55 protein-coding genes, 1 tRNA gene and 1 riboswitch (1 of these 57 cut by a window edge) are annotated in these 54781 nt (G+C 72.7%); of the genes, 25 read left to right on the top strand and 31 right to left on the bottom strand.

Going from position 1 to position 54781, the window contains the following annotated elements:
* Positions 1–413, bottom strand: the 5' portion of a protein-coding gene (locus tag ABZ898_RS18890; RefSeq protein ID WP_361659714.1) for a serine hydrolase domain-containing protein. It extends 409 nt beyond the left edge of the window; only the first 413 of its 822 coding nucleotides appear in the window; the start codon lies at positions 411–413; the stop codon falls past the left edge of the window.
* 19 nt (positions 414–432) lie between these two features.
* On the bottom strand, positions 433–900 hold the full coding sequence (locus tag ABZ898_RS18885) for a GNAT family N-acetyltransferase (RefSeq protein WP_361659711.1): 468 nt from the start codon (positions 898–900) through the stop codon (positions 433–435).
* A 105-nt stretch (positions 901–1005) separates the two neighbouring features.
* On the opposite strand from ABZ898_RS18885, the gene ABZ898_RS18880 reads away from it, so the two are divergent.
* Both ABZ898_RS18880 and ABZ898_RS18875 read left to right on the top strand, forming a co-directional pair.
* A complete protein-coding gene (locus tag ABZ898_RS18880; protein WP_361659708.1) occupies positions 1006–1461 on the top strand; it encodes a MerR family transcriptional regulator in 456 nt (151 codons plus the stop codon).
* The gene (locus tag ABZ898_RS18875; protein ID WP_361659705.1) at positions 1458–2477 is read left to right on the top strand and encodes an aldo/keto reductase; all 1020 of its coding nucleotides are present in this window, start codon (positions 1458–1460) and stop codon (positions 2475–2477) included. The genes ABZ898_RS18880 and ABZ898_RS18875 overlap by 4 nt, the downstream gene beginning before the upstream one ends.
* A 12-nt stretch (positions 2478–2489) precedes the next feature.
* Here ABZ898_RS18875 and ABZ898_RS18870 read toward each other — a convergent pair whose 3' ends face one another.
* The 3 genes from ABZ898_RS18870 to ABZ898_RS18860 all read right to left on the bottom strand — a co-directional run bounded on the left by ABZ898_RS18870 (position 2490) and on the right by ABZ898_RS18860 (position 5390).
* Positions 2490–3350: a DUF4429 domain-containing protein gene (locus ABZ898_RS18870; protein WP_361659702.1), complete on the bottom strand. Its 861-nt coding sequence runs from the start codon at positions 3348–3350 to the stop codon at positions 2490–2492.
* A 66-nt stretch (positions 3351–3416) separates the two neighbouring features.
* Positions 3417–4637: an alpha/beta hydrolase gene (locus ABZ898_RS18865; protein WP_361659699.1), complete on the bottom strand. Its 1221-nt coding sequence runs from the start codon at positions 4635–4637 to the stop codon at positions 3417–3419.
* Positions 4638–4763: 126 nt separating this feature from the next.
* Positions 4764–5390 (bottom strand): TetR family transcriptional regulator, encoded by a 627-nt coding sequence (locus ABZ898_RS18860; RefSeq protein ID WP_361659696.1) that lies wholly within the window; start codon positions 5388–5390, stop codon positions 4764–4766.
* 120 nt (positions 5391–5510) lie between these two features.
* On the opposite strand from ABZ898_RS18860, the gene ABZ898_RS18855 reads away from it, so the two are divergent.
* On the top strand, positions 5511–7127 hold the full coding sequence (locus tag ABZ898_RS18855; RefSeq protein ID WP_361659693.1) for an MFS transporter: 1617 nt from the start codon (positions 5511–5513) through the stop codon (positions 7125–7127).
* A 118-nt stretch (positions 7128–7245) separates the two neighbouring features.
* Here ABZ898_RS18855 and aceE read toward each other — a convergent pair whose 3' ends face one another.
* A complete protein-coding gene (aceE, locus tag ABZ898_RS18850; protein ID WP_361659690.1) occupies positions 7246–9993 on the bottom strand; it encodes a pyruvate dehydrogenase (acetyl-transferring), homodimeric type in 2748 nt (915 codons plus the stop codon).
* 415 nt (positions 9994–10408) lie between these two features.
* Here aceE and ABZ898_RS18845 point away from each other — a divergent pair, with 415 nt between their 5' ends.
* From ABZ898_RS18845 to ABZ898_RS18820, 6 genes are all read left to right on the top strand, one after another.
* Positions 10409–10849 carry a DUF3052 domain-containing protein gene (locus ABZ898_RS18845; protein ID WP_361659687.1) on the top strand — a complete coding sequence of 147 codons (441 nt, stop codon included), beginning with the start codon at positions 10409–10411 and terminating at the stop codon, positions 10847–10849.
* Between the two features lie 147 nt (positions 10850–10996).
* A complete protein-coding gene (locus ABZ898_RS18840; RefSeq protein ID WP_361659685.1) occupies positions 10997–11455 on the top strand; it encodes a peroxiredoxin in 459 nt (152 codons plus the stop codon).
* A gap of 103 nt (positions 11456–11558) precedes the next feature.
* Positions 11559–12134 carry a TerD family protein gene (locus ABZ898_RS18835; protein ID WP_361659682.1) on the top strand — a complete coding sequence of 192 codons (576 nt, stop codon included), beginning with the start codon at positions 11559–11561 and terminating at the stop codon, positions 12132–12134.
* A 117-nt stretch (positions 12135–12251) separates the two neighbouring features.
* On the top strand, positions 12252–12830 hold the full coding sequence (locus ABZ898_RS18830) for a TerD family protein (RefSeq protein WP_361659679.1): 579 nt from the start codon (positions 12252–12254) through the stop codon (positions 12828–12830).
* A 75-nt stretch (positions 12831–12905) separates the two neighbouring features.
* Positions 12906–14051, top strand: coding sequence for a DUF475 domain-containing protein (locus ABZ898_RS18825; protein ID WP_361659676.1), 1146 nt, complete (start codon positions 12906–12908; stop codon positions 14049–14051).
* Positions 14052–14224: 173 nt separating this feature from the next.
* A complete protein-coding gene (locus ABZ898_RS18820; protein ID WP_361659672.1) occupies positions 14225–14962 on the top strand; it encodes a Tellurium resistance in 738 nt (245 codons plus the stop codon).
* A gap of 16 nt (positions 14963–14978) precedes the next feature.
* On the opposite strand, the gene ABZ898_RS18815 is transcribed toward ABZ898_RS18820, so the two are convergent.
* On the bottom strand, positions 14979–15839 hold the full coding sequence (locus ABZ898_RS18815) for a TerD family protein (RefSeq protein ID WP_361659669.1): 861 nt from the start codon (positions 15837–15839) through the stop codon (positions 14979–14981).
* A gap of 174 nt (positions 15840–16013) precedes the next feature.
* On the opposite strand from ABZ898_RS18815, the gene ABZ898_RS18810 reads away from it, so the two are divergent.
* From ABZ898_RS18810 to ABZ898_RS18800, 3 genes are read left to right on the top strand one after another with little or no spacing between them, the layout of a single operon-like run.
* Entirely contained in the window at positions 16014–17189 is a 1176-nt protein-coding gene (locus ABZ898_RS18810; RefSeq protein WP_361659667.1) for an HpcH/HpaI aldolase/citrate lyase family protein, read from the top strand.
* Positions 17190–17225: 36 nt separating this feature from the next.
* The gene (locus ABZ898_RS18805; protein ID WP_361659664.1) at positions 17226–19673 is read left to right on the top strand and encodes a phosphoribosyltransferase; all 2448 of its coding nucleotides are present in this window, start codon (positions 17226–17228) and stop codon (positions 19671–19673) included.
* Complete coding sequence (locus ABZ898_RS18800) at positions 19673–20506, top strand: HAD family hydrolase (RefSeq protein WP_361659661.1); 834 nt, start codon at positions 19673–19675, stop codon at positions 20504–20506. Before ABZ898_RS18805 ends, ABZ898_RS18800 begins: the two co-directional genes overlap by 1 nt.
* A 92-nt stretch (positions 20507–20598) precedes the next feature.
* Here ABZ898_RS18800 and ABZ898_RS18795 read toward each other — a convergent pair whose 3' ends face one another.
* The 3 genes from ABZ898_RS18795 to ABZ898_RS18785 all read right to left on the bottom strand — a co-directional run bounded on the left by ABZ898_RS18795 (position 20599) and on the right by ABZ898_RS18785 (position 22841).
* Positions 20599–20808, bottom strand: a complete 210-nt coding sequence (locus ABZ898_RS18795; protein ID WP_361659659.1) for a zinc ribbon domain-containing protein — start codon at positions 20806–20808, stop codon at positions 20599–20601.
* A gap of 41 nt (positions 20809–20849) precedes the next feature.
* A complete protein-coding gene (locus ABZ898_RS18790) occupies positions 20850–21434 on the bottom strand; it encodes a DUF4383 domain-containing protein (RefSeq protein WP_361659656.1) in 585 nt (194 codons plus the stop codon).
* A gap of 108 nt (positions 21435–21542) precedes the next feature.
* Positions 21543–22841 carry a hypothetical protein gene (locus tag ABZ898_RS18785; protein WP_361659654.1) on the bottom strand — a complete coding sequence of 433 codons (1299 nt, stop codon included), beginning with the start codon at positions 22839–22841 and terminating at the stop codon, positions 21543–21545.
* Positions 22842–23089: 248 nt separating this feature from the next.
* Between ABZ898_RS18785 and ABZ898_RS18780 the strand changes: the two genes are divergently transcribed.
* Positions 23090–23161 (top strand) — tRNA-Val (locus ABZ898_RS18780).
* 197 nt (positions 23162–23358) lie between these two features.
* Positions 23359–24027, top strand: a complete 669-nt coding sequence (locus tag ABZ898_RS18775) for a hypothetical protein (RefSeq protein ID WP_361659651.1) — start codon at positions 23359–23361, stop codon at positions 24025–24027.
* A gap of 52 nt (positions 24028–24079) precedes the next feature.
* On the opposite strand, the gene ABZ898_RS18770 is transcribed toward ABZ898_RS18775, so the two are convergent.
* Positions 24080–24418, bottom strand: a complete 339-nt coding sequence (locus ABZ898_RS18770) for a hypothetical protein (protein WP_361659648.1) — start codon at positions 24416–24418, stop codon at positions 24080–24082.
* A 166-nt stretch (positions 24419–24584) separates the two neighbouring features.
* Here ABZ898_RS18770 and ABZ898_RS18765 point away from each other — a divergent pair, with 166 nt between their 5' ends.
* Entirely contained in the window at positions 24585–24815 is a 231-nt protein-coding gene (locus tag ABZ898_RS18765) for a DUF2277 domain-containing protein (RefSeq protein WP_361659644.1), read from the top strand.
* 9 nt (positions 24816–24824) lie between these two features.
* On the opposite strand, the gene ABZ898_RS18760 is transcribed toward ABZ898_RS18765, so the two are convergent.
* A complete protein-coding gene (locus tag ABZ898_RS18760) occupies positions 24825–25442 on the bottom strand; it encodes a VTT domain-containing protein (protein WP_361659641.1) in 618 nt (205 codons plus the stop codon).
* Positions 25443–25671: 229 nt separating this feature from the next.
* Between ABZ898_RS18760 and ABZ898_RS18755 the strand changes: the two genes are divergently transcribed.
* On the top strand, positions 25672–26172 hold the full coding sequence (locus ABZ898_RS18755; RefSeq protein ID WP_361659638.1) for a superoxide dismutase family protein: 501 nt from the start codon (positions 25672–25674) through the stop codon (positions 26170–26172).
* A gap of 96 nt (positions 26173–26268) precedes the next feature.
* On the opposite strand, the gene ABZ898_RS18750 is transcribed toward ABZ898_RS18755, so the two are convergent.
* Both ABZ898_RS18750 and ABZ898_RS18745 read right to left on the bottom strand, forming a co-directional pair.
* Positions 26269–26721, bottom strand: a complete 453-nt coding sequence (locus ABZ898_RS18750) for a DoxX family protein (RefSeq protein WP_361659635.1) — start codon at positions 26719–26721, stop codon at positions 26269–26271.
* A 173-nt stretch (positions 26722–26894) separates the two neighbouring features.
* Complete coding sequence (locus ABZ898_RS18745) at positions 26895–27539, bottom strand: HNH endonuclease family protein (protein ID WP_361660103.1); 645 nt, start codon at positions 27537–27539, stop codon at positions 26895–26897.
* 395 nt (positions 27540–27934) lie between these two features.
* Here ABZ898_RS18745 and ABZ898_RS18740 point away from each other — a divergent pair, with 395 nt between their 5' ends.
* The 3 genes from ABZ898_RS18740 to ABZ898_RS18730 all read left to right on the top strand — a co-directional run bounded on the left by ABZ898_RS18740 (position 27935) and on the right by ABZ898_RS18730 (position 31556).
* Positions 27935–28516 (top strand): TMEM165/GDT1 family protein, encoded by a 582-nt coding sequence (locus ABZ898_RS18740; protein WP_361659632.1) that lies wholly within the window; start codon positions 27935–27937, stop codon positions 28514–28516.
* A gap of 247 nt (positions 28517–28763) precedes the next feature.
* The gene (locus ABZ898_RS18735; RefSeq protein ID WP_361659630.1) at positions 28764–29426 is read left to right on the top strand and encodes an HAD-IA family hydrolase; all 663 of its coding nucleotides are present in this window, start codon (positions 28764–28766) and stop codon (positions 29424–29426) included.
* Positions 29427–29525: 99 nt separating this feature from the next.
* Positions 29526–31556, top strand: a complete 2031-nt coding sequence (locus ABZ898_RS18730) for an MDR family MFS transporter (protein ID WP_361659627.1) — start codon at positions 29526–29528, stop codon at positions 31554–31556.
* Here ABZ898_RS18730 and ABZ898_RS18725 read toward each other — a convergent pair.
* Complete coding sequence (locus tag ABZ898_RS18725; protein WP_361659624.1) at positions 31498–32049, bottom strand: GNAT family N-acetyltransferase; 552 nt, start codon at positions 32047–32049, stop codon at positions 31498–31500. The two genes, ABZ898_RS18730 and ABZ898_RS18725, sit on opposite strands and share 59 nt — an antisense overlap.
* Before the next feature lie 52 nt (positions 32050–32101).
* A complete protein-coding gene (locus ABZ898_RS18720) occupies positions 32102–32509 on the bottom strand; it encodes a DUF1992 domain-containing protein (protein ID WP_361659621.1) in 408 nt (135 codons plus the stop codon).
* A gap of 100 nt (positions 32510–32609) precedes the next feature.
* Here ABZ898_RS18720 and ABZ898_RS18715 point away from each other — a divergent pair, with 100 nt between their 5' ends.
* Positions 32610–33008, top strand: coding sequence for a hypothetical protein (locus ABZ898_RS18715; protein ID WP_361659618.1), 399 nt, complete (start codon positions 32610–32612; stop codon positions 33006–33008).
* Positions 33009–33011: 3 nt separating this feature from the next.
* On the opposite strand, the gene ABZ898_RS18710 is transcribed toward ABZ898_RS18715, so the two are convergent.
* Together ABZ898_RS18710 and proP are read right to left on the bottom strand one after the other, a co-directional pair.
* Positions 33012–33683 carry an O-methyltransferase gene (locus ABZ898_RS18710; RefSeq protein WP_361659615.1) on the bottom strand — a complete coding sequence of 224 codons (672 nt, stop codon included), beginning with the start codon at positions 33681–33683 and terminating at the stop codon, positions 33012–33014.
* Between the two features lie 159 nt (positions 33684–33842).
* Positions 33843–35222 (bottom strand): glycine betaine/L-proline transporter ProP, encoded by a 1380-nt coding sequence (gene proP, locus ABZ898_RS18705; protein ID WP_361659612.1) that lies wholly within the window; start codon positions 35220–35222, stop codon positions 33843–33845.
* A gap of 392 nt (positions 35223–35614) precedes the next feature.
* Between proP and ABZ898_RS18700 the strand changes: the two genes are divergently transcribed.
* Positions 35615–37666 (top strand): bifunctional glycosyltransferase 87/phosphatase PAP2 family protein, encoded by a 2052-nt coding sequence (locus tag ABZ898_RS18700; protein ID WP_361659609.1) that lies wholly within the window; start codon positions 35615–35617, stop codon positions 37664–37666.
* An 85-nt stretch (positions 37667–37751) separates the two neighbouring features.
* Here the strand turns inward: ABZ898_RS18700 and ABZ898_RS18695 are convergent, their stop codons facing one another.
* The 7 genes from ABZ898_RS18695 to ABZ898_RS18665 form a co-directional block, all read right to left on the bottom strand.
* Positions 37752–38447, bottom strand: a complete 696-nt coding sequence (locus tag ABZ898_RS18695) for a YoaK family protein (protein ID WP_361659606.1) — start codon at positions 38445–38447, stop codon at positions 37752–37754.
* A gap of 193 nt (positions 38448–38640) precedes the next feature.
* Positions 38641–39057, bottom strand: coding sequence for a transglycosylase SLT domain-containing protein (locus ABZ898_RS18690; RefSeq protein WP_361659603.1), 417 nt, complete (start codon positions 39055–39057; stop codon positions 38641–38643).
* Positions 39058–39359: 302 nt separating this feature from the next.
* On the bottom strand, positions 39360–40181 hold the full coding sequence (locus ABZ898_RS18685) for an ECF transporter S component (RefSeq protein WP_361659600.1): 822 nt from the start codon (positions 40179–40181) through the stop codon (positions 39360–39362).
* Positions 40178–41845: an ATP-binding cassette domain-containing protein gene (locus ABZ898_RS18680; protein WP_361659597.1), complete on the bottom strand. Its 1668-nt coding sequence runs from the start codon at positions 41843–41845 to the stop codon at positions 40178–40180. Before ABZ898_RS18680 ends, ABZ898_RS18685 begins: the two co-directional genes overlap by 4 nt.
* Entirely contained in the window at positions 41842–42966 is a 1125-nt protein-coding gene (locus ABZ898_RS18675; protein WP_361659595.1) for an energy-coupling factor transporter transmembrane component T, read from the bottom strand. Before ABZ898_RS18675 ends, ABZ898_RS18680 begins: the two co-directional genes overlap by 4 nt.
* Positions 42959–43627, bottom strand: coding sequence for an SCO2322 family protein (locus ABZ898_RS18670; protein ID WP_361659592.1), 669 nt, complete (start codon positions 43625–43627; stop codon positions 42959–42961). Before ABZ898_RS18670 ends, ABZ898_RS18675 begins: the two co-directional genes overlap by 8 nt.
* Positions 43624–44850, bottom strand: a complete 1227-nt coding sequence (locus ABZ898_RS18665; RefSeq protein ID WP_361660100.1) for a prenyltransferase/squalene oxidase repeat-containing protein — start codon at positions 44848–44850, stop codon at positions 43624–43626. Before ABZ898_RS18665 ends, ABZ898_RS18670 begins: the two co-directional genes overlap by 4 nt.
* Positions 44851–44980: 130 nt before the next feature.
* A riboswitch (cobalamin riboswitch) is annotated at positions 44981–45056 on the bottom strand.
* A gap of 203 nt (positions 45057–45259) precedes the next feature.
* Here ABZ898_RS18665 and ABZ898_RS18660 point away from each other — a divergent pair.
* The 3 genes from ABZ898_RS18660 to ABZ898_RS18650 are packed head-to-tail and all read left to right on the top strand — an operon-like array spanning position 45260 to position 48491.
* Positions 45260–46681 carry a glycosyltransferase family 4 protein gene (locus ABZ898_RS18660; protein ID WP_361659590.1) on the top strand — a complete coding sequence of 474 codons (1422 nt, stop codon included), beginning with the start codon at positions 45260–45262 and terminating at the stop codon, positions 46679–46681.
* The gene (locus tag ABZ898_RS18655; RefSeq protein ID WP_361659587.1) at positions 46675–47424 is read left to right on the top strand and encodes a class I SAM-dependent methyltransferase; all 750 of its coding nucleotides are present in this window, start codon (positions 46675–46677) and stop codon (positions 47422–47424) included. Before ABZ898_RS18660 ends, ABZ898_RS18655 begins: the two co-directional genes overlap by 7 nt.
* Positions 47421–48491: a prenyltransferase gene (locus tag ABZ898_RS18650; protein ID WP_361659584.1), complete on the top strand. Its 1071-nt coding sequence runs from the start codon at positions 47421–47423 to the stop codon at positions 48489–48491. The genes ABZ898_RS18655 and ABZ898_RS18650 overlap by 4 nt, the downstream gene beginning before the upstream one ends.
* A gap of 22 nt (positions 48492–48513) precedes the next feature.
* Here ABZ898_RS18650 and ABZ898_RS18645 read toward each other — a convergent pair whose 3' ends face one another.
* Complete coding sequence (locus ABZ898_RS18645; RefSeq protein ID WP_361659582.1) at positions 48514–48801, bottom strand: hypothetical protein; 288 nt, start codon at positions 48799–48801, stop codon at positions 48514–48516.
* Positions 48802–48959: 158 nt separating this feature from the next.
* On the opposite strand from ABZ898_RS18645, the gene ABZ898_RS18640 reads away from it, so the two are divergent.
* Positions 48960–49508: a hypothetical protein gene (locus tag ABZ898_RS18640; protein WP_361659579.1), complete on the top strand. Its 549-nt coding sequence runs from the start codon at positions 48960–48962 to the stop codon at positions 49506–49508.
* 59 nt (positions 49509–49567) lie between these two features.
* Here ABZ898_RS18640 and ABZ898_RS18635 read toward each other — a convergent pair whose 3' ends face one another.
* The 5 genes from ABZ898_RS18635 to ABZ898_RS18615 all read right to left on the bottom strand — a co-directional run bounded on the left by ABZ898_RS18635 (position 49568) and on the right by ABZ898_RS18615 (position 54671).
* A complete protein-coding gene (locus ABZ898_RS18635) occupies positions 49568–50386 on the bottom strand; it encodes a DUF5336 domain-containing protein (protein ID WP_361659576.1) in 819 nt (272 codons plus the stop codon).
* Between the two features lie 85 nt (positions 50387–50471).
* On the bottom strand, positions 50472–51365 hold the full coding sequence (locus ABZ898_RS18630; protein WP_361659573.1) for an N-acetylmuramoyl-L-alanine amidase: 894 nt from the start codon (positions 51363–51365) through the stop codon (positions 50472–50474).
* A gap of 64 nt (positions 51366–51429) precedes the next feature.
* Positions 51430–52080: a class I SAM-dependent methyltransferase gene (locus ABZ898_RS18625; protein ID WP_361659570.1), complete on the bottom strand. Its 651-nt coding sequence runs from the start codon at positions 52078–52080 to the stop codon at positions 51430–51432.
* A gap of 102 nt (positions 52081–52182) precedes the next feature.
* Positions 52183–53928, bottom strand: coding sequence for an MFS transporter (locus ABZ898_RS18620; RefSeq protein ID WP_361659567.1), 1746 nt, complete (start codon positions 53926–53928; stop codon positions 52183–52185).
* Between the two features lie 131 nt (positions 53929–54059).
* The gene (locus tag ABZ898_RS18615) at positions 54060–54671 is read right to left on the bottom strand and encodes a response regulator transcription factor (protein WP_361659564.1); all 612 of its coding nucleotides are present in this window, start codon (positions 54669–54671) and stop codon (positions 54060–54062) included.
* Positions 54672–54781 lie beyond the last annotated feature (110 nt).

Raw genomic sequence — 54781 nt, 5'->3', positions numbered from 1 at the left:
GAGGTCATGCCCAGCGGCTCCAGCACCGCCTGGCGCAGGTACTCCGCGAAGGGGATGTCGGCGGCCTTGGCGATGTGGTCGCCGAGCTGCTCGAAACCGGCGTTGGAGTACAGCCGCCGCTCACCCGGCGCGGACATCGTGCGGTGCTCGTCGAAGGCCAGCCCGGAGGTGTGCGCCAGCAGATGGCGGACCGTGGCCCCGGGCGGCCCGGCGGGCTCGTCCAGCTCGACGGCACCCTCCTCGTACGCCACCAGCGCCGCGTAGGCGGCCAGCGGCTTGGTCACCGAGGCCAGCGGGAAGCGGTGGCCGTCCGGGCCGTGGGTACCGAGGACGGTCCCGTCGGCTCGTACGACACCCGCGGCGGCGGTGGGGACGGGCCAGTTCTCGGTCAGCGCCAGGCTCTGCAACGACATGCCAGGGAGCCTATGCGGGTCACAGCCGCAGCTCCATCAAGGGGTCCGGCTTGGGCCGGAACCCCAGCGCCTCGTACATCGGGCGGGCCTCGGCGGAGGCGGTCAGCTGGATCTGCCGGGCGCCCCGCCCGCGGAACCAGGCCAGCAGCTCGTCCACGCAACGGCGGGAGTAGCCCCGGCGGCGGGTCCCGGGGTCGGTGGCCACGCTGCAGACGAAGCCGACCACGCCCCGCGGGTTGGACTCGCGCCCGATCCGGTACTCGGCCGTCCCCGCCGCGAGCGCGGCCAGCGCCCCGGGCCGCTCCGGGTGGTCCACCACGAAGGCGGCGAACGTGCCGTCCGGGTCGGCGAGCCGGGCCCGCAGGCCGGACAGGGACTCCTCGTGCCAGGTCCCCGCGTCGCCCCCGGAGACGGCGTCGATCATGACCTGGCGCAGGCGCAGCACTTCCCGCGCATCCTCGGGCACGGCCCGGCGTACGAGACTCATGCCGGACAGGCCCTAGCGTCCGGCCCCGGCCCCGGCCCCCGTCCTGGCCATTTCTGCCCGATTCCGCTTGCCTGGAGTGCGCTCCAAGGCCATAGCGTTGAGGCCATGACGGTGATGCAGACGACGCAAGCGGCGGCTCCCGGCCGGGATCTCTGCTCCGGCCCCGCCCCGACTCATCCGAGGCCCGACGGGCAGGACCCGTACACGATCAGCGAGGTCGTCGCCTTCACCGGACTGACCGCGCACACCCTGCGCTGGTACGAGCGCATCGGACTGATGCCGCACGTCGACCGCTCGCACACCGGCCAGCGCCGCTACACCAACCGCGACCTGGACTGGCTGGTCTTCGTGACCAAGCTCCGGCTGACCGGCATGCCGGTCGCCGACATGGTCCGCTACGCGGCACTGGTGCGGCAGGGGCAGAGCACCTACGAGGAGCGGCGCGAGCTGCTGGAGTCGACGCGCCGGGACGTCCTCACCCGCATCGACGAACTGCGGGACACGCTCGCCGTGCTCGACCTGAAGATCGGTTTCTACGCCACGGAGGGGACCACCCGATGACCGACCGCACGCTGCCGTCCGTGACCCTGGGCCGGACCGGCCCCGAGACGGGAGTCCAGGGCCTGGGCTGCATGGGCATGAGCTTCGGCTACGGCCCGGCCGACGCCGAGCAGTCGCGGGCCGCTCTGGAACGCGCCCTCGAACTCGGTGTCACGCTGTACGACACGGCGGACGCCTACGGCGCCGGCGAGAACGAGCGGTTCCTCGCCCCCTTCTTCAAGGCCCACCGCGACGAGGTGGTCGTCGCCACCAAGTTCGCCCTGTCCATCCCGCCGGACGACCCGGGCAAGCGGATCATCCGCAACGACGCCCCCTACATCCGTCAGTCCGTCGAGGACAGCCTCCGGCGGCTCGGCGTCGACGTGATCGACCTCTATTACATGCACCGCCGCGATGTGGACATCCCCCTCGAGGACACCGTCGGCGTCATGGCCGACCTCGTCCGCGAGGGCAAGGTCAAGCACCTGGGACTGAGCGAGGTCACGGCCGCCGAGCTGCGCGCCGCGCACGCCGTCCATCCCATCGCCGCCCTGCAGTCCGAGTGGTCCCTGTTCAGCCGGGACATCGAGGCCCAGGTGGTTCCGGCCGCCCGCGAGCTGGGCGTCGGCCTGGTGCCCTACTCCCCGCTGGGCCGCGGCTTCCTCACTGGCGCCTTCACCGACGCGGCCAAGGAGCTGACGGCCGACGACTTCCGCCGGTCCCAGCCCCGCTTCACCGGGGACAACGCGGCCGCCAACGCGGCCCTGCTGGAGCCGGTGCGCCAGGTGGCCGAGGCCCACGGGGCCACCCCGGGCCAGGTCGCGCTGGCCTGGGCGCACCAGCGGGCGGCGGTGCACGGCCTCACGGTCGTGCCGATCCCCGGCACCCGCCGGGCGGAACGGGTCACCGAGAACGCCGGGGCCGCCCACCTCGTCCTCACCGGCGAGGAGCTGGCCCTGCTGGAGCCGATCGCCGGGCGGGTCGCGGGGGACCGGTACGCCGACATGACGTTCACCTCGGCGGGCCGGGAGGGGTAGGGCCGCGGGCCCCTACAGCTCCGCCAGCAGCTCGGCCTTCTTGGCGGTGAACTCCTCGTCGGTCACCAGACCGGCCTGGTGCAGTTCACCGAGATGGCGGATGCGCTCGGCGATGTCGGCCGGGTCCCGCCGGGGCGCGGCCGGCGCGGCGGTCACGGCCGGTACCGCTCCCCGGGTCCGCACGGCCGCGAGGACGGCCGCCGCGAACGGCAGCGACTCGTGCACCGGGCCGTACCCGAGCCCGAAGACCACGGTCGCCGCGTCCTGGTCGGGCGGCACCGGCGCGGCGGCTCCCGCGGTGTCGTTCGGCAGCAGCCGCAGGTACCCCTCGAACGCCTCCGGTGAGCGCCACTCCACCCCGCCGAGGTCCGCGACCGCGAACCTCTGGTCGCCCGCCTTCCACTTCGCGGTGGACGCACCCGTCCACGACCAGCGGAAACGCACCGATGTGCCGTCGAAGGACGCCTTGCCGTCGTACGCCTTGAACCTGCGCGGCGCCTCGGGGGCGTCGATCAGATGGCGGTCGGCGGGACCGGTCCCGGTCAGCGCGGCCTTCAGCTCGTCGGCGTAGTACTCGGCCAGGGTCTCCCGCTCGGCGGGCATGACCAGCCGGTACGGGTCCAGCCCCTCGGGCAGCTGGCCCGCCGCCGCCTCCAGCAGAGGGTCGGCTCCGGCGCGCGGCTTCAGCCGCAGCACGACCGTGCCCCGTCTGCCCTCGGCCAGGCTCACGCCCTCCAGCGCGGCGAGCGGCACCCGCCGTTCACCGAGTGCCTGGAAGAGTTTCGGTGTGCGTATCCCCCGTTCGTATCGGATGAGCACGGAGTCGGATTCGAACTCCCAGACGGCATGGAAACCCGCCAGTACGTCACCCATGCGGCTCATCGTATGCGGCACATGTCCCTCCGTCGCCACCCGCGCCGACCGCACTTCCTGCTGTTTCTACGCGCGTCCCGCGGCGGGCGCGTCCGGCACCCCGGCCCGGCACGCCTTCTCGCCGCGGGCGCATGTCACCGCGCCGTACGCCCCCACGCCGACCTCGGCGAGGTTGCGCAGGCTGTCCGTGCCCGGCTGGAAATAGCCGGCGTGGCCCCGCGCGTCGCGCGAGGACAGCACCCGCGCGCCGAACGCGCCGGACACCGGGTCCGCTCCGTGCCCGAGCCCGCCGACCTCCAGGTACGGCACGTCCTGCACCCAGTCGGTGGCGTCCCGCATCGCCCACACCCGGGCGGTCGGGTTCAGATGCGCGGCCTTGGCCACCCGCATGCCGGGGCTCGCGGCCACCGCGATGTCGCTGACCCGGCCGGGCATGCCGGGCGCGGCGACCCCGCAGACCACCGAGCCGTAGCTGTGGCAGAACATCGACACCTCGGCCCGGCCGGGCAGCCCCCGCAGCATCGCGTTCAGCCGGACCGCCCCGTCGGACGCGCGCATCGCGGTCGCCGCGTCCACGCCGAGCCCGGCGGGCGCGGTGTAGTCGGCCCAGGCGATCACGGCGGTACGGGTCGAGGGCGCGGCCCGCCGCTCGGCGGAGTAGAGCGCCTTGGCCATGCCGACCGGGGCGCTGTAGGGGCGGTAGGACTTCTCGAAGGTGAGCAGGTCGGTGTCGACGCCGGGCACCACCACGGAGATCCGGTCGGCGTGGCGCAGGTCGCCGAAGACCTCGGCGATGCGGCCGGAGCCCTCGGGGTCGAAGGCGAGGATGTGCCGCTCGGGCTTCATCAGCGCCTCGTACCGGTGCATCCGGCGGGCGGCGTCCTGCTGGCCGGCCGTACTGAGCCGGTTGTCGTCCATGCGCCGGGACTCCACGTCCCGCTCCCGTTCGAGCGCCACTCTGTTGGCCTCGTAGCGCAGGGACACGGGCGCGCCGTTCATGTTGCCCACGGCCAGCGGGTAACGCGTCGCCAGGTCATGGCGGTCCCGGGCGGAGAGCGAGCCGAAGAAACGGGCCAGCCCGTCCGGGGCGGTCTTCGCCGGGTCCGGGAGGGGCTTGCCGTGGACGCTGTCGCGCACCCACTCGGAGAGGGACGACCGCAGCGCGGCCGACTCGCGGTGGGTGTGCAGGGCGGTCCAGCCGGTGATCGCGAGCATCACGAACACGACGGCCAGCGCCAGCAGTGCGCGCCATACGTTGAGCTGGGGAGAGGTGCCGAAGGAAGTCACTGGGAGGACACACTAGGAGAACGGAAGGGTCTCGGGGCAATCGAGTGGCGGGGATCACGTTTCGCGTGCCGGGGGCCGCTTCACGGACGATCTTCCACAACGATCTCCCGTGATCCGCCAACGATTTCAGGCCGCGCGCCAGTTCCCCGTCAACGCCGGGCCCACCTGGTCGAGGTAGGCCGCCGTGAGCCCCCGGATGGCCGACAGGCTGAAGTCGTCGCCGGTGCTCCACTGCCGCTCGGTGACCCGTATCACCCCGGCGAAGACGGCCACGGCCAGCCGCGGCCGGGGGTCGGTGTCCACGTCGACGCCCTCGCGCTCCGCGAGCAGCCGGGCGATGGTCTGCTCGGTCGCCGCCGAACGGCGCAGATGCGCGGCGAGCAGCGCGGGCGTCGTCTCGATCATGCGGTACATGCGCAGGTAGAGCTCGACCGGGACCATCGACTCGACGGTCTCCCGGATCTCGTCCCAGCCCTCCAGGACCGCCTGCCGCAGCGCCTCCATCGGCGGCTCGTGCGGCGGCCGGGCGCGCACGGCGGCCACGAAGTGCGCCTCGGTCATCTCCTGCACGGCGAAGGCGGCGTCCTCCTTGCCGGCGAAGTAGCGGAAGAAGGTGCGCTGCGAGACGTCGACCGCCTCGGCGATCTCGTCGACGGTGGTGCGCTCGTACCCCTGGGTGGTGAACAGTTCGAGCGCGGCGCGGACCAGCGCCTCGCGGGTACGCCGCTTCTTGCGCTCGCGCAGCGTCTCCATGGGCCTCTCCCTGTACGTCCTTCCCGGTCAGCCTATGCGTTCCGGCAGGGGTGCCCGGTCCAGCCCGTCGGCGGGTGAACCCGTTTGTCAAGTGTCAGTGACTGTCACTAGCCTCATTACATGACTAGTCAGACCACCATCGACAAGACGGGACCGGAGGACGGGTCGCCCACCGACGCGCCGCCGCCCGCCCCCGCGGGCCTGCGCGGCCACCCCTGGTTCACCCTGATCACCGTCGCCGTCGGCGTCATGATGGTGGCCCTCGACGGCACCATCGTGGCCATCGCCAACCCGGCCATCGCCAAGGACCTGCACGCGAGCTTCTCCGACGTGCAGTGGATCACCAACGCCTACTTCCTCGCCCTCGCGGTCGCCCTGATCACCGCGGGCAAGCTCGGTGACCGCTTCGGCCACCGGCAGACCTTCCTCATCGGCGTGACCGGCTTCGCCCTCGCCTCGGGCGCCATCGGCCTGTCCCACAGCATCCCGATGGTGGTCACCTTCCGGGTCTTCCAGGGCCTGTTCGGCGCGCTGCTGATGCCGGCCGCCCTCGGCCTGCTGCGGGCCACCTTCCCGGCCGAGCGCCTCAACATGGCGATCGGCATCTGGGGCATGGTCATCGGCGCCTCCACCGCCGGCGGCCCGATCCTCGGCGGCGTGCTGGTCCAGCACGTCAACTGGCAGTCGGTGTTCTTCATCAACGTGCCCGTCGGCCTGCTCGCCCTGCTGCTCGGCACGCTGATCCTGCTCGACCACCGCGCGGAGAACGCCCCGCGCTCCTTCGACCTGCCCGGCATCGCGCTGCTCTCCGGCGCCATGTTCTGCCTGGTCTGGGCGCTCATCAAGGCCCCCGAGTGGGGCTGGGGCGACGGCCGGACCTGGGGCTTCATCGGCGCCTCGGCGCTGCTCTTCGTGGTCTTCGCCTGGTGGGAGACGAAGGTCGCGGAGCCGCTGATCCCGCTGACCCTGTTCCGCTCGGTCCCGCTGTCGGCCGGTGTGGTGCTCATGGTCCTGATGGCCATCGCCTTCATGGGCGGCCTGTTCTTCGTCACCTTCTACCTGCAGAACGTGCACGGACTCAGCCCGGTCGACGCCGGTCTGCACCTGCTCCCGCTCACCGGCATGATGATCGTCGGCTCCCCGCTGGCGGGCTTCGCCATCACCAAGCTGGGCCCGCGCGTCCCGCTCGCCGGAGGCATGACCCTCACCGCCGTCGCCATGTACGGCATGTCCACCCTGGAGGCGGACACCGGCAGCGCGACCATGTCGGTCTGGTTCGCCCTGCTCGGCCTCGGTCTCGCCCCGGTCATGGTGGGCGCCACCGAGGTCATCGTCGGCAACGCCCCGATGGCGCTCTCCGGTGTCGCGGGCGGCCTCCAGCAGGCGGCCATGCAGATCGGCGGCAGCCTCGGCACCGCCGTCCTGGGCGCCGTCATGGCCTCCAAGGTCGACAACGACCTGCCGGGCAACTGGACCGGCGCGGGCCTGCCCCCGCTGACCCCCACTCAGCTCGACCAGGCGTCCCAGGCCGTCCAGGTGGGCGTGGCCCCGGTGGCCAAGGGCATGCCCGCACCCCTGATCACCAAGATCACCGATGTCGCCCACGACACCTTCATCTCCGGCATGAGCCTCGCCTCCCTGGTGGCGGCGGGCGTAGCGGCGGTCGCCATCCTGGTGGCCCTCCTGACCCGCCGGGGCGAGAACGCCGAGGCGGGCGCGGGAGTGGGGCACATCTAGGTTCCGGGTGACGGGTGGCTTTTCAGGGGCGCGGGGAACCGCGCGACCAGCCACGGCGAACCCGCTGACGCGCGACCACCTAAGCAGAACGGTGGTCGCGCGTCGGCATGACAAGGCCCTACGCGTCGCCGCCGGCCGCGCCGGGCGCCGCCGCCTTCACATCGAGCAACTGGTACCGGTCGATGGCCTGCTTCAGCACGGACCGGTCGACCTTCCCCTCCTTCGCCAGCTCGGTCAGCACGGCCACCACGATCGACTGCGCGTCGATGTGGAAGAACCGCCGGGCCGCGCCGCGCGTGTCCGCGAACCCGAACCCGTCCGCGCCCAGCGACTGGTACGGCCCCGGCACCCAGCGGGCGATCTGGTCCGGCACCGACCGCATCCAGTCCGACACCGCCACGAACGGCCCCTCGGCCCCGCCGAGCTTCCGCGTCACGAACGGCACCCGCTGCTCCTCCTCGGGGTGCAGCAGGTTGTGCTCCTCGCAGGCCACCGCCTCCCGGCGCAGCTCGCTCCAGGAGGTCGCGGACCAGACGTCGGCCCGGACGTTCCACTCGTCGGCGAGCATCTGCTGCGCCTCCAGCGCCCAGGGCACCGCGACACCGGACGCCATGATCTGCGCCGGGATCGAGCCGCCCGAGCCCTCCCGCAGCCGGTGGACGCCCTTGAGGATGCCCTCCACGTCCACGTCCGCCGGCTCGGCGGGGTGCCTGATGGGCTCGTTGTAGACGGTGAGGTAGTAGAAGACGTCCTCGCCGTGCGGGTGCTGCTCGTCGCCGCCGTACATCCGGCGCAGCCCGTCCTGGACGATGTGCGCGATCTCGTACCCGTACGCCGGGTCGTAGGCCACGCAGGCCGGGTTGGTGGAGGCCAGGAGCTGGGAGTGGCCGTCGGCGTGCTGGAGACCCTCACCGGTCAGGGTCGTGCGGCCGGCGGTCGCGCCCAGGACGAAACCGCGCGAGAGCTGGTCGGCCATCTGCCAGAACTGGTCGCCGGTGCGCTGGAAACCGAACATCGAGTAGAAGACGTACACCGGGATCAGCGGCTCGCCGTGGGTGGCGTAGGCCGAGCCCGCCGCGATCAGCGAGGCCGTGCAGCCCGCCTCGGAGATGCCGTCGTGCAGCATCTGGCCCGTCGGGGACTCCTTGTAGGCGAGCAGCAGCTCCCGGTCCACCGACTCGTACTGCTGGCCGAGCGGGTTGTAGATCTTCGCGCTCGGGAAGAAGGAGTCCATGCCGAACGTGCGGTACTCGTCCGGCGCGATCAGCACGAACCGCTTGCCGATCTCCTTGTCCCGCATGAGGTCCTTCAGCAGTCGCACGAACGCCATCGTGGTGGCGATGGACTGCTGGCCCGACCCCTTCTTCACACTCGCGTACGCCTTCTCGTCGGGCAGCGCGAGCGGTTCCGAGCGCACGACGCGCGTCGGGACGTAACCCCCGAGCGACTTGCGCCGGTCGTGCATGTACTGCATCTCCTCCGAGTCCCGGCCCGGGTGGTAGTACGGCGGGGCGCCGGACTCCAGCTCACGGTCGGAGATCGGCAGGTGCAGCCGGTCGCGGAAGCCCTTGAGGTCGTCGACCGTCAGCTTCTTCATCTGGTGGGTGGCGTTGCGGCCCTCGAAGTTGGGGCCCAGCGTCCAGCCCTTGACCGTCTTGGCCAGGATCACCGTCGGCTGGCCCTTGTGCTCCTTGGCCGCCTTGAACGCCGCGTAGATCTTGCGGTGGTCGTGGCCGCCGCGGCCCAGGTGCAGGACCTGGTCGTCGGTCATGTTCTCGACCATGGCCCGCAGCCGGTGGTCGTCACCGAAGAAGTGGTCCCGGATGTAGGCGCCGGACTCGGTGGCGTACGTCTGGAACTGGCCGTCCGGGGTGGTGTTCATCCGGTTGACCAGCACGCCGTCCCGGTCCTGGGCCAGCAGCGGGTCCCAGCTCCGGTCCCACACCAGCTTGATCACGTTCCAGCCGGCGCCCCGGAACTGGGACTCCAGCTCCTGGATGATCTTGCCGTTGCCGCGCACCGGCCCGTCGAGCCGCTGGAGGTTGCAGTTGACCACGAAGGTCAGGTTGTCCAGCCCCTCGCGGGCGGCGATGGAGAGCTGGCCCAGCGACTCCGGCTCGTCCATCTCGCCGTCGCCGAGGAACGCCCAGACGTGGGAGCCGGAGGTGTCGGCGATGCCGCGCGCCTCCATGTAGCGGTTCATCCGGGCCTGGTAGATCGCGCCGAGCGGGCCGAGGCCCATGGAGACGGTCGGGAACTCCCAGAAGTCGGGCATCGAGCGCGGGTGCGGATAGCTGGACAGGCCGTCCGGGAACTTCGAGTGCTCCTGGCGGAAGCCGTCGAGCTGGTTCTCGGTGAGCCGGTCGAGCAGGTACGCGCGGGCGTAGATGCCCGGCGAGGCATGGCCCTGGAAGAAGACCTGGTCGCCGCCGTCGCCGCCGTCCTTGCCCCGGAAGAAGTGGTTGAAGCCCACGTCGTACAGGGAGGCCGAGGAGGCGAAGGTGGCGATGTGGCCGCCGACGCCGATGCCGGGGCGCTGGGCGCGCGAGACCATCACGGCCGCGTTCCAGCGGGTCGCGTTGAGGATGCGGCGCTCGATCTCCTCGTTGCCGGGGAAGAACGGCTCGCTCTTGGTGGGGATCGTGTTGACGTAGTCCGTGCTGCGCATCTCGGGCACGGCCACGCGCTTCTCGCGCGCCCGCTCGATCAGCCGCAGCATCAGATACCTGGCCCGTTCCCGGCCGCGCTCGTCGACAGCGGCGTCGAGGGAGTCGAGCCACTCCTGCGTTTCCTCGGGATCGAAGTCAGGAACCTGACTCGGAAGGCCGCCAATGATGATCGGATTGCGATCGGAACCGGAAGCCACGCTGTTCCTTACCTGTCGGAGGGACCTGCCTACACCGTTCCCCATCGTGTACCTGGGGAACGCGGTACGTCATCCACTGGTTCACTTCGTTCCCCCGCGTCCCCCGCCGCCGGGACCTCCACCGGTCAAATCGCAACGATACGCCCGGGGTGTGACGGGCATGGCAAAAATGTTCGATGGGCGTAACCGTGGATGATTCCGAAGCGCGCATAAGGGGCACATCGGTGTGATGTGGTTCCTCGGGAAACGGGATACGGTGCCAGGAGAGACGGCGGAGCGGCCCGGAAAGTCACCGTTTCGGCGGTCAGGACGGCCGGGTACTTGCGCGATCCGCCCCGCCCGTGTGGACTACGGCCAATGCTTCGCGCACGCGCGTGGCTGAGATATTCACCAAGACATGATCAGGAGGCAACCCGTGAGCGCGACCGCGGACCACGCGGAGGAGCGGACGAACCCTGCCGCCAGGCTGGGGTTCCAGCCCGGACAGGTGGTCCAGGAGATCGGCTACGACGAAGACGTCGATCAGGAGCTCCGCGAGGCCATCGAGGAAGCCGTCCAGGGCGACCTGATGGACGAGGAATACGACGACGTGGCCGACGCCGTTGTGCTGTGGTTCCGTGATGACGACGGAGACCTCACCGATGTACTCGTGGATGCCACCACGTACATCGAAGAGGGCGGCGCCATCCTGCTTCTGACGCCGAAGACCGGCCGTTCGGGGTATGTGGAGCCGAGCGACATCTCGGAGGCTGCAAACACCGCAGGGCTGACCGCTTCGAAGAGCGTCAGTGTCGGCAAGGACTGGAGCGGCTCGCGTCTGGCGACGCCGAAGGCCGCCAAGTCCGGCAAGCGCTAGCAAGCGCTGGAAAGACGCGTCATCGCCGCGCCGGACGGGCCGGGACTCCCCGGTCCGCCCGGCGGTCCCGGCGTGGCCGCTGCGTAGGGTGGGACCGGGGGAGTGACCCGCGCTCACCCGTACAGGCCGGCGAAGGGATGCAGGACGATGACGATCAAGGCAGGCGACGAGGCCCCCGACTTCGCACTGAAGGACAACCACGGCCGCACCGTCCGCCTCTCCGACTTCCGGGGCGAGAAGAACGTGGTGCTGCTCTTCTACCCCTTCGCCTTCACCGGCGTGTGCACGGGAGAGCTGTGCGAGCTGCGTGACAACCTTCCGCAGTTCACCGACCGCGAGACCCAGCTGCTCGCCGTCTCCAACGACTCCATGCACACCCTGCGCGTCTTCGGCGAGCAGGAGGGCCTGGAGTACCCGCTGCTCAGCGACTTCTGGCCGCACGGCAACGTCAGCCGCGCCTACGGCGTCTTCGACGACGACAAGGGATGCGCGGTGCGCGGCACCTTCATCATCGACAAGACGGGCACCGTGCGCTGGACCGTGGTCAACGGCCTGCCCGACGCCCGCGACCTGACCGACTACGTCAAGGCGCTCGACACCCTGTGAGCGGCCCCGCGCTTCGCGGGAACCCGTCACTAGGATCGGCACGTTGATCCCGTATCCGATGCACGACGGGGCTCCGGGCCCCAGGACACCACATGGAGGACCCGTGGGAGTCAGCCTCAGCAAGGGTGGCAACGTCTCGCTGACCAAGGAGGCTCCCGGCCTGACCGCCGTCATCGTCGGTCTGGGCTGGGACGTGCGCACCACGACCGGCACCGACTTCGACCTCGACGCCAGCGCGCTGCTGCTCAACAGCGCCGGCAAGGTGGCCAGCGACCAGCACTTCGTCTTCTTCAACAACCTCAAGAGCCCCGACGGCTCCGTCGAGCACACCGGCGACAACCTCACCGGTGAGGGCGAGGGCGACGACGAGCAGGTCAAGGTGGACCTCGCGGGCGTCCCGGCCGACGTGGAGCGGATCGTCTTCCCGGTCTCGATCTACGAGGCCGAGAACCGCCAGCAGTCCTTCGGCCAGGTCCGCAACGCCTTCATCCGCGTCGTGAACCAGGCCGGCGGCCAGGAACTGGCGCGCTACGACCTCAGCGAGGACGCCTCCACCGAGACGGCCATGGTCTTCGGCGAGCTGTACCGCAACGGCCCGGAGTGGAAGTTCCGCGCCATCGGCCAGGGGTACGCCTCGGGCCTGCGCGGCATCGCCCAGGACTTCGGCGTCAACGTCTGACGCCGGCGGACCGACCCCCTGTCCGGCGCCGCCCGCCCTCGCGGGCGGCGTCCGGGGGTTTTGGGCGGGGCCGGGGAGCGCAGGAGAACAGGGAACACCACAGGGGAGGAACGCAGCATGGGTGTCACGCTCGCCAAGGGAGGCAATGTCTCCCTCTCCAAGGCCGCACCGAATCTCACCGACGTCATGATCGGGCTCGGCTGGGACGCCCGCTCCACCACCGGCGCCCCTTTCGACCTGGACGCCAGCGCCCTGCTGTGCGGCGCGGGGAACCGGGTGCTGGGCGACGAGTGGTTCGTGTTCTACAACCAGCTCACCAGCCCGGACGGCTCGGTGGAGCACACCGGCGACAACCTCACCGGTGAGGGCGACGGCGACGACGAATCGATTCTTGTGGACCTTTCCCGGGTCCCGCCCCAGTGCGAGAAGATCATTTTCCCGGTGTCGATCCACGCCGCCGACGACCGCGGCCAGTCCTTCGGCCAGGTCTCCAACGCGTTCATCCGCGTGGTCAACCGCGCCGACGACCAGGAACTCGCCCGCTACGACCTGAGCGAGGACGCCTCCACCGAAACGGCCATGATCTTCGGCGAGCTCTACCGGTATCAGGGCGAATGGAAGTTCCGTGCGGTCGGACAGGGGTACGCGTCCGGACTTCGGGGCATCGCTCTAGACTTCGGAGTCAACGTTTCGTAAAGCCGGGTACGGCGCGGGGTAATCCTTCCCAGGACCACGTCTGGGCGGGACCCCCGGAAGATGATGGGGTAGCCAGTGCTTCTGAAAACCTTCGGCTGGTCGTTCGCGGTGACCGCGCTCGGCCTGGTCGCGGCGGTCTTCTACGGGGGGTGGCAGGGCTTCGGCATCGTGGCGATCCTTTCCATCCTCGAGATCTCGCTGTCCTTCGACAACGCGGTGGTCAACGCCGGAATCCTGAAGAAGATGAATGCCTTCTGGCAGAAGATCTTCCTCACGGTCGGCGTGCTCATCGCCGTCTTCGGCATGCGGCTGGTCTTCCCCGTCGTCATCGTCGCCGTCACCGCCAAGATGGGGCCGATCGAGGCCGTCGATCTCGCGCTGAACAACAAGGACCAGTATCAGGAACTGGTCACCGACGCCCACCCGGCGATCGCCGCGTTCGGTGGCATGTTCCTGTTGATGATCTTTCTCGATTTCATTTTCGAGGACCGGGACATCCAGTGGCTGCGCTGGATCGAGCGGCCGCTGGCCAAGCTCGGCAAGGTCGACATGCTGTCGGTCTGCATCGCCCTGGTCGTGCTGCTGATCACCTCCTTCACCTTCGCCACCCACGCCCACCAGCACGGCGGCGCCCATGTCGACAAGGCCCAGACGGTCCTGATCGCGGGCATCGCCGGTCTGATCACGTACATGGTCGTCGGCGGTCTCTCCGGGTACTTCGAGGACAAGCTGGAGGCCGAGGAGGAGGCCGAACACGAGGCCGAGGAGGAGGCCGCCCGCTCCGGCAAACCCCGCTCGGCGGTGAAGCTGGCCGGCCAGGCCGCGTTCTTCATGTTCCTCTACCTCGAGGTGCTGGACGCGTCCTTCTCCTTCGACGGTGTGATCGGCGCCTTCGCCATCACCAACGACATCGTCCTCATGGCGCTGGGCCTCGGCATCGGCGCGATGTACGTCCGTTCGCTGACCGTCTACCTGGTCCGCCAGGGCACCCTCGACGACTACGTCTACCTGGAGCACGGCGCCCACTACGCGATCGGCGCCCTGGCCGTGATCCTCATGGTCACCATCCAGTACGAGATCAACGAGGTGATCACCGGCCTGGTCGGTGTCGTCCTTATCGCCTGGTCCTTCTGGTCCTCGGTGCGCCGCAACCGCGCGCTGGCCGCCGAGGGCGGCGACTCGGGGTCGAGCGAGAAGACCCAGGTCTCCTCCGGCGTCTGACGCCGGCGGCGTGCGCGGTGCCCTGATCCGACCCCTAGGGGCAAGATCGGGGACCGGGCGGGGTGTGGCACCCCGCCCGGCGAGGAACGCTTCGAACGGGGCGGCCGACTCGGGTCGGCCGCCCCGACGGCTTTCACGGACGAGTGGCGGAGCAGGGGACCAGGGGGGCGGGAATGGGATTCCTCGACGGATTGCTGGGCGGCCGCGCCGCCGACTTCGACTCGGGCAGCTCGGGGTCCAACGCGATCGAACTGACCAAGCGGCACCAGCAGGTGTCCCTGACCAGGCAGGGCGCGGCCACCGGCAACCTGCGGGTCAACCTGACCTGGCGGATGCGCACCTCCGACCTCGGCGGCCCCCAGCGCGACAGCCTCTTCCGGCACCCGTTCAAGGCCCTGAAACCCCCGGAAGTGCAGGGGCACGGCCAGAGCATGGTCAACGTCGACCTGGACCTCGGCTGCCTGTACGAACTCGCCGACGGCACCAAGGGCGTCGTCCAGCCCCTCGGCGGCTATCTCGGCGACGTCAACGCGCCGCCGTACGTCAAGCTCAGCGGCGACGACCGGTTCGGCTCGGCGTCGGGCGAGACGATGTACGTGAACCTCGACCACCGGGAGGCCATCAAGCGGCTGCTGGTCTTCGTCTACATCTACGACCAGACCCCGGCCTTCGACCGCACGCACGCCGTGGTCACGCTCTATCCCAGCAACGGCCCGCGCATCGAGATCGGCCTCGACGAACGCCATCCGCAGGCCCGCTCGTGCGCGGTGGTGCTGATGGAGAACGTCAAGGACGAGCTGATCGTGCGCCGCGAGGTGAAGTTCGTCTACGGCTTCCAGGGCGAACTGGACCGGCTGTACGGCTGGGGGCTCACCTGGGGGCGCGGGTACAAGTCCAAGGCGGACCGGTGACCGCGCCCCGGCGGCGTCAGCGGCCGAGGAACTGCGGGCCCTGCGGAGGCAGCCGGAAGTCGGGGTCCAGCGGGGCCGACGCGGGCACCGGCTGCGGCTGGGGGTAGCCGTAGGCGGGCGGTGCCTGCGTGATGTCGGGCTGGGGGTAGCCGTAGGTGGCCGGGCTCGCCGAGGCGGGCTGCGGGTAGCCGTACGCGGGCGCCTGGGCCGGGACGGGCTGCGGGTAGCCGTAGGCCGGCGGCTGGGACGGGACCGGCGGCAGCGCCGGGGGCTGCTCCGGAGGCAGCGGCACCGACAGGGACTCCTGGCGGCGCGGCTCCTCGGCCGCGGCCTCCGCCTCGTCCACCGAGATGCCGAAGTCCGTGGCCAGCCCCTCCAGCCCGTTGGAGTAGCCCTCACCCAGCGCGCGGAACTTCCAGGCGTCCCCGCGCCGGTAGAGCTCGCCGCAGATCAGCGCCGTCTCCGCGCCGGTCTCCGGCTTCACCTCGAACCGGGCCAGCGCCTCGGCGTCGGCAGCCGAGGCGTCGTACAGCAGCACGCTCAGCGACGGGACGCGGTCGAAGGGGACGTCGTCGGCGGAGGCCACCAGCAGGATGCGGTGCACACCGGGCTCCACACCGCCCAGGTCCACCTGGATGGCGTCGGTCAGCCCCTCGGCGACCGGCTTGCGTCCGAGCGCCCACACCGCGCCGGAGGGGTGGCGGGGCTGGTTGTAGAAGACGAAGTCCTCGTCCGAGCGCACCCGGCCCTCGGAGTCCAGCAGCAGCGCCGAGGCGTCCACCTCCGGGACGTCCTGTCCCGGCGCCCAGCGCAGCACGGCCCGTACCGTGGCGGCGTCCAGCGGGACGTTCGACCCCTTCAGCATCGCGTGCGTCATGCGGTCATCCTGCCTTCTCGGTCCTGGTCACGACAATGCGGGGGGTGTTCTGTCCGACACGGGCGGGTAACCGGAAATTCATGCCGGCCGGGAACCCCTGACATGGGTCTCTACGTACTATTACCGGCCACCCTTTGCGGAAATCACAGACTCGGCGCGCCTTGAGGGAGTCCTATGCGTCATTTCGGGCACATCGCCCCCGAAGCGCGGGAGCGTCTCTTCCACCAGGAGCCCTGCGCCTTCACCGCCGACTCCCCGGCGCGGCTGCTCTCCGCGGCCCTGGGAGCCACCCTGTACAGCCCGGCCACCCGGCCCCGGCTCGCCGCCGACATCATGAAACAGACCGGGAACGGCGTCGTCTCGATGGTGCTCTGCCTGGAGGACTCCATCGCCGACGAGGACGTGCCCGCCGGCGAGGAGAACCTGGTCCGCCAGTTCGCCGAGCTGGACGCGCTGTGCGCCCGCACCGGAGCCGAGCCGCCGCTGCTGTTCGTCCGGGTGCGCACCCCCGGGCAGATCCCCGACCTCGTGCGGCGCCTGGGCCCCCACGCCCGGCTGCTGTCCGGATTCGTGCTGCCCAAGTTCACCGAGGAGCGCGGCGTCCCCTTCCTGGAGGCGCTGAGCGCGGCCGAGACCGCGAGCGGGCACCGGCTCTTCGCCATGCCGGTGCTGGAGTCGCCCGAGCTGCTGTACCGCGAGTCCCGCGTGGAGACCCTGGAGGGCATCGCCCGCGCGGTCGGCAAGTACCGCGAGCGGGTGCTGGCACTGCGCCTGGGCGTCACCGACTTCTGCTCCTCCTACGGGCTGCGCCGGGCGCCCGACATGACCGCGTACGACGTCCAGATCGTGGCCTCCGTGATCGCCGACGTGGTCAACATGCTGGCCCGCGCCGACGGCAGCGGATTCACCGTGACCGGACCGGTGTGGGAGTACTTCCGGGTCCCCGAGCGCGTCTTCAAGCCGCAGCTGCGGGCGAGCCCCTTCCTGGAGGTGCGCGCCGTCGAACTGCGCGAGAAGCTGATCGAACACGCCATGGACGGCCTGCTGCGGGAGATCTCCCTGGACCAGGCCAACGGTCTGCTCGGCAAGACCTGCATCCATCCCTCCCACGTCCTGCCCGTGCACGCGCTGTCCGTCGTCAGCCACGAGGAGTTCAGCGACGCCGCCGACATCCTCCGGCCGGACAGCGACGGCGGCGGCGTCCTCAGGTCCGCGTACACGAACAAGATGAACGAAGTGAAGCCGCACCGCGCCTGGGCCGAGCGGACCCTGCTGCGCGCGGAGGTCTTCGGCGTGGCCAACGAGGACATCGGCTTCGTCGACCTGCTGGCCGCCGGCGTGACCGGCTGAGCCGCCCCCACCCCTCCCCGAACCCGCAAGGAACGCATGAAGAACGCAGTGAACGACGGCGTCTGGTCCGGCACCTGGGTCGCCCGGCGGCTCGGTGTCGAACTGGAGGGCGACGAGCAGCTGACCGACCTGCTGGGGCTGGCACTGCGCCGCAACCCCAAGCGGGCCCATCTGCTGGTCTCCCGGGTGCTGGGCAAGCACGTCCCGCAGTCGCCCGCCGTGGTTCACGGCCACGGCCTCCGGCTCGGCCACCGGGTCCGCGCCCTGCTCGGGGACGCGGAGGCGGCCCGGGCGGTCGTCCTCGGGTACGCGGAGACGGCCACCGGCCTCGGCCACTCGGTCGCGGACGGCCTCGCCCTCGCCCCGTACCTGCACTCCACCCGCCGCCCGGTCGCCGGCCTCACCCCGGCCGGCGGCTTCGAGGAGTCCCACTCCCACGCCACCTCCCACCTGCTGCTCCCCGGCGACCCGGCGCTGCTGGCCGGGGACGGCCCGCTGGTGCTGGTGGACGACGAGTTCTCCACCGGCAACACGGTCCTCAACACCATCCGCGAGCTGCACGCCCGCCACCCCCGGCGCCGCTACGTCGTGGTCGCCCTGGTGGACATGCGCTCCGCCGAGGACGCCGCCCGGCTGGACCGGTTCGCCGCCGAGATCGGCGCCCGCGTCGACCTGGTCGCCGCCGCCTCCGGCACCGTACGGCTGCCCGACGGCGTGCTGGAGAAGGGGCAGGCGCTGGTCGCGGAGCACGAGCGCGCCGACACCGGCCCCGGCCCGGCGCCGCGCGGCGAGGTGACGCGGATCGGGCTGGACTGGCCCGACGGCGTGCCGGACGGCGGACGGCACGGCTTCACCCCCGCGCACCGCGCCCGGCTGGAGGAGGCGCTGCCCGCCATGGCCGCCCGGATCGCCCGCGCGCTGCCCGAGGGCGCCCGCAGGGTGCTCGTCCTCGGCTGCGAGGAGCTGATGTACGCCCCGCTGCGGCTCGCGGCCGAGCTGGAGCGGACCGTCCTGGCCGAGGTGCGCTACTCCACCACCACCCGCTCACCCGTCCTCCCCGTGGACGACCCCGGCTACGCGATACGCACCCGCCTGGCCTTCCCCGCCCACGACGACCCGGCGGACGGCCCCGGCGAGCGGTACGCCTACAACGTCGCCGGAGCGGGCTTCGACACCGTCGTCGCCGTGGTCGACTCCGCCGCCGACACCCCCCTGCTGCACGCCGGGGACGGCCTCCTGGCCCGCCTCGCGGAGCACGCCCCGCACGTCCTGCTCGCGGTCGTGCCCGCGCACACCCCCGAGCCCCGCCCCTTCGAAAGGCCGGCCATGCTGCCCGAGCCCCTCCGCGGCCCCGCCTTCTCCTCCTACGCGCCCGACGAGGTCGGCTGGCTCCTCCAGGACCTCTCCGCGGTCAGCCTGGAGGCGCCGACCGAGGAGCGCGAGGAGGCCGTGCAGAACGGCGGCGCGCACTACGCGGAGTCGCTGCCGGTGGAGTACCAGCCCAGCGAGCGCTACCAGGCGCTGTTCCACGCCGCCCTGGACACCTCCGCCGCCCGGATCGCCCGCGCGGTCGGCGTGGTCACCGAGACCGTCCTCACCGAACGGTCCGCCCGCCCGGTGCTCGTCTCCCTGGCCCGCGCCGGGACGCCCGTCGGCGTCCTCATGCGCCGCTGGGCCGAGCAGCGGTACGGACTGCGGCTGCCGCACTACGCGGTCTCTATCGTCCGGGGGCGGGGCATCGACGCCAACGCGCTGCGCTGGCTCGCCGCCCACCACGACCCGCGCGACGTCGTGTTCGTGGACGGCTGGACCGGCAAGGGCGCCATCACCCGCGAACTCGCCGCCGCCATTGAGGAGTTCGAGCGCGCCGAGGGCGTCACCGGCTTCGACCCGGAGATCGCCGTCCTCGCCGACCCCGGCTCCTGCGTGCGCACCTACGGCACCCGCGACGACTTCCTCATCCCCTCCGCCTGCCTCAACTCCACGGTCTCCGGCCTGATATCGCGCACCGTGCTCCGTGCCGACCTGGTCGGCCCGCACGACTTCCACGGCGCGAAGTTCTACCGCGAACTCGCCGACGCCGACGTGTCCACGGCCTTCCTCGACACCGTCTCCGGCCACTTCCCCGACGTGCGCGACGAGGTGGACGCGGACGTCAAGGAGCTGCTCGCCGGGGACCGCGCGCCGACCTGGGAGGGCTGGCGGGCCGTGGAGCGGATCAGCGAGGAGTACGGCATCCACGACGTGAACCTGGTCAAGCCCGGCGTCGGCGAGACCACGCGGGTGCTGCTGCGCCGGGTGCCGTGGAAGATCCTCGCCAAGGCGGGCGCGGGCGCCGACCTCGACCACGTGCGGCTCCTCGCCGAGCAGCGCGGGGTGCCGGTGGAGGAGGTCGACGGCCTGCCGTACACCTGCGTCGGGCTGATCCACCCCAAGTACACCCGCGGTGCCACCGGCGCCGACGGCCGGGCGGTGAACGTCTGATGCCGGTACTGGTGGCCAGCGACCTCGACCGCACCCTGATCTACTCGGCCGGCGCCCTCGCGCTGACCATGCCGGACGCGCTGGCGCCCCGGCTGCTGTGCGTGGAGGTGCACGAGTCCCGCCCGCTGTCCTTCATGACGGAGACGGCCGCGGCGCTGCTGACCGAACTGGCGGAGGCCGCGGTGTTCGTGCCGACGACCACCCGGACGCGTGCCCAGTACGAGCGGATCAGCCTGCCGGGACCGCCCGCCCGCTACGCGATCTGCGCCAACGGCGGCCATCTGCTGGTCGACGGGGTCACGGACGAGGACTGGCACGCCTCGGTGCTGGCCCGGCTGGCGGACGAGTGCGCGCCGCTCGCGGAGATCACCGGCCACCTGCGCCGGACCACGGACCCGGCCTGGCTGCGCAAGCAGCGGGTGGCCGAGGACCTCTTCGCCTACCTGGTGGTCGAGCGCGACCGGCTGCCCGGGGACTGGGTCGCCGAGCTGGCCGGGTGGGCCGCGGAACGCGGCTGGACGGTGTCGCTCCAGGGCCGGAAGATCTACGCCGTCCCGCGTCCGCTCACCAAGGGCGCGGCGGTGCGCGAGGTGGCCCGGCGCACCGGGGCGGAGCTGACGCTCGCGGCCGGTGACTCGCACCTGGACGCCGACCTGCTGCTGGCCGCCGGCCGCGGCTGGCGGCCCGGCCACGGCGAGCTGGCCGACAGCGGGTGGACCGCCCCGGCGGTGAGCGAGGTGGCCGAGCGGGGAGTGCTGGCGGGGGAGCGGATCACCCGCGAGTTCCTGCGGGCGGCCCGGGGCGCGGTGGTCCCGGCACGGCTGCCCGCCTAGCGGCTCGGGTCGAAGCGAGTACGGGGCGAAGCGAGAGCGGTTGAAGCGAGAACGGCACCGGACGTCTGTCCGGTGCCGTTCTCATGTCCCGCTCAGCCGCAGCAGCCGCCTCCGCAGCATCCGCCGCCTCCGCCCGAGGGGGCCGGGGCGGCCGAGGAGCCGCCCACGGCGACCGCCGACAGCAGCTTCACGGTGTCGTCGTGGCCCTCGGGGCAGGCGGCGGGATCGGCGGACTCCGCCATCGGGCGGCTGAGTTCGAAGGTGTCGCCGCAGGTCCGGCAGCGGTACTCGTAGCGAGGCATGCGCACAGGTTAGCCGCCGGGGACCTCGCCGGGAGGGTGTGTCACCCGGACTTCGTGTCCGGCCCGGTGACGGCGCGCTTGTCCGGGGTGGTGAGGGCCGGCTGCTCGTGCTCCGCCTCGGGGTGCCGGGAGCGCCAGTAGGGGTTGTCGTGCGGGAGGGCCGAGCCGACGCGGCCGTACATGCCGAACGTCATCAGCAGCAGGCCGACGATGAACGTGAAGAACACGTTCTGGATCCTGAACGCCAGGAAGTTGTTCTCGGTGTCCAGCAGGCCCAGGTTCAGGAAGCCGCTCAGGATGAACAGCACGCCGAAGACCATGTTCAGGGTCGAGGCGAAGTTGCCGCCGATCACCATGCCCGCCAGCAGGATCACGCCGACACAGATGGAGAGCACGCTCAGCGCGCCGTTGGTGTTCAGGCCCGCCACGGTGTCGCTGCCGACGTTGAAGGCGCCGATGTGGCCGACCACGCCGAGGATGCCGAAGACGAGCAGGAACAGTCCGATCAGGCCCGCGCCGATGCGGTAGACCAGGTTCAGCCGGTGGTCGACGGGCAGGTGCTCGTCGAGCACGGTGCGGTGCCGGCTGGGCCGGTTGCCGCGCGAATGCACTGCTTGTGCGGCCATGTCGCCTCCTCGGGGGCGCGTGCGAAGCCGTCCCGTACCCCTCAATACTCACCAGCGCCGCACCCACCGGCAACACGGGACCGTCCGCCCGGGCGACCGGGCGCCGGCTCACTGACCGGGGCCGCCGCGCTCCTCGCGGATCTGCGCGACCACCCGCGCCACCGTGCTCCGCACGGCCTCGGTCTCGGTGAGGAAGTGCCAGTAGTCGGGGTGGCGGCCGCTGTCCAGACCGGCGACCGCCCGGTCCAGCCGGGCCACCGCGTCGTCCAGCGGGCGGGCGTGCCGGGGCTCCGGCGCGGTACGGCCCGTCATGGCGAGCCGCTGGGCGTCGCGGAGCGCGAACCGGGTCCGCTCGATCTCCTGCCGGGGGTCCTTCTGCACCGCGTTCAGCCGGGTCAGCCGGTCACCGGCGGCCGACACCGCGTCGTCGGTGGTGTTCAGCAGGGCCCGCACCGTCGACAGCAGCGAGGTGGCGTCCGGCCAGCGCTGGGCCTCCCGCGCGGCGCGGGCCTCGCCCAGCTTGCCCTCGGCCTGGCGGACGTTCTCGGCGGCCTGCTCGGGCACGTGCTGGAGGTCCTGCCAGCAGGCGGCCGTGAACCGGCGCCGCAGCTCGCTCAGCACCGGCTCGACCTGGCCGCTGCGGGTGGTGAGGGCCTGCGCGCGGGTGCTCAGGCTGGACAGGCGGCGGTCGATCTCGACGGCGCGCTCCGGCAGCCGCTCGGCCTCCGCCCGGATCGCCCCGGCCTCCCGCTGCACCCGCTCGGCCCGCTCCAGCGTGGCCGTCACGCCGTGCTGTCCGGCGCCCTGGTTCAGCCTGGTCAGCTCGGGGGAGAGGGCGGCGAGGCGGGCGGCCAGATCGTCGGCGCGCAGCCGCTGCGCCCGTACGGCGTCCAGCGCCTCGCTCGCGCCGAGCAGGGCCTGCCGGGCGCGCTCGACGGCGGGGGCGAGCCGGGCCAACTGGGTCTCGGCGGTGCCCAGAAGGGGGCCGAGGGAGGTGCTGAACCGGTCGAGTTCCCCTTTGACCCGGACCAGTTCGTCCTTGGCCGAGGTCAGTTCGCCGCGGGCGCGGTTCGCGGTGGCGGCGTCGAGGTCGTCGCGGTCGAGGTCCTGGGCGTCGACGGCCTGGATGTAGGTGTGGCTGGCCTCGTCTATGCGCCTGCCCAGCGCCTCGAAGTCGGCGACGGCCCGGCGGGCGGCGGGGGAGTCGTCGACGGCGGAGATCGTCTCGATGGAGATGCGCAGGTCGCGCTGGGCGGTGTCGAGTTCGTAGAACGCGGCCGCCGCCGCGTCCTTGGCCGCCTGGGCCTCGGCCCGCTGGCTCTCGGCCCGGCCGCCGAACCAGCGCCGGGTGCCACCGCCGGCGAACGCCGCGGCCAGCGTCAGCCCGGCGAGCACGGGGAGGCTCATCAGGGTCAGCGCGTCACGCACGGGGGACGGCGGGTGGGGGTCTGTCTGCGCTGCTGACGTGCCCGGTGTCGCCGTCACATCCCTCTCCCGTGCCGTGGTCCGCGCTGGGTGGTGTCATTCTCCCACCCGTTGAAGACGAACACACGGCCCGGTCAGTTCACCGTCGCGCCGTCCCTCGCGGGGTTTGCGGGACCCCTCCCGAGGCAAGGTAGGCTGTCGACTCGTTCCGGCCCCCGTGCCGGGGCCACGGGTGCGTAGCTCAGGGGTAGAGCGCCTGCCTTACAAGCAGGATGTCGGCGGTTCGAAACCGTCCGCGCCCACAGCAGATCAGAGGCCCGTCGCGTCACGCGACGGGCCTCTCGCGCGTCCTGTCGGCGTCCTGCTTGCAAGGCAGGCGCTCGCCGCCTGACGTACGGGTCCGGCCGGGCGCGAAAAAGATCTTCCTTCACCGTACAACCACACCGCCTTTACGTGAGTCATACACCCGCACGACGCAAACGCACCCAAGGGGGGACTCATGACCCAGCAGTACCCGCAGTACCCGCAGCAGCCCGGCCAGCCCGGCCAGCCCGGACCCGGTCAGCCCGGCCAGCAGCCCGCCGGATGGGCCGGACCCGGCGCTCCGCAGCAGTGGGGACCCCCGCCGCAGCCGCCGAAGAAGACCGGCGCGGGCAAGATCATCGGCCTCGGATGCCTCGGTGTGATCGGCCTGTTCGTCCTCATCGGCATCATCGCCGCCGTGGCCGGCGGCGGTTCCGGCGACGACAAGGGCTCCGCCTCCGCCAAGCCCGCGGCCGGTGCGACCAAGTCCGCCGGTGGCGACGAGGGTGACGGCGGCGCCGAGCCCGCGGCGCCCGCCGGTCCGGTGCGGATCACGGCCAAGGCGGCGCCGTTCAAGAAGACCGTCCTCGCCGACGGGGACGCCTACACCAGCGTCTCGCTCACCATCGCCGCCACCGGCAAGGATCAGGTCGACGTGAACCCGCTGTACTGCTCGATCACCGACACCACCGGCAGCAAGCACACGCCCGAGCTGGCGGTGGACGAGGACCAGCTCGACGCGGTCAAGCTCGCCAAGGGCGAGAAGATCACCGGCACGATCACCGGCAAGGGGAAGTTCACCCCGAAGTACGTGTCGTGCACGGACGGTCTGATCGGTGACCCGGTGCGCGCCGACGTGTCCTGAACCCTCCCCGCTCAAGGCCCCCTCGACCGGTGTCGGCGGGGGCCTTTCGGCATCACTCGTCCTTCTCGTCCTCACGGGCGTGCTTCAGTTCCGCGCGGGCCCGGACGCGGTCCGGTGCCGCCACCTCGGTCCAGAACCGGTGGCCGGTGATGAAGACGGCCAGTTCGTGTTCGCGGCGGCGGAGTTTCTCCACCTCGGCCTGCTCGTCGGCGGACCAGCCGGGGGACGCGGGGCGTTCGATCCTGCGCCAGCCGGTGTCGTCGGTGAAGCCGTCCAGCGGGGCGACCGACCAGGGCAGCCGCTTGAGCAGGGCCGACAGCTCGGCCCTGACCTGATGCAGCTCCTCCTGCCCGGCGAGCAGGTCACTGGGGAATTCATGGGACGCAGGCACAGCGCAATGGTACGCCTGTTCGAATTTGAGAGGCGAGCTTCGCCGGGGAGTTCATTCGAACGAGTGCACCCGGCCGACGCGGCCGCCCCGCTTCCCCGCCGCACCGCAACGCGCCCCCGGCCGCGCCGAGTTCAGGTGCGCGGCGCCGGTGGAGGACACTGGAGGCATGTGCCGGAGTATCAAGACGTTGCGGCCGCCGGTGTTGCCCGGTGAGGCCACCGAGGACGACATCCGCGCCGCCGCGCTGCAGTACGTACGCAAGGTCTCGGGCTTCCGGGCCCCCGCCGCGCACAACCGCGAGGCGTTCGACCGTGCCGTGGACGCCGTCACCCTGGCCACGGCGGAGCTGCTGGACAGCCTGGAGGTGCGGGGCAGGCCCGTACGGCAGGAGCCGTGAGCCGTTCCCTCAGGATTCGGTCGGCCGGCGCCGCATGAGGTACGCCGCCGCCGCGCCGGCCCCGCACAGGGCCGCCACCGACACGGCCGTCGCCAGCCAGGCCGTGCCCAGCCAGCGGGTGCCCCAGTAGCCGAGGGCCGCGCTGTAGGCGGCCCAGGAGAGGCCCGCGAGGGCGGACCAGGGGACGAAGTCGCGGGCGCGGCGGTGGGCGGCGCCCGCGCAGAAGGAGACGACCGAGCGTCCGGCGGGGGCGAAGCGCGCGAGCACGACCAGTGCGCCGCCGCCCCGCGACAGCGCCTCGCCGAGACGTTCCTGCGCCGTGGTCAGCCGCCGGGAGCGGGCGATGGCGCGGTCCAGCCTCTCGCCGCCGCGCCAGGCCAGCCGGTACGCGACCAGGTCGCCCAGTACGGACGCCGTCGCGGCCAGCAGGATCAGGACCAGGAGGTCCGGCACGTCGTGCGGGACCTCGCCCGCGGCCGCGCCGGTGCCGGCCGCCGCCGCGGTGGCGGCCGCGATGACCAGGACGCCGCTGGGCAGCACCGGCACGAACACGTCGAGCAGGACCGAGACGGCCACCACGGCGTAGATCCATGGACCGGCCGCCAGTGACCCCACGCTCTCCAGCACGATGACTCCCCGTCGTTCCCCCGATTACAGCCATACAGCGTACGCCTGACCGGTGACGGGAGGTTCATGGGGGGATCAAGTGATCATCACAACATGTTCACGTCAGCCACCGTCGTACAGTCGCGTACTTCGCGTTTCACCCGTGCGGCGCACCCATGGGGCGGGCGGGGCTCATGTCCCGTACCAACGTGTGGGGAGCACATACGGTTACGGGAGAGAAGGTGTGGTCATGCTGGCGACCCTGAGCGCGGCCGCGGTGCTGGTGGGCGCCGCCGCCGGGGGGTACACCGTCGACGCCGAGGGCCGGTTCGCGCCGCCCGCGGCGTTCATCCCCTCGGCCGCGGTGACGTACGACCAGTCCTACGTCCCGGCCGCCGCCTCGGTCCGGGTGCGTCAGCACACCGCCGCGGGCGGCGTCACCACCGTCGAGCTGCGCCTGACCGGTGTGCGCCCCGGTCACTCCTTCGGGGCCTACGTCCACGAGCGCCCCTGCGGCGCCCTCCCGGCCGACGCCGGTGCCCGCTACGAGAACGTGCCCGGCGCCGCCGGTGACAACGAGGTCCGCCTCGACCTCACCACCGACGACCGGGGGGCGGGTGCCGCGAGCGTCCGCCACGACTGGGGGCTGCGGCGCGGCGAGGCCGCGTCCGTGGTGATCCAGGACCGCCCCGGCGACGGCGCGGCCCGTGTCGCCTGCTTCACGGTGCCCTTCGGGTGGGTCACCGAGTAGAGCGGGCGGGGGAGAAGAGGTCCCCGGCGCACAGGGCGAGGTCACGCGCGACGGGCGGCACACCGGTGAGGTGCCGCCCGTCGCGCGTGCCGGTGCTCAGGCCGCTATCGGCTCCGGCGTCCGCTCCTTCGCGGGCGTCGCCCGCCGGGACGCCACCACCCGGTCCAGGCCGAACGCGCCCGACCCCGTGAAGACCAGCAGGAGGAAGGTCCAGCAGAACAGGACCGACAGCTCGCCGCCGTTCTGGATGGGCCACAGCGCCACCTGCTGGTGGACGTCGAAGTAGGCGAACGCCATCGACCCGGAGGCGATCAGGGCGGCACCGCGCGTGCCGAGGCCCAGCAGGACCAGGCCGCCGGCGACGAGCTGGATCACCGCCGCGTACCAGCCGGGCCACGCGCCCGCCTCGATGGTGCCGCCGCGGGTGCCCATGGCACCGCCGAGGACACCGAAGAGCGAGGCGGCGCCGTGCGCGGCGAACAGCAGGCCGATGACGATGCGGAAGAGCCCGAGCGCGTAGGGCCGGGCGGCGTCGAGACGTGTGGACATGGGGGGAGGTCTCCTTTTTCGGGGCCGGAGGTGGGGCGGCGGGTACCGAACGAGAGGACAGGTTAGGTATGCCTCACACGTACTTGCAAGTTCAACATTCAGCCATGATCGGAAACGGCGACGGCCCGCCCCCGGCCGGATGGCGGGGGCGGGCCGTCGTGCGGCGGGTTCGGTCAGCAGCCCGACAGGTAGTTCGTCAGCGCGCTCTTCTCCGCCGAGTCCACCGAGAGGTTGTAGTAGTACTTCACCTGCACCCAGGCGCGGACGTAGGTGCAGCGGTACGAGGACTGGCTCGGCATCCAGGTGGCCGGGTCCTGGTCGCCCTTGGACTGGTTGACGTTGTCCGTGACCGCGATGAGCTGGGGGCGGGTGACGTCGTTGGCGAGGCCCTGGCGCTGGGCCGTCGTCCACTTGCTCGCGCCGGAGTCCCACGCCTCGGCCAGCGGGACGACGTGGTCGATGTCCACGTCGGAGGCCGAGCTCCAGGTCGCCCCGTCGTAGGGCGAGTACCAGCTGCCGCCGGTCGCCACGCACGCGGAGTCGGTGGTCACGTTCGTCCCGTCCCGCTTGAGTATGTACTCGCGCGTGTTGCAGGTGCCGCTGATGGTGATCCAGGTCGGGAACAGGTCCCGGCTGTAGCCGGTGCGGTTCTCCGTGGCCACGGTGAGCTGCGAGAGGTAGCTGCGGGCGGTGGCGCCGCTGACCGGGGTCGGCAGGGCGGCGGACGCGCTGGGGGAGTCGACCAGTGCGGCGGAGGCGAGCAGACCGGTGGCGGCGGCCAGGGTGGCAAGCCGTCGACGCGCGTAGAACCGCGACATGCGGGACATGCGGAACATATGAACTCCCTTGTGGGGTGGGGGTTTTGGCGCGCGGGCAGGGGAATGCTCGCCGTGCGGTGTTGCGGTGGGGTGAGCGCCCGGTTAGAAGCTAATGACGCGCTCATGACACGACAAGGTTCATGACGGAACTTTCACGTCCCGTACGATGGACGGTGCAGAAGGGGAGTAGCTCTTCGCCGGACCGTCGACATACTGCTCAGCGAGCCTGGGCCGGCGCCCGGAGGCGGAATCCCGCGGGACCCGCCAGCGAGACCTTCGGCAAGCAGTGCACGCCCGTGCCCCCCGGCGCGGGTGCCGTGTGTGCTGCCGTGCCGAGGCGTCTCCCGCGTGATGTGCGCGACTCTCGGCGGGGCGGCCCGACCGATTGAGGAACCTTGATCAGCATCACCGTGACGGCGCTCGTCTTCGGCGTCATCTTCCTCGCCGAACTGCCGGACAAGACCGCGCTCGCCGGTCTCGTCCTCGGCTCCCGCTACCGCGCCTCGTACGTCTTCGCCGGTGTCGCCGCCGCCTTCCTGGTGCACGTCGTGCTGGCCGTCGCCGCGGGCAGCGTGCTGACCCTGCTGCCCCAGCAGCTCGTGCACGCCCTCACCGGCGTCCTCTTCCTCGGCGGCGCGGCCGTGCTGCTGCTGAAGCGGGACGAGGACGAGGAGGAGATCAAGAAGCCCGCCGACCAGTCCTTCTGGAAGGTCGCGGGCACGGGCTTCATGCTCATCCTGGTCGCCGAGTTCGGCGACCTCACGCAGATCATGACCGCCAACCTCGCCGCCCGCTACGACGACCCGCTCTCGGTCGGCCTCGGCGCGGTGCTCGGCCTGTGGGCGGTGGCCGGGCTCGGCATCGTCGGCGGGAAGGCCCTGATGAAGCGCGTCCCGCTGCGGCTGATCACCCAGATCGCGGCCCTGCTGATGGTCGGCCTCGGCGTGTGGAGCCTGTACGAGGCCATCGCCGGCTGAGCCCGCCGGAGCCGCCCGCCGGCTGAGCCCGCCGGAGCCGCCCGCCGGCTGAGCCCGTCGGAGCCGCACGCGGGAGGCGCGGTGGCGGGATGCGGTCCGCGTTTTGTACCGTGAGAAAACAAAGTGGCTCCCGCCCGTTTCCCCTGACCGGCGGGCGGGGCCGCCTTGTCCCCGTCAGGGACCCCGACGGCCCACCCTTTCCCGCCCCGGGCCCCGCGTCCGGGCACCCGCGCCCCTGGAGCTGCCGATGGCCACCGAGCCCGCCGTACTCACCGCCCGCGCCCTCCTGCTCGACATGGACGGCACCCTCGTCAACTCCGACGCCGTGGTCGAACGGATCTGGCGGCGCTGGGCCGCCGCCCAGGGGCTCGACGGCGACGAGGTCATGAGCGTCGTGCACGGCCGGCAGGGGCACGCCTCCATGGCGCTGCTGCTCCCCGGCCGCCCCGTCGAGGAGAACCTCGCGGACAACGCCCGCATGCTCGCCGAGGAGACCGCCGACATGGACGGCGTGATCGAGGTGCCCGGCGCCACCGCCTTCCTCGCCGCCCTCCGCGACGTCCCGCACGCCCTGGTCACCTCCGCCGACGTGGCCCTGTCCACCGCGCGCATGGCCGCCGCCGGACTCCCGCTGCCCTCGGTCCGGGTCACCGCCGAATCGGTCGGCGCGAGCAAGCCCGACCCCGAGGGCTTCCTCAAGGGCGCGGCGGAACTCGGCGCCGACCCCGCCGACTGCGTGGTCTTCGAGGACTCCGGCGCCGGCATCGCGGCCGGGCGCGCCGCCGGGATGCGGGTCGTGGGCGTCGGGCCGCGGGCCGGCGAACACCGCCCGGACGCCTGGGTGCGGGACCTCACCGAGGTCCGGATGGAGTCCGGGCCGGACGGCACGGTCCGCCTTCTCATCGGCTGACCGGCCGCGCAAGCCGGGCCGGACTCCCGCCTCCTCGACAGGCCGTGGCCTCCGTCACCGCCGAACATGGGGGTAGGCAACCGAGCCCGGGAGGTCCTCATGGCCCTGGACACGCACGGCGCGGCCGAGGAGGTGCGCCGGGGCGGGCAGGTGAGCGGGAACGTCCTCGTCTCCATCGGGGCCCTGCTGCTCGGTCTGCTGCTCGCCGCGCTCGACCAGACCATCGTGTCGACGGCGCTGCCGACCATCGTCAGCGACCTCGGCGGGCTCGAGCACCTGTCCTGGGTCGTCACCGCCTACCTGCTGGCCTCCACCGCGGCGACCCCGCTGTGGGGCAAGCTCGGTGACCAGTACGGGCGCAAGCGGCTGTTCCAGCTCGCCATCGTCATCTTCCTGGTCGGCTCCGCGCTGTGCGGGATGGCGCGGGACATGCCCCAGCTCATCGGGTTCCGGGCGCTGCAGGGCCTGGGCGGCGGCGGGTTGATGGTGCTGTCCATGGCGATCGTCGGCGACATCGTGTCGCCCCGCGAACGCGGCCGGTACCAGGGGCTGTTCGGCGCGGTGTTCGGCGCGACCAGCGTGCTCGGACCCCTGCTCGGCGGGCTGTTCACCGAACACCTCAGCTGGCGCTGGGTGTTCTACGTCAACCTGCCCGTCGGCATCGTCGCGCTCGTCGTCATCGCCACCGCCCTGCACATCCCGCGCCGCGCCTCCCGGCACACCATCGACTACCTCGGCACCCTGCTGATCGCCGCCGTCGCCACCTGTCTGGTGCTGGTCGCCTCGCTCGGCGGGACGACCTGGCCGTGGGCGTCGGCGCAGATCGTCGGGCTGGCCGTCCTGGGCGTGCTGCTCGCGCTCGCGTTCGTCGCCGTGGAGCGGCGGGCCGCCGAACCGGTGCTGCCGCTCAAGCTGTTCGGCATCCGCACCTTCACCCTCGCCGCCGTGATCAGCTTCATCGTCGGCTTCGCCATGTTCGGCGCGATGACCTATCTGCCGACCTTCCTGCAGATCGTGCACGGCATCTCGCCCACCATGTCCGGCGTGCACATGCTGCCGATGGTGATCGGGCTGCTGCTCACGTCGACCGTGTCGGGGCAGATCGTCAGCCGCACCGGCCGCTGGAAGGTCTTCCCGGTCGCGGGCACCGCCGTCACCGCCCTCGGACTGCTCCTGCTCCACCGGCTCGACGAACGCAGCTCCACGCTGGAGATGAGCGTCTACTTCTTCGTCTTCGGCCTCGGGCTCGGCCTGGTCCTCCAGGTGCTCGTCCTCATCGTGCAGAACGCGGTGTCCTACGAGGACCTGGGCGTCGCCACCTCCGGCGCGACCTTCTTCCGGTCCATCGGCGCCTCCTTCGGCGTCGCCATCTTCGGGACCGTCTTCTCCGGCCGCCTCGGCGACAAGCTCACGGAGGCGTTCCGGGGCGTCGGCCTGCCGTCCGGCGTGTCCGCCGACGCGCTGGAGGCCGACCCGCGCGGCATCGGCGCCCTCCCGCCCCCGCTGCGCCCGGCCGCGCTGCACGCCTTCTCCTCGTCCATCACCGACGTCTTCCTCTACGCCGCCCCGGTCGCGTTCGCCGGCTTCGTCCTGGCCTGGTTCCTCAAGGAGGACCGGCTGCGCGGCTCGGTCACCGCGCCCGACGCCTCCGAGACGCTCCCGCCCAACCCGGTCCACCGCTCCTCCTACGACGAGGTGTGCCGCGCGCTGTCCGTGCTCGGCACCCGCGAGGGGCGGCGGGAGATCTACGAGGAGATCACCGCCCGCGCCGGGTACGACCTGCTGCCCGCCGCGAGCTGGATGCTGCTGCGGATGCGCAGGTACGGGTCCGTGGAGCCGTACCTGCTCGCCGAGCGCGCTCCGGTGCCGCTCAGCACGGTGCTGGCCGCCGCGCGGCAGGTCGAGGAACGGCGGCTGGCCGCGCGCGACGGGCTGGAGCTGTCGCTCACCCCGGCCGGGGCGGAGGTCGCCGAGCGGCTGGCGAAGGCGCGCGAGGACTCGCTGTCCGAGCTGCTGGGGGACTGGTGGGAGCCCGGACGGCCCACGGATCTCGTGCAGTTGGTGAAGGAACTCACCGCCGAGCTGTGCGGCTCCGAGCGGGAGCGGCCGCAACTGCGGAAGCCGGCTTGAGGCCGAGGTCCTTGGTGAACCAGTGCTCGGCGTACGGGTCCTCGTTGTGCCGTTCGGTCTCCGTGTAGCCGAGCCGGGCGTACAGGGTGCGGGCTTCCACGAGGTCGGTGCGGGTGTCCAGGATCATCCGGCGGGCGCCCAGGGAGCGGGCGGCCTCCTCGGCGGCGCGGACCAGCGGGGCCGCGCCGCCGAGGCCGCGCGTGTGCGGGGACAGGAAGACGCGGGTCAGCTCCGCCGTGTCCGGGGCGAGCAGCCGTACGCCCGCCGTGCCCGCCGGTTCGCCACCGTACCGGGCCACCAGCAACGCGCCGCCGGGCGGGGCGAGTTCGGCGCCGGTGCGGGCCGCGATCTCCCGCTCCAGCTCGGCCGGGCCGGTGCGGTGCCCCTCGTGCAGGAGGTACCAGCGGTCGCTGACCTCGGTGTAGTACGCCCGCCACAGGGCGGCGGCCACGGGGGAGTCGTACGGTTCCGGGGCGATGGTCCACGTCGTCATACGGGTCATCCCAGCGGGGCGGGCCCGGCCGGGGCAAACGGTTTGTCCGCGCTCAGGACGCCTCGCGGCGCCGCCGCCACTCGCCGACCACCTCGTCCACGTCGTACGGCTTCTTCCCCAGCGGCGGACCCGGCGGGGGCCGGAACATCATGTCCTTGATCTTGACGTTGACCGCGGCGATGATCTCCCGGACGGCACGCTCCGAAGGGGCCGCGTACGCGGCCGCGAGGGCGTCCTCGGCCTCCTTGCGCAGGGCGAGCGCCGGGGGCAGGACGGCCAGGCCCTCGCGGGCCATCTTCCGCTTCACCCACCACATCTCGTCGTAGCCGGACTCCAGCCCGGCGGGCAGCGGCTCGCCCGTCCCTTGCAGCCGGTCGAACGCGCCGCGGCGCTGGGCCGCACCGATCTGATGGTCGACCCAGGACTCGAACGGGACACTCGGTGGCTTTCGCTCGGTCATGACCCTCATTGTGCCGGACGTGGGCGAGCCGGGCGTTCTATCATGCGGCGGCGGTGCGGCGATCTGGTGTCCGCACCAGGAGGCTTCAGGGGGAACACGCGTGCTCGAACTCACCATGGCCGCCGTCTCCAGCGAGGAAGCGGGTGCCACGGCAGGCATGACGATGGCGGAGGCGCCCAGCGAGCCGGGCGCCGCCCTGCGGGTGGGCCGGGACGGCGCCGTGTGCCGGCTCGTCACTCCCGAGGACTGGCTCTTCGTCTCCCGCGTGCACCTGGAGTTCCTCTGCGGCCCCGACGGGGGCTGGCAGCTCTCCTGGCTCCACGGCTCCCAGGCCGACCCCTCCTCGGAGGTCCGGCTCACCGTCGGCGAGTACGCCCAGACCGTCCCGTACGGCGGCACGGTCCGGCTGCCCCGGGGCGGCTCGGGCGAGGTGGTCGTCCAGGACCGCACCGCGCCCCGCAGCGTGAACGTGGGCTTCTACCACGAGCCCCCGCGGTAAGGGCTACTCCACGACGCGGGCCAGCGCGAAGCCGTCGTAGCCCTTCGGGCCCACCGTCTGCAGGGCGGTGCCGGTCAGCCGGGGGTGGGTGGCGATGAGGTCGATCGCGGAGCGGGTGCCGGTGACGGCCGGGTCGGTACTGGTGGCGTCGGCGACCTGGCCGCCGCGGACGACGTTGTCGAGGACGATCAGGCTGCCGGTGCGGGACAGGCGCAGGGCCCACTCCACGTAGTGCGGGTTGTTCCCCTTGTCGGCGTCGATGAAGACCAGGTCGAAGGGGGCCGGGTTCTCGTCGGCGAGCTTGGGCAGCGACTCGAGGGCGGGGCCGACGCGCACGTCCACGATCCGGTCCAGGCCCGCCCGCGCGATGTTGCGGACGGCCACGTCGGCGTGTTCCGCGCTGTGCTCCAGCGTGACCACGCGGCCGTCCGCCGGGAGGGCGCGGGCCAGCCAGATGGTGCTGTAGCCCCCGAGGGTGCCGATCTCCAGCACCGTGCGGGCGCCCTGGATCTGGGCGAGCAGCTGCAGGAACTTGCCCTGGGTGGGCGTGACCGCGATCGGCGGCAGCCCGGCCGCGTCCGAGTCGCGCAGGGCCGCCCGCAGGGCGTCGTCGTCCGGTGCGAGACGGCTGGTGAAGTAGAGGTCGACGTCGTCCCACCGCTGCGACTCGCTCATGCGTGTGCTGCCTTTCCGAGTGTCTGCGCGAAACCCCCGCGGGGGGTCCTTGGTGTCCCCCGAGGATGATCCCAGCGCGGCGGCCCCGAAGGGCGGAAAGACAGAAGTGGGCGCGGGAACCGTTCGTCCGGTTCCCGCGCCCACCTCCGGCGGAGGAAGCTACTGCTTCGCCGCCTCCACCGCGGGCGGGGAGCCCGGCAGCGGCCGGCCGGCGGACTCGCTCATCCGCCACACCGCGAAACCACCGATGACGGCGGCCGCCATCATGTAGTACGCGGGCATCATCAGGTTGCCGGTCGCCCCGATCAGCGCGGTGACCACCAGCGGGGTCGTGCCGCCGAACAGGGACACCGAGACGTTGAAGCCGATCGACAGCGAGCCGTAGCGCACCCGGGTCGGGAACAGCGCCGGCAGGGCGGCGGGCATCGCGGCGGTGAAGCAGACCAGCAGCAGACCCAGCGCGCCCATGCCGAGCGCGACGGCCAGCAGGCTGCCCTGGCGGATCAGCAGCAGCGCGGGCACGGAGAGGAACAGGAAGCCCGCGCAGCCCGCGGCGATCACCGGACGGCGGCCGACACGGTCGGTCAGGGCGCCCGCGAACGGCTGGACGATCATCATCAGGGCCATCACACCGAGCACGACCAGCAGACCGTGGGTCTCGTCGTACTTCAGCTCACTGGTGAGGAAGCTCGGCATGTACGACAGCAGCATGTAGTCGGTGACGTTGAAGACGAGCACCAGGCCCATGCACAGCAGCAGCGACTTCCACTGGCCCGCGACCATCTCGCGCAGCGGCACCTTCGGCCGGTTGGTCTCGGCCTTCTCGACCTCGGCGGCGAACGCCGGGGTCTCCTCCAGGCGCATGCGCAGGTAGAGGCCGATGATGCCCATCGGACCGGCGATCAGGAACGGGATGCGCCAGCCCCAGGAGAGCAGGTCGTCCGTGGAGAGCAGGGCCGTCATCAGCGTGACCAGGCCGGCGCCGCCGATGTAACCGGCCAGTGTGCCGAACTCCAGCCAGCTTCCGAGGAAGCCGCGCTTCTTGTCCGGGGCGTACTCGGCGATGAAGGTCGAGGCGCCCGCGTACTCACCACCGGTGGAGAAGCCCTGCACCAGGCGGGCCGCCAGCAGCAGCAGCGGCGCGCCGACGCCGATCGAGGCGTACGACGGGATCAGGCCGATGGCGAAGGTGCCCGCGGCCATCATGATCATCGTGACGGCGAGGACCTTCTGGCGGCCCACCCGGTCGCCCAGCGGGCCGAAGATCATGCCACCGAGCGGCCGGACGAGGAAGGCCGCCGCGAAGGCGCCGAACGTCGAGAGGAGCTGTGCAGTCGCGTTCCCGGAAGGGAAGAAGACTTTGCCGAGGGTGACGGCGATGTAGCTGTAGACACCGAAGTCGAACCACTCCATCGCGTTGCCGAGCGCGGCCGCCTTGACGGCACGCTTGACGAGCGCGGGGTCGGTGACCGTGGGCTCTGCCTGGGCCTTCGAGGTCCGAAGGGTCTTCGGACTGGGACTGACAGCGGTGGCGGCCAAAACGGAACTCGCCTGCCTTTCGACGGGGACACGGGCAACGCCGGACGACGACGGCGATGACGTGCGTCAGGCAGAAAAGAGACGATAGGAGAGTTTCGGCCCCTTACGTCCCGTGAGCGGAACGTTGCATTCTGCAAAGAAACCGCGTCTACGCTGGTACGTCTGCCCCGTCACCCGTACATGATCCCGACCAATAATGTGATCCATATCGCGTCCCTGACCGGAAACCATGCCGTCCGTCGGCCGACGTGTTCCGGACAAACAGACGATGTCCGTAAGGCGGCCCCCTGGGTTCCGGCGTCCTTTTTAGGGGCCCTTGCGCCCCGTAGGGTTCGCCGGGAACCCGGTGCGTGTGACGCGCGGGGACGCGATGGGGCGGGAGGCCGCAGGGCGTGGTGGACGTGGAACACGGCGGACGACCGGCGGACGCGCTCGCGGCGTCCGGACCCGGAGCGCGGCTGCGCGCCGCCCGGCTCGCCCTGTGGGCGCTGGCCGCGACCCTCGCGGCCCGGCAGGTGGCCGTCGTCCTCGGCAGCCCGAGCGGCCGGCGCCTCACCGACCTGGAGACCTGGGTCGGCCCGCAGGGCGTCCTGCACGTGCGCGGCTCCCTCTACGACTCCACCCGCTTCACCGGCACCCCGTTCGCCGGCCTGGTCCTCAAGCCCCTCACCCGCGCCGCCGAACAGGCCCTCGGCTGGGGCTGGACCTTCGGCACCCTGTTGCTGGTCGCCGCCCTCGGCCTGGTCGCCGCCCGCGCCCTGCCCCGCCCCGTCGGGCGCCGTACCGCCCTGCTGGCCGCCCCGGTCGCCGTCAGCCTGCTCATGGTCTCGCTGCCGGTCCGCACCACCCTGTGGCTCGGCCAGACCAGCGTCGTCCCGGTGCTGCTCGTCCTGCTCGGCTGCCTCACCGTGCGCGGCGAACGCGCCGGGGGCGCGCTCGTCGGGCTGGCCGCCGCCCTCCAGCCGACGGTACTGCTCTTCGTCCCGCTGCTGTGGTGCACCGGCCGCCGCCGGGCCGCGCGGGCCGCCGCCGCCGGCTTCGCGGGCGGCACCCTGCTCGCCTGGGCGGCGATGCCCGGCGACTCCGCCACCTACTGGGTGCACCACATGGCGGGCGCCGGCCTCGGCGGCAGCGCCGACGCCCTCGCCAACCAGTCCCTGCACGGCGCCCTGCTCCGGTCCGGCCTCAGCGGGCCGCCGGAGATCGCGCTCTTCCTGCTGCTCGGCTCCGCCGTCGCCGTCCTCGCGCTGCGCCGGGCCGTGCGCTACGCCCGGGACGGGCAGCCGCTGCTCGCCGTCGCCGTGACCGGCTGCGCCGCCGTGGCCGTCTCGCCGACCACCTGGCAGCACCAGGCGCTGTGGGTGCTGCTCGCGGTGGCCGGCCGGGTCGGCGAGCGCGCCGCCGACCGTACCGTCTGGCCGGTCGCGGTGGTCCTGGTGACCACCCTTCCGGCGACGATGATGCTGCCGAACACACCGGTGATGTACCCGCTGCGGGACAACCTCGTCCTCCTCGCGGCCCTGGCCGCAGCCACCGCCGTCCCCTTCCTCTCCCGCACCTCCCCCTCCTACGCGGCCCCGGTACCCACCGAGTACGCCCGCCAGGTCCCGGCCCGGACGGCGCACGTGCCGCTGCTGCCGTTCCTGCGGCGCCCGCTGACCCGGCCCAACCTGCTGATGGAGCTGCTGCTCATCCGCGTCACCTACGCCGCCTACCAGCAGGTGCGGCTCGCGGCCTCGGGCGGCGACGACGAGGCCGCCCGCGCCACCGCCGAGCACCACGGCCGCATGGTCCTCGCCGCCGAGCGGTTCCTGCGCGTCGACATCGAGCACGCCGTGAACCACGCCGTCGTCCAGGCGGGGTGGCTGCGCGGCCTTCTCGACTTCTACTACGAGTCCTTCCACTTCGTCGTCCCCCTGGCCGTGCTCGCCGTCCTCTACCGGCGCCGCCCGGTCGACTACCGCTGGGCCCGCGCCTCCCTCGGCTTCACCACCCTGCTCGCGCTGACCGGCTTCTGGCTGTTCCCGCTGGCCCCGCCGCGCCTGATGCCGGGCCTCGGCTTCGTCGACACCGTCCACGGCGCACAGGACCTCGCCAACCCGGACTACGGCGCGATGACCGCGATCACCAACCAGTACGCGGCGATGCCCTCGCTGCATTTCGGCTGGTCGCTGTGGTGCGGGGTGGTCGTCGCGGTGCTCGCGCCGCGCTGGTGGATGAAGGCGCTCGGCCTGCTGCACCCGCTGTTCACCGTCACCGCGATCGTGGCGACCGCCAACCACTGGGTGCTGGACGCGGCCGGCGGCGCACTGGTCGTGGGCGGCGGCTTCGCGCTCGGCTACGTACTGATCGGGCCGCGCGGGGTCGTGCCGGAGCGCGGCACCGGACGGCCCCCGGCCCAGCGGGCACCGCTGCCCGAGGAGCGGCGGGTCGGCTCCCGCTGAGCCGGAGCGGCCCTGGAACGTCAAGCGGGCGCACGTCCGGACGTACCTCGTTCGAGTGAGCCGGGGCGGGAGGCGGGGCGGCGGCTCAGTCGCGGTCCGAGGCGAGGGCCGCCAGCGCCGCCGAGACGAGTGCCGCGAGCAGCAGCGGGATGCCCAGGCCGTGGTGGAGGACCAGCCACGCCCCCAGGCAGGCGCCGCCGAACATGGCCAGCACGGCGGCCGCCCGGCGCGGGGAGCGCCGCCCGGTGCCGCTGCCGAGGCGGGACTCGGCGGCCAGGCCGGTCAGCGTCATCGTCAGCACGGTGGTGGTCAGGTCGGGGACGCCCAGGGCGCGGACGGTCGCGTTGCGCAGGCCCATGGCGAGCGCGGTGAGCGCGATCAGCGCGTAGCGGACGCCCGGCTCCCCGGGCCGGGCGAAGGCGATCGCCGCCGCGGCGCCGACCAGCACGGCTTCCGCGGCGAGGGTCTGCCGGGTCCGGCGCGGCCGGGCCGCCCCGCGGACGCGGGCCGTCAGTCTGCCGCCCGCGGCGGCGCCGAGCAGGAAGCAGCCGAGCGAGGTGGCCGTGAGCGGTACGGAGAAGCCGGGGGCGCCCACGGCCGCGAAGCCGAGGACGATCACGTTGCCGGTCATGTTGGCCGTGAAGACGCGGCCGAGGCCCAGATAGCCGACGGCGTCGATCAGCCCGCTCACCACGGTCAGCACGAGCAGGACGAGGGGGAGCCGCATCCCGCGCCGCAGGAGCCCGGGAGCCGGTGCGGTCGTCGGCTTCGGCGTCGGCATCGTCACCTCCGGTCGGGCGGGCGGGGCCGGACCAGTGGATCACGGGGGCGGGACGCGGAGGGTGCGGACATGCGCGCGCACCCTCGCCGAGCGGTGGCGAGGGTGCGGGAAGGAAAGGGGGGTGGGCCGTCGACCGCGGGTGGTCGTGCGCCGGGCGGGCCGGCGGGAGGAACGGCCCGGATCGGGCGGCGGCTCAGTACCAGCCGTTGGACTGCCAGAAGTTCCACGCCTGCACGGGGCTGCCGTAGCGGGAGTTCATGTAGTCCAGGCCCCACTTGATCTGGGTCTTGGGGTTGGTCTTCCAGTCGGAACCGGCGGAGGACATCTTGGAGGCCGGCAGCGCCTGGACCAGGCCGTAGGCGCCGGAGGAGCTGTTGCGGGCCGAGACGTTCCAGCCGCTCTCGTGCTCGACGATCTTGCTGAACGCGCGGTACTGCGCGGAGTCCGGGATCATCTTGTGCGCGACGGACTGCGCCGAGGACGGCGACGGGTTCGTCGCGGCCTGGGCGGGGGCGGCGCCGAGGGCGACACCGGCGACACCGGCGGCCAGGGCGGCCACGGTGAGGGCCTTCTTCGGGGAAGCGATGCGGCGGATGGCGGAGAACGACACGAAAACCTCTTACGTTGGGGACGATGGGTCGCCGTTCGCGTTCCAGCACGCTCCGCGTGGTGGCCGCATGCGTCGGCGCCGCGATCCGTGAGGACCGTGGCGCCAGGCGACGGACTCCAGAGAAGCAAGCTTCCGAAACGTCCGCAATACCCCCTTTTACTAGTTGCGGCCGGACCGCCGGTGATGTCCTGTCGTGTGACCCGGCTCTCAAAGAGCAGGTCAGAGGGGGTGCAAGAAGGTGCAAAACGGACAGAAAGGTCTACGGTCCGGGATCGTAGGTGACCTCGGCCATATGGGGTGGCTCACGCCTTCGGGGCGTCGAAGGCGACCGGTGTCTCGAAGGCGGCCCGGCGGGTGGCCCGGCGCAGGGCGCGCAGCACGGCCGGCCCGAGGGTCAGGGTGAGCACGACCGTGCAGACGGCCCGGCCCAGGTCCCAGCCCATCGAGGTGGCCAGGCAGTAGGCGAGGAAACGGGCCAGGTTGGCGGGCACGTCCGCGTGCGGGTCGAAGGAGATGTTCGACGCCATGGTCCCCATGAACGGCCAGCCGGCCAGGTTCATGACCGTGCCGTAGGCGAAGGCCGCGACGAAGCCGTAGCCGGCCAGCAGTGCCGTCTCCGCCCCGCCGCGCAGGCGGCCGGCGCCCGGCAGCAGGCCCGCGCCCATCGTGAACCAGCCCATCGCCAGCATCTGGAACGGCATCCACGGCCCGACCCCGCCGGTCAGCAGGGCGGAGGCGAACATCGTCACCGAGCCGAGCACGAAGCCGAAACCGGGGCCGAGCACCCGCCCGCTGAGCACCAGCAGGAAGAACATCGGCTCGATGCCCGCCGTGCCCGCGCCGATCGGGCGCAGCGCCGCGCCGGTCGCCGCGAGCACCCCCAGCATGGCGACCGCTTTCGGGCCGAGCCCGGACTCCGAGATGGTCGCCGCCACCACCGCGACCAGCAGCAACAGCAGCCCCGCGAACAGCCAGGGCGCGTCCTCGGCGTGCGCGCCGAGCCCCGAGCCGGGCGGCGCGAGGAACGGCCAGCCGAACGCGGCCACCCCGACCGCCCCGACCAGCACGAGCGCGGCGACGGAACGGGGGCCGAGCCGGACGGCACGGACGGCGGTACGGGTCATGCCAGCGCCCTCCGTACCTCGGACACCGTCAGCCAGGGCTGCGGGGCCAGGATCTTGGTGACCTGGGGCGCGAAGGAGGGCGAGGACACCACGATGTTCGTGGTGGCGCCGTCCGCTATCACCTCGCCGTCCGCCAGCAGCACCACCCGGTGTGCGATCTCGGCGGCCAGTTCCACGTCGTGCGTGGCCAGCACCAGGGCGTGCCCGTCGGCCGCCAGCCCGCGCAGCACGGTCACCAGACGGGCCTTGGCCGCGTAGTCCAGACCGCGGGTCGGCTCGTCCAGCAGGAGCAGCGGGGGGCGCGCGGTCAGCACGACGGCGAGCGCGAGCGCCAGGCGCTGGCCCTCGGAGAGGTCCCGCGGATGCGTGTCGTCCGTGATGCCCGGCAGCAGGTCCGACACCAGGGCCCGGCAGGTGCCGGGTGCGGTGTCCGCGTCCTTGTCGGCGGCGGCGCACTCGGCGCCCACCGTGTCGGCGTACAGCAGATCGCGCGGCTCCTGCGGCACCAGGCCGACCCGGCGCACCAGTTCGGCGGGCCTCAGCCGGTGCGGGGCGGCCCCGCCGACCTGGACGGAGCCGGAGGTGGGCGCGACGAGCCCGACGAGGGAGCCGAGCAGGGTGGACTTCCCGGCGCCGTTGCGGCCCATGAGGGCGACCGTCTCGCCGGGGCCGACGGTCAGGTCCACACCGCGCAGCGCCTCCACCCGGCCCCGCCGCACGGCGAGGTCCCGGACCTCGGCGACCACGGGAGCGGCGGGCGCGGCGGCGGCGCCGCGCCGCAGCAGCGGGCGGCGGGGGGCCGGGACGGCGGCGGCCGGCGGAGGTCCGGTCCGCTCCGGCTCCTCGGCGAGGGCCAGGCGTTCACGCAGCGGGCCCGCCCTGCGGCGGGCGTCCCGGACGGTCAGGGGGAGCGGGGACCAGCCGGCCAGCCGGCCCAGCTCGACCACCGGGGGGATCACCGGCGAGACGGCCATCATCCCGGCCGGGGTGCCGAGGACCGGGGGAGCGCCGGGCGCGGGCATCAGCACGACCTGGTCGGCGTACTGCACGACCCGCTCCAGCCGGTGCTCCGCCATGAGGACCGTCGTGCCCAGGTCGTGCACCAGGCGCTGGAGGACCGCGAGGACCTCCTCCGCCGCCGCCGGGTCCAGCGCCGAGGTCGGCTCGTCCAGGACCAGCACACGGGGGTGCGGGGTGAGCACCGAGCCGATGGCGACGCGCTGGCGCTGCCCGCCGGAGAGCGTGGCGATCGGACGGTCCCGCAGGCCGGTCAGGCCCAGCAGGTCGAGCGTCTCCTCCACCCGGCGCCGCATCACCTCCGGAGCCAGGCCCAACGACTCCATGCCGTAGGCGAGTTCGTCCTCCACCGTGTCGGTGACGAAGTGGGCCAGCGGGTCCTGGCCCACCGTGCCCACCACGTCGGCCAGTTCGCGCGGCTTGTGGGTGCGGGTGTCCCGGCCCGCGACCGTGACCCGGCCGCGCAGGGTGCCCCCGGTGAAGTGCGGGACCAGCCCGCTGACCGCGTTCAGCACGGTCGACTTGCCCACCCCGGACGGCCCGACGAGCAGCACGAGTTCACCCTCGGGCACCTCGAATTCCACGCCTCGCACGGTCGGTCCGGCCGCCCCGTCGTAGGTGACGGCGACGTCCTCGAAGCGGATCACGACGGCTCCTTGCGGTCCTGGGGTACGACGAGCACGGGCAGCAGGCCCAGCAGCACGGCCGCCGCGGGCCACAGGGGCAGGGCGGGGGCGGTCAGCGGGACGACACCGGGGTGCAGCGCGCCCGGGTCGCGCACGGAGGCCAGCGTCAGCAGCGCGGCGACGGCCACGCCCGAGCCCGCCACCAGCCACGCCCGCACCCCCCACGGCGCCGGACGGTACCGGGTGCGCGGCGAGCGACGGCCGCCCAGCTTCAGGCCGGCCAGCGCCGCCAGCGCCCCGGCGAGCAGCACCGGCAGCCCGTACACCCCGCCCTCGGCGGTGAGCAGCCCGTACGTGCCCGCGCACACCCCGATCAGCCCGCCCAGGGTGAGCGCGGCGGTCGTACGGCGCACCGGGGCGGGGACGTCGGCGGTACGGCCGTAGCCGCGCGCGTCCATCGCGGCGGCCAGCGCGACCGAACGCTCCAACGCGCCCTCCAGCACCGGCAGCCCGACCTGGAACAGGCCCCGCAGCCCCCGGTCCGGGCGACCCCGCAGCCGGCGGGCGGCGCGCAGCCGCTGCACGTCGGCGACGAGATGCGGGGCGAAGGTCAGCGCGACCACCACCGCGACCCCCGCCTCGTACAGCGCGCCCGGCAGGGACTTGAGCAGCCTGGCCGGGCTCGCCAGGGCGTTCGCGGCGCCCACGCAGACCAGCAGGGCGGCCAGCTTCAGGCCGTTGTAGGCGGAGAACAGCAGCGCCTCCGCAGACACCGGCCCGCCCAGCCGGATGCCCTGCGCCCAGTCGGGCAGCGGTGTCCCGGGCAGCGTGAACAGGATGTGCGTACCGGGGACGGGCGAACCCAGGACGGCCGTGAACGCCAGCCGGATCAGCAGCACGGCGGCCGCCAGCTTGACGAAGGCCGCGTACGAGCGGGCCCACGGCGCGCTGGAGCGGTGCACGGCCACGACATAGCCCGCCACCGCCATCAGCAGGGCGAGCAGCAGCGGGTTGGTGGTGCGGGTGGCGGCCGTGCCGAGCCCGAGCGACCACAGCCACCAGGCACCGGGGTGCAGTTCCGTGCCGGTCCGGCGACTGACCGGCACGGTGGTGCGGGCGGCGCGGACGCCGGTGTCAGGCATTCCGGCGCCGCCGCGCCTGCCAGAACGCCGCCCCGCCGAGCACGGCGACCACGCCGACGCCCAGCGGGAGACCGAGCGAGGGACCGTCGTCCCCGGGTGCCTCGGCGGACTTCTTCCCCTGCTCCTTCTGCTGCTCCTTCTCCTGCTTCTTCCCCTGGGCCGCCACCTGTTCCCCGCAGCCGCGCGCCGGGTAACCGGCGATGGCGCACAGCAGGGCGTTGGTGTCGTAGCGCAGGGGCTTCGCGGCCTCGGCCAGGGCGTCGGCGGTCGTCGCGTCGGGGGACACGCGGGCGCAGACCGTGCGCGGGGCCGGCGGCCGCTCCCCGGAGGGGGCGTCGGCCGGGGTGCCGAAGTCGAGGACGAGGGCGACGCGCTTGGTGCCCGCCCGCGCGGGCGTCTTCGCGCAGACCGAGCCGAAGTCCGCCGTGCCGCGCGGCCGGTTCGCGTCCGAGGAGTCCGCGCTGACCGCGAACCGGAAGCCCCGCACGGCGCCGTCGTCGGGACGCTCCGTCGCCGGGCCCTGGGTCGCGTACGTCCACCGGTCGCCGGCGCGGTCCCAGAAGGACCAGTACCGGTATCCGGCGGCCCGCGCCTGGGAGGCGGCGGCCAGCACGAGGAGGGACGCGGCCAGCAGGGCCGCGGCACGGCGGACCCAGGTCACGGGCGGTTCTTCTTCCGGCCGCTGAACAGGAAGCCCACGCCGATGCCGGCGACCAGGCCGACGCCGATGATCCACCAGACGCTGTTGCCGGACTTCTCGGTGGCCTTCTCCTCGGCGGCGCCGGAGGGCTTCGCCGTGGCGGCCTTCGCCGGGGCCGGGCCCAGCTTGTCCAGGCCGCGCACCAGGTCGGTGCCGCCGAAGTCGCGCGGGTCGGCGCCGACCGCGTGCGCGCTCAGGATGAGCTGGGCGTAGGCGGCCGGGCCGCTCTGCTCCGCCCACTTCGCGGCGTTCTTCTCCAGCCAGGCGTACGGGGCCTCGGCCTGCCCGGTCCAGCCGTTCGCGGCCAGCGCCACCACGGTGTCCGCGGTGTTGCCGAAGTCGGGCTGCTTCTCGGCGCCGGGCAGCGCGGACATCAGGTGGCCGGACTTGGCGACGGCGCCGATGAGGTGGGCGGAGGCGTTGTCGGCAAGACGGGCCGGGGTGGCCTTGCCGTCGGAGGTGCAGGCGGGCGCCTTGGCGCGGGCCTTGCCGGGCTCCACGACGAAGCCCTTGCCGAGCGCGCCGAGCACACCGGCGGCCGTGGCGTCCTCGTTGGCGATCAGCTTGCCCTTCTTGTCCGGCTGGTAGGCGAGCGCGCCGCCGCCGTCCTCGTCGCAGGGCACGGCCAGCGCGGCCAGCGCCTCGCCGGGGGTCTTCCCCTTGCCGCGCAGCCCGGCCGGCTTCTCCCCGGCGGCGGCCAGCGCGCCGGTCACCACGGAGGTGGAGTTGGTGTCGCTGGGACCGCCGGGCGCGTAGCCCCAGCCGCCGTCCTTGTTCTGCTGCTTCTTCAGCCACGCGACGGCCTTGCCGGTCACGTCGTCGTGGCCGCCGACCGCGGTGAGCGCCTGGATGGCCGCGGCCGTGCTGTTGGTGTCCGCCTGGGCGCCCTTGCCGCCGCACGCCTTGCCGGTGTCGGCGCGGAAGGAGGCGAAGCCGCCGTCGGCGCAAGCCTGTCCGGCCAGCCACTTCACGGCCGGGTCCGCGGGCCGTTCGCCGACGGTGGTCTGCGCGAGCAGGGCGAGGGACTGGCGCCAGACGCCGTCGTAGGTGGGGTCGCTCTTGCCGAACAGGCCGGCCGGGACCGCCGCCTTCGGGGACGGGGCGGCCGTGGCGGCCGTGGCGGGCGCGGCTGCTGCCAGCACGCCTATGGCGGCGAGAGCCGCGGCACTGCGGCGGACGTTCATGGTCGGCGACTGCCTCTCCTGCGAGGAGCCGACGCGCACGGGAACCACCCCGGCGGCCCGGCCCCGTATGCCTCGACGGTGCCGTGCGCGGCACAGCGCCGCGCACGCGAGCCGGTCAACGTCCCGCCGAGGTGTTCCGGCTCACCGGGCCCCGAGGGGCGCCGGATGACGGTTGCGGGTCAGCGCCGGAATCGCACCGGCTTCCCCCCGTACGGGTGTATGACGACTCGCCCACTTTACCGGGGGCGCCGAAGCCGCCGGTCGTGGCGTGAATCACCTGATCCACTGCTCACAGCGCCCCTACCTGCCGGTAGATTCAGAGCCTCTTGGATGATCAAGTCCGAAAGTTGTTCCGGATTGTCGTCCCGTCGTAGTCTCGCGGGACCGTGCAGGCAGAAGGGGGCCCAGAGTGACCGCTGAGGCCAGTCAGGCGGCTCCCTCGGGCTTCGCCGCCGACGGCGGGCGACCGCTCCGAATCGCGCTCCTCACCTACAAGGGCAACCCGTTCTGCGGTGGCCAGGGTGTCTACGTCCGCCACCTCTCCCGTGAACTCGCCCGCCTGGGCCACCGGGTGGAGGTCATCGGCTCCCAGCCTTATCCCGTCCTCGACGAACATGAGGACTACGAGGGCCGGTTGAGCCTGACCGAGCTGCCCAGTCTCGACCTCTACCGCCAGCCCGACCCGTTCCGCACCCCCGGCCGCGGCGAGTACCGGGACTGGGTCGACGCCCTCGAAGTGGCGACCATGTGGACCGGCGGTTTCCCCGAGCCGCTCACCTTCTCCCTGCGCGCCGGGCGGCAACTGCGCGCCCGCAGCGGTGAGTTCGACATAGTCCACGACAACCAGACCCTCGGCTACGGCCTGCTCGGCGACCTCGGCGCCCCCCTGGTCACCACCATCCACCACCCCATCACCGTCGACCGGCAGCTCGAACTGGACGCCGCCGACGGCTGGCAGCGCCGCCTGTCGGTGCGCCGCTGGTACGGCTTCACCCGCATGCAGAAGCGCGTCGCCCGCCGGCTGCCGTCCGTGCTCACCGTCTCCGGCAGCTCCCGCCAGGAGATCGTCGACCACCTCGGCGTCCGCGAGGACCGCGTGCACGTCGTCCACATCGGCGCCGACACCGGCCTGTTCTCGCCCGACCCGGCCGTGGCCGAGGTGCCGGGCCGGATCGTCACCACCTCCAGCGCCGACGTGCCCCTCAAGGGCCTGGTCTTCCTGGTGGAGGCCCTCGCCAAGGTGCGCGCCGAACAGCCCGGCGCCCACCTCGTCGTCGTCGGCAAGCGCCCCGAGGAGGGCCCGGTCGCCCAGGCGATCGAGCGGTACGGCCTCGAAGGCGCCGTCGAGTTCGTCAAGGGCATCTCCGACGCCGAGCTGGTGGACCTGATCCGCTCCGCCGAAGTCGCCTGCGTGCCCTCGCTGTACGAAGGGTTCTCGCTGCCCGCCGCCGAGGCGATGGCCACCGCCACCCCGCTGGTCGCCACCACCGGCGGAGCCATCCCCGAGGTCGCCGGAACCGACGGCGAGACCTGCCTCGCCGTACCCCCCGGCGACCCCGGAGCGCTGGCCGCCGCCCTGACCCGGATGCTCGGCGACCGCGAACTGCGCGCCCGCCTCGGCGCGGCCGGCCGCGAGCGGGTGCTCGCCCGCTTCACCTGGGCCCGCGCCGCCGAGGGCACCGTGGCCCGCTACCGCGAGGCGATCGACCGCGCCCGCCCGCGCACCGGCAGACCCCTTCCGGACGCCCCCGCCGACCGCCCCGTCGCGGCCGCGGCGGGCGTCGGTGCGGCATCCTCCGAAAGCTCCTTCGAAAGCAGGGCCACGTGCTGACCGTCGACTTCTCCCGGTTCCCGCTCGCCCCCGGCGACCGTGTCCTGGACCTCGGCTGCGGGGCCGGCCGGCACGCCTTCGAGTGCTACCGGCGCGGCGCCCAGGTCGTGGCCCTGGACCAGAACGCGGACGAGATCCGCGAGGTCGCCAAGTGGTTCGCGGCGATGAAGGAGGCCGGCGAGGCCCCCGAGGGCGCCACCGCCACCGCGATGGAGGGCGACGCGCTCGCCCTGCCCTTCCCCGACGAGTCCTTCGACGTCGTCATCATCTCCGAGGTGATGGAGCACATCCCCGACGACAAGGGCGTGCTCGCCGAGATGGTCCGCGTGCTCAAGCCCGGCGGCCGCATAGCCGTCACCGTGCCCCGCTACGGCCCCGAGAAGATCTGCTGGGCGCTCTCGGACGCCTACCACGAGGTCGAGGGCGGCCACATCCGCATCTACCGTGCCGAGGAACTCCTCGCCAAGATGCGCGGCGCCGGCCTGAAGCCGTACGGCACCCACCACGCGCACGCGCTGCACTCGCCGTACTGGTGGCTCAAGTGCGCCTTCGGCGTCGACAACGACAAGGCGCTGCCGGTGCGGGCGTACCACAAGCTGCTGGTCTGGGACATCATGAAGAAGCCCCTGGCCACGCGGGTCGCCGAGCAGGCCCTCAACCCGCTGATCGGCAAGAGCTTCGTCGCCTACGCGACCAAGCCCCACCTGCCCCGCCCGGACCTCGCCGGGACGGACGCCCCGTGACCACCCCCAGGACCGACCACCTCGTACTGACCGGCGTCCTCACCGCCGAGCAGGCCGCCGACACCGTCCGGGGCATCCTCGGCGTGCAGCGCGCCGACGGCGCCATCCCCTGGTTCCGGGGCCACCACCTCGACCCGTGGGACCACACCGAGGCCGCCATGGCCCTCGACGCGGCAGGCGAGCACGCGGCCGCCGAGCGCGCCTACCGCTGGCTCGCCGACCACCAGAACGACGACGGCTCCTGGTACGCCGCCTACGCCGACGGCGCCCACGACGACGTCACCGACAGCGCCCGCGAGTCCAACTTCACCGCCTACATAGCCGTCGGCGTCTGGCACCACTACCTGTCCACCGGGGACGACACCTTCCTGGACCGGATGTGGCCCACCGTGTACGCCGCCGTCGAATGGGTGCTGCGGCTGCAGCAGCCCGGCGGCCAGATCGGCTGGCGCGTCGACGCCGAGGGCGAGGCCGCGACCGACGCCCTGCTCACCGGCAGCTCCTCCGTCCACCACGCCCTGCGCTGCGCGCTGGCCATCGCCGAGCAGCGCGAGGAGCCGCAGCCCGACTGGGAACTGGCGGTGGGCGCGCTGCGCCACGCCATCCGGCGCCACCCGGAGCGGTTCCTCGACAAGAACCGCTACTCGATGGACTGGTACTACCCGGTCCTCGGCGGTGCGCTCACCGGCGCCGAGGCCAAGGAGCGCATCGAGGCCGGCTGGGACCGCTTCGTCGTGCCCGGCCTGGGCGTGCGCTGCGTCGTCCCCAACCCCTGGGTGACCGGCGGCGAGTCCTGCGAACTCGCCCTGGCGCTCTGGGCGGTGGGGGAGTCCGACCGCGCGCTGGAGATCCTGCAGTCCGTCCAGCACCTGCGCGATCCGGAGTCCGGCCTGTACTGGACCGGCTACGTCTTCGACGACGACGCCGTCTGGCCGCGGGAGCTGACCAGTTGGACCGCGGGCTCCCTGGTCCTCGCCGTCGCCGCCCTCGGCGGTCACGACGCCACCGGCGCCGTCTTCGGCGGCGAGCGCCTGCCCCTCGGACTGGACCCCGACTGCTGCGACTGAGCGGCGGCCGGGGCCCGTCGGGTCACCGGTGCAGTCGGCCGGCGATGGCGTGGCCGATGAACAGGTAGACCACGGCGGCCAGTCCGTAGCCGGCGACGACCCTGGCCCACGCCTCGTCGAAGGTGAACAGGTCGTGGGACCAGCCGGCCAGGAACGCGGCCGCGTCATGGACGAAGTCGACCAGGGCGTTGCCCCGGTTCGCGTCCAACAGGTACATCAAGATCCACAGACCGAGGATGATGGCCATCACGTCGGCTATGACGGCGATGACCCGGCCGGCCTGGTTGGTGCCTGAGTGGTATCGAGACATGGTGTTCGAATTGCCGCTGCACGCCCCCTGAAACCGGCCACAGGCCCGTAATCCCGGGCCCGGCACCCCGTACGGGCCTCCCGGCTGGCGCCCGCCACGAGGCCGGGCAAGGCTTCGGACCAGGAGACCCGCTCGGCCAGACACGTCCGGAGGACCGCGTGCCCGTTCCGCTGCGCCGCACCTGGGTGGCGCTCATCTTGTGCTGCGCCCTGCTGGCCGGTACCGCCGCCTGCGGCAGTGACGACAAGACCAGCACCAAGACCCCCGCCGCGGCCAGTCCGAGCCCCAGCACGTCCGCCGAGCGCCAGAAGTTCGCCAAGACCCGCTTCGTCGCCAACGCGGGCCTCGCGGCCGGGGCGACGTACCAGTGGATCGTGAAGCCCTGGCGGGCCGGGACGTTCAAGAAGGGCGCCGACGGCCGCAAGGTGGCCCTGGTCAAGGCCGGTCTCGCCGGTGCCTTCGCCTACAACCGGCTCAAGGCCGCGCAGAAGAACGCCCAGGGCGACCCGGTGCTGTCCAAGGCGCTCGCACCGCTGACCGCGGGCATCGAGAGCCTCAAGGACCTGCCGGCCAAGCTGCGCAACGGCGATACGGGCGCGATGAGTTCCTACGACGACATCATCAACCAGGTGAAGGCCGCGGGCGCGAGCGCGGGCGCACCGGTCAAGGACCAGGTGCCCTCCACCTCGGACCTCTCCAAGGGCTGAGGACGGCGAAGGCCCCCCGCCCGGAAGGGCGAGGGGCCGCGCACGACGGTTCCGCGGGCTCAGCCGCGCTGGATGCCCGAGGTGTCCTGCAGGACACCGCGACGGCCGTCCTGGGTCTGTGCGAGCAGCGCGGCACCGCGCTGCTCGACCGCCAGGTACCAGGTGCCGGGGGCCAGTTCGGCGACCGGGTTCGGCGAGCCGTCCTCCGCGTACAGCGGGCGGGCCACCGGCACGGCGAACCAGAACGGCGAGAAGTCGGCGGCGGCCGCCTGCTGCGGCGCCGGGGCCCCCTGGGCGGCGGTCTGCCCGAACGCCTGGCCCTGCTGCGGCTGACCGCCGAAGGACGCGGCCGGGGCACCGGGGTAGCCGTAACCCTGGGGCGGCTGGGCGCCGTAAGGCTGCGGGGCGGCCGGCTTGGGGGCCGGGATCAGCGCGGCCTGGAGGGCCGGGACGAGCGGGGTGGCGACGGCGGCGGCCGCCATCAGCAGCGTGGCGACCAGCGCGAGGATCAGACCGGTGCCGGCGCTCGGCGACTTGGAGCCGGACGCGATGTTGTCCAGCCCGCCGATCGGGTCGATCACATTGCCCAGCGCGCTCCACGCGGCGAACACCGCGAACGCCGTGCCGAGCAGCCCGAGTTCGAGACCGGCGACCTTGCGGGGCTGCGGCAGGGCGCGGGCGGTGACGACGAGCGCGGCGGCGATCAGACCTGCCAGGACGACGCTCAGCAGGACCGGGCCGCTCTCCCAGAGGTTCGGCATGTCGACGTCGCCGGCGATCTCGTCGTACGAAAAGTTGTCGAAGAACGACGCGATGAGCAGCAACAGCGCTGCCCCGATCACCACGCCGTCGCCTCTAGTGAGGGAGCGGATATTCACTTCATCAGGTCCTTCGTAGGTCGTCTCGTCGTCGGTAGACAGTACCGTCCGCGTGATCCGCTGTGCGGACGGTTTCGCCCGGCGGTCACGACTCGTGCAGGAAACTCACGATTCCCTCAGAGATCCCCTGCGCGGCCTTCTGCCGCCAGGGACCGCTGGTCAGCAGGGCCACGTCGGACGTGTCCCGCATGTTCCCGCACTCGATGAAGACCTTCGGAACCGTTGACAGATTGAGACCGCCCAGGTCCGTGCGCGTGACCATCCCGGTGCCCTCGCCCAGGTAGTTGGAGAAGGGCTCGCCGGTGGAACGGCGGTAGCCGTCCGCGACCCGCTCACCCAGCTTCTTGGAGGGGGCCACGATCGGCCGGGTGTCCGAAGCGCCCGCGTGCACCTCGCCCGGCATGATCACGTGGAACCCCCGGTTGCCCTGGGCCGAGCCGTCCGCGTGCAGCGAGATCGCCGCGTCCGCGTGGGCGGCGTTGCCGATGCGGGCCCGCTCGTCCACGCACGGGCCCCACGCGCGGTCGCCGTCGTGGGTCAGCTTCACCGTGGCGCCCTGCTCCTCCAGCAGCGTCCGCAGCCGGTGGGCGACGTCGAGAGTGAACTTCGCCTCGGCGTAACCGGCGTCGGTGGAGGTGCCGGTGGTGTCGCACTCCTTCGTGCCGTTGCCGACGTCGACCTGCTTGTTGATCTCGGCCGTGTGCCGGAAGTTGCCCTCGTTGTGACCGGGGTCGATGACGACGACCTTGCCCGCGAGCGGGCGCGTGCCCGGCGAGGGGCTGCCCTCACCGCCCGGCGCCGCGGACGCCGACGGCGGCGCGCTCGCGGCACCGGCCGGGCGGCCCGGCTCGTCGCCCAGGGCCGCCCAGCCCAGCCAGCCGAGCAGGGCGAGGGGCGCCAGCGTGGCGAACGTGATGGTCAGGGCGCGCCGGGAGCGGCGCGGCCGGGGAGCTTCGGTTTCCGGGCCTTCGTACGACACCCGGCCACCCTAACGGCACGTCCGGCCCGGCGCGGACACGGGCGCGCCCTGACCTGACGAGTCGTCAGATACCTTCGGCCGTACGCCGCAGCACCCGCAGGGAACCCGTCGCCGACACCTCCGTGAACGCCCCCGAGGCCAGCGCCCGCAGGTACACCCGGTAGGGCGCCTGGCCGGTGAACTCGTCCTCAGGCTCGGGGAACACGTCGTGGATGACGAGCAGGCCGCCGGGCGCGACGTGCGGGGCCCAGCCCTCGTAGTCGGCGCTCGCGTGCTCGTCGGTGTGGCCGCCGTCGACGAACACCAGCGCCACCGGGGAGTTCCACACCGCGGCGACCTGCGGGGAGCGGCCGACCAGCGCGATCACGTGGTCCTCCAGGCCCGCCCGGTGCAGGGTGCGCCGGAAGGCGGGGAGGGTGTCCATCAGGCCGACCTCGGGGTCTACGGTCTCCGGGTCGTGGTAGTCCCAGCCCGGCTGCTGCTCCTCGCTGCCCCGGTGGTGGTCGACGGTGAGCGCGGTGACCCCCGCCTCGCGGGCCGCGTCGGCCAGCAGCACGGTGGAGCGCCCGCAGTAGGTGCCCACCTCCAGCAGCGGCAGCCCGAGCCGCCCGGCCTCCAGCGCCGCCGCGTACAGCGCCAGCCCCTCGTCCACGGGCATGAACCCCTTCGCGGCCTCGAACGCGGCCAGGATCTCGGGCTTCGGTGCCGCGGTCATGCGGGGTTCCTCTCGGTCGTACGGATCACGGGTCGCCCCATGCTGCCGCACCCCCCGCCCGGAGCCGGGCGGGGGGTGCGGTGGCGGGGGTTTCCTACGGGATCACGCCGTGACGGTCTCGACCGGCAGCGGCAGGTCCAGCTCGACCGGACGCTCGTCCCCGGCGTGCGACGCCGAGGAGGCCAGCGGGCCGTGCCCGGCGGCCCGGGCGGCCAGCACGTACGGGCCCTCGGCGGGGACGGCGAGCGCGTAGCTGCCGTCCGCCGCGGAGAGCGTGGTGCCGGCCTGCCGGCCCCGTCGGTCGATCAGGGTGACCTTGGCGCGGGCCACGGGGGCGCCGGAGGAGTCCAGCACCCGGCCCCGGAAGCCGCGCAGCACCTCCCCGGCGCGCTCCAGCACCGCGTCCTCCTCGCTGCTGGCCCGCAGCTGGGTGTGCTCGGCGGCCGGACGCGGGGTGCGCGGCAGGAACACCGCGAGCGCCAGGCCCACCAGCACGGCGGCCGTGGCGATCAGGAACGACACCCGGAAGCCGTGCATCGTGGGCACCGCGACCCCGCCGCCCAGGTCCTGCGCCGTGTTGGCCAGCACCATGCCGATGACGGCGCTGGAGACCGAGGTGCCGATGGAGCGCATCAGGGTGTTGAGCCCGTTGGCGGCGCCCGTCTCGGAGGCCGGGACCGCGCCCACGATCAGCGCGGGCAGCGAGGAGTAGGCCAGGCCGATGCCCGCGCCGAGGACCACCGAGGTGATGATCGTCTGCCAGGCGGCGTCCATCAGGCCGAGGCCGCCCGCGTAGCCGACCGCGATGACCAGCAGGCCGGTGATCAGGGTCGTGCGGGGGCCGTAGCGGGCCGAGAGGCGGGCGTAGACCGGGGCGGTGAACATCATCGTCAGGCCCAGCGGGGCCACGCACAGACCGGCGACCACCATCGACTGGCCCAGGCCGTAGCCGGTGGCGGTGGGGAGCTGGAGCAGCTGGGGCAGGACCAGCGAGACGACGTAGAAGCTGACGCCGACCATGATCGAGGCGAGGTTGGTGAGCAGCACCTCGCGGCGGGCGGTGGTACGCAGGTCGACCAGCGGGGCCGGTATGCGCAGCTCGTACACGCCCCACAGCAGCAGCACGGCGAGCGCGCCGCCGAAGAGGCCCAGCGTGGTGCCGGAGGACCAGCCCCAGTCGCTGCCCTTGGTGACGGGCAGCAGGAGCAGCACCAGACCGGCGGAGAGGCCGAGGGCGCCCGGGTAGTCGAAGGAGCCCTTCGCGCGGGCCGGGGACTCGGGGACGACCAGCAGGGTCAGGCCGATGGCGAGCACGCCGAGGCCGGCGGCGCCGTAGAACAGGGCGTGCCAGTCGGTGTGCTGTGCGACCAGGGCGGCGGCGGGCAGGGCCAGGCCGCCGCCGACGCCGATCGAGGAGCTCATCAGCGCCATGGCGGAGGCGAGCCGCTCACGCGGGAGCATGTCGCGCATCAGGCCGATGCCCAGCGGGATCGCGCCCATGGCGAAGCCCTGGAGGGTGCGGCCCACGATCATCAGGAGCAGCTGGCTGGTGAGGGCGCTGACCAGGGCGCCGGCCACCATCACGGACAGGCTGAGGATCAGCATCCGGCGCTTGCCGTACAGGTCGCCGAGGCGGCCCATGATCGGGGTGGCGACGGCGCCGGAGAGCAGGGTGGAGGTGAGGACCCACGTCGCGTTGCTCGGCTCGGTGCCCAGCAGCTGCGGCAGGTCCTTGATGACCGGCACGAGCAGGGTCTGCATCACCGCGACCACGATGCCCGCGAAGGCGAGCACCGGGACGACGGCCCCGGCCGCCTTCCGGGTGGGGTCGGGTGTGGTGTTGGTCATGGAAATGAGGTCCTCCCGCGTGAATACGTACCGGGTGAACCTCGTATGCACGGGCAACTATTCCGTTGCTTCGGGACGCTAATGAATTCTTGACCGAGTCATGGGTTTCTGACCGGATGTCAGTGCCTGCGTCACAGCCAGCCGCGCTGTCTGGCCTCCCGCACGGCCTCCGCGCGGTTGCGGGTGCCGGTCTTGCCGATGGCCGCGGAGAGGTAGTTGCGGACCGTGGACTCCGAGAGGTGGAGCCGGGCGGCGATGTCGGCGACGGTCGCGCCGTCCACGGAGGCGGTCAGCACCTCGCGCTCGCGGCCCGTCAGCGGATTCGGCCCCGCGCTCAGCGCGGCCGCCGCCAGCGCCGGGTCGACCACCGTCTCCCCGGCCAGCACCCGGCGCACCGCCTGCGCCAGCTCCTCCACCGGACCGTCCTTCACCAGGAAACCGGCCGCCCCCGCCTCCATCGCCCGGCGCAGATAGCCGGGCCTGCCGAAGGTGGTCAGGATCAGCACCCGGCACCCGGGCACCCGCTCCCGCAGCAGCGCCGCCGCGTCCAGACCGCTCAGCCCAGGCAGCTCGATGTCCAGCAGCGCCACGTCCGGCCGGTGCTCCACGGCGGCCGGCACGATCGCGTCCCCCGCCGACACCTGCGCGACCACCTCGATGTCGTCCTCCATGCCCAGCAGCAGGGCCAGCGCGCCGCGCATCATGCCCTGGTCCTCGGCCAGCAGGAGCCGGATGTCCTTCACGGCGCCAGGGTAGCCAGGGCCTGTCCGGTGGATCTTCGTGGAGCAGCCCGCGGCGTCTGGTGCGTGCTCTCGGCGTGCGCCCGGATCTCCCTCGTACTGGATGTACTTGG

Source organism: Streptomyces sp. NPDC046860 (genome assembly GCF_040645115.1).
Classification (GTDB): Bacteria; Actinomycetota; Actinomycetes; order Streptomycetales; family Streptomycetaceae; genus Streptomyces.
Note: the sequence above shows the minus strand (reverse complement) of the source record. Positions and strands in the feature narration are given on the sequence as shown.

What these genes read in the sequence shown, in the direction of transcription:
- ABZ898_RS18885 (WP_361659711.1), bottom strand. Translation starts at nt 900, where the DNA reads ATGAGTCTCGTACGCCGGGCCGTGCCCGAGGATGCGCGGGAAGTGCTG.
- ABZ898_RS18880 (WP_361659708.1), top strand. Translation starts at nt 1,006, where the DNA reads ATGACGGTGATGCAGACGACGCAAGCGGCGGCTCCCGGCCGGGATCTC.
- ABZ898_RS18875 (WP_361659705.1), top strand. Translation starts at nt 1,458, where the DNA reads ATGACCGACCGCACGCTGCCGTCCGTGACCCTGGGCCGGACCGGCCCC.
- ABZ898_RS18870 (WP_361659702.1), bottom strand. Translation starts at nt 3,350, where the DNA reads ATGGGTGACGTACTGGCGGGTTTCCATGCCGTCTGGGAGTTCGAATCC.
- ABZ898_RS18860 (WP_361659696.1), bottom strand. Translation starts at nt 5,390, where the DNA reads ATGGAGACGCTGCGCGAGCGCAAGAAGCGGCGTACCCGCGAGGCGCTG.
- ABZ898_RS18855 (WP_361659693.1), top strand. Translation starts at nt 5,511, where the DNA reads ATGACTAGTCAGACCACCATCGACAAGACGGGACCGGAGGACGGGTCG.
- ABZ898_RS18840 (WP_361659685.1), top strand. Translation starts at nt 10,997, where the DNA reads ATGACGATCAAGGCAGGCGACGAGGCCCCCGACTTCGCACTGAAGGAC.
- ABZ898_RS18830 (WP_361659679.1), top strand. Translation starts at nt 12,252, where the DNA reads ATGGGTGTCACGCTCGCCAAGGGAGGCAATGTCTCCCTCTCCAAGGCC.
- ABZ898_RS18820 (WP_361659672.1), top strand. Translation starts at nt 14,225, where the DNA reads ATGGGATTCCTCGACGGATTGCTGGGCGGCCGCGCCGCCGACTTCGAC.
- ABZ898_RS18815 (WP_361659669.1), bottom strand. Translation starts at nt 15,839, where the DNA reads ATGACGCACGCGATGCTGAAGGGGTCGAACGTCCCGCTGGACGCCGCC.
- ABZ898_RS18810 (WP_361659667.1), top strand. Translation starts at nt 16,014, where the DNA reads ATGCGTCATTTCGGGCACATCGCCCCCGAAGCGCGGGAGCGTCTCTTC.
- ABZ898_RS18805 (WP_361659664.1), top strand. Translation starts at nt 17,226, where the DNA reads ATGAAGAACGCAGTGAACGACGGCGTCTGGTCCGGCACCTGGGTCGCC.
- ABZ898_RS18800 (WP_361659661.1), top strand. Translation starts at nt 19,673, where the DNA reads ATGCCGGTACTGGTGGCCAGCGACCTCGACCGCACCCTGATCTACTCG.
- ABZ898_RS18795 (WP_361659659.1), bottom strand. Translation starts at nt 20,808, where the DNA reads ATGCCTCGCTACGAGTACCGCTGCCGGACCTGCGGCGACACCTTCGAA.
- ABZ898_RS18790 (WP_361659656.1), bottom strand. Translation starts at nt 21,434, where the DNA reads ATGGCCGCACAAGCAGTGCATTCGCGCGGCAACCGGCCCAGCCGGCAC.
- ABZ898_RS18785 (WP_361659654.1), bottom strand. Translation starts at nt 22,841, where the DNA reads ATGAGCCTCCCCGTGCTCGCCGGGCTGACGCTGGCCGCGGCGTTCGCC.
- ABZ898_RS18775 (WP_361659651.1), top strand. Translation starts at nt 23,359, where the DNA reads ATGACCCAGCAGTACCCGCAGTACCCGCAGCAGCCCGGCCAGCCCGGC.
- ABZ898_RS18765 (WP_361659644.1), top strand. Translation starts at nt 24,585, where the DNA reads ATGTGCCGGAGTATCAAGACGTTGCGGCCGCCGGTGTTGCCCGGTGAG.
- ABZ898_RS18755 (WP_361659638.1), top strand. Translation starts at nt 25,672, where the DNA reads ATGCTGGCGACCCTGAGCGCGGCCGCGGTGCTGGTGGGCGCCGCCGCC.
- ABZ898_RS18750 (WP_361659635.1), bottom strand. Translation starts at nt 26,721, where the DNA reads ATGTCCACACGTCTCGACGCCGCCCGGCCCTACGCGCTCGGGCTCTTC.
- ABZ898_RS18745 (WP_361660103.1), bottom strand. Translation starts at nt 27,539, where the DNA reads ATGTCGCGGTTCTACGCGCGTCGACGGCTTGCCACCCTGGCCGCCGCC.
- ABZ898_RS18735 (WP_361659630.1), top strand. Translation starts at nt 28,764, where the DNA reads ATGGCCACCGAGCCCGCCGTACTCACCGCCCGCGCCCTCCTGCTCGAC.
- ABZ898_RS18730 (WP_361659627.1), top strand. Translation starts at nt 29,526, where the DNA reads ATGGCCCTGGACACGCACGGCGCGGCCGAGGAGGTGCGCCGGGGCGGG.
- ABZ898_RS18725 (WP_361659624.1), bottom strand. Translation starts at nt 32,049, where the DNA reads ATGACGACGTGGACCATCGCCCCGGAACCGTACGACTCCCCCGTGGCC.
- ABZ898_RS18720 (WP_361659621.1), bottom strand. Translation starts at nt 32,509, where the DNA reads ATGACCGAGCGAAAGCCACCGAGTGTCCCGTTCGAGTCCTGGGTCGAC.
- ABZ898_RS18710 (WP_361659615.1), bottom strand. Translation starts at nt 33,683, where the DNA reads ATGAGCGAGTCGCAGCGGTGGGACGACGTCGACCTCTACTTCACCAGC.
- ABZ898_RS18695 (WP_361659606.1), bottom strand. Translation starts at nt 38,447, where the DNA reads ATGCCGACGCCGAAGCCGACGACCGCACCGGCTCCCGGGCTCCTGCGG.
- ABZ898_RS18685 (WP_361659600.1), bottom strand. Translation starts at nt 40,181, where the DNA reads ATGACCCGTACCGCCGTCCGTGCCGTCCGGCTCGGCCCCCGTTCCGTC.
- ABZ898_RS18675 (WP_361659595.1), bottom strand. Translation starts at nt 42,966, where the DNA reads ATGCCTGACACCGGCGTCCGCGCCGCCCGCACCACCGTGCCGGTCAGT.
- ABZ898_RS18665 (WP_361660100.1), bottom strand. Translation starts at nt 44,850, where the DNA reads ATGAACGTCCGCCGCAGTGCCGCGGCTCTCGCCGCCATAGGCGTGCTG.
- ABZ898_RS18645 (WP_361659582.1), bottom strand. Translation starts at nt 48,801, where the DNA reads ATGTCTCGATACCACTCAGGCACCAACCAGGCCGGCCGGGTCATCGCC.
- ABZ898_RS18625 (WP_361659570.1), bottom strand. Translation starts at nt 52,080, where the DNA reads ATGACCGCGGCACCGAAGCCCGAGATCCTGGCCGCGTTCGAGGCCGCG.
- ABZ898_RS18620 (WP_361659567.1), bottom strand. Translation starts at nt 53,928, where the DNA reads ATGACCAACACCACACCCGACCCCACCCGGAAGGCGGCCGGGGCCGTC.